Annotated in this window: 35 protein-coding genes (1 of these 35 only partly in view); 15 read left to right on the top strand and 20 right to left on the bottom strand. The window is 65.1% G+C overall.

What is annotated here, in order from left to right:
- The first annotated feature begins 477 nt into the window (after positions 1 to 477).
- The 6 genes from JQ627_RS18565 (at position 478) to JQ627_RS18540 (ending at position 8,558) form a co-directional block, all read left to right on the top strand.
- Positions 478 to 2,007, top strand: a complete 1,530-nt coding sequence (locus JQ627_RS18565) for an efflux transporter outer membrane subunit (protein WP_312015779.1) — start codon at positions 478 to 480, stop codon at positions 2,005 to 2,007.
- Entirely contained in the window at positions 2,004 to 3,242 is a 1,239-nt protein-coding gene (locus JQ627_RS18560) for an efflux RND transporter periplasmic adaptor subunit (RefSeq protein WP_212485588.1), read from the top strand. Before JQ627_RS18565 ends, JQ627_RS18560 begins: the two co-directional genes overlap by 4 nt.
- A gap of 1 nt (position 3,243) precedes the next feature.
- Positions 3,244 to 5,217: a MacB family efflux pump subunit gene (locus JQ627_RS18555; protein WP_249143162.1), complete on the top strand. Its 1,974-nt coding sequence runs from the start codon at positions 3,244 to 3,246 to the stop codon at positions 5,215 to 5,217.
- Positions 5,218 to 5,307: 90 nt separating this feature from the next.
- Positions 5,308 to 6,021, top strand: coding sequence for a response regulator (locus tag JQ627_RS18550; RefSeq protein ID WP_212485587.1), 714 nt, complete (start codon positions 5,308 to 5,310; stop codon positions 6,019 to 6,021).
- Positions 6,018 to 7,334, top strand: coding sequence for an ATP-binding protein (locus tag JQ627_RS18545; protein ID WP_212485586.1), 1,317 nt, complete (start codon positions 6,018 to 6,020; stop codon positions 7,332 to 7,334). Before JQ627_RS18550 ends, JQ627_RS18545 begins: the two co-directional genes overlap by 4 nt.
- A gap of 63 nt (positions 7,335 to 7,397) precedes the next feature.
- The gene (locus JQ627_RS18540; RefSeq protein ID WP_212485585.1) at positions 7,398 to 8,558 is read left to right on the top strand and encodes an MFS transporter; all 1,161 of its coding nucleotides are present in this window, start codon (positions 7,398 to 7,400) and stop codon (positions 8,556 to 8,558) included.
- Positions 8,559 to 8,564: 6 nt separating this feature from the next.
- On the opposite strand, the gene JQ627_RS18535 is transcribed toward JQ627_RS18540, so the two are convergent.
- Positions 8,565 to 9,554 (bottom strand): tripartite tricarboxylate transporter substrate binding protein, encoded by a 990-nt coding sequence (locus JQ627_RS18535; protein ID WP_212485584.1) that lies wholly within the window; start codon positions 9,552 to 9,554, stop codon positions 8,565 to 8,567.
- Between the two features lie 298 nt (positions 9,555 to 9,852).
- Here JQ627_RS18535 and JQ627_RS18530 point away from each other — a divergent pair, with 298 nt between their 5' ends.
- A complete protein-coding gene (locus JQ627_RS18530; RefSeq protein WP_212485583.1) occupies positions 9,853 to 12,693 on the top strand; it encodes a winged helix-turn-helix domain-containing protein in 2,841 nt (946 codons plus the stop codon).
- A gap of 45 nt (positions 12,694 to 12,738) precedes the next feature.
- Here JQ627_RS18530 and JQ627_RS18525 read toward each other — a convergent pair whose 3' ends face one another.
- The 3 genes from JQ627_RS18525 to JQ627_RS18515 form a co-directional block, all read right to left on the bottom strand.
- Positions 12,739 to 13,677 carry an aldo/keto reductase gene (locus JQ627_RS18525; RefSeq protein ID WP_212485582.1) on the bottom strand — a complete coding sequence of 313 codons (939 nt, stop codon included), beginning with the start codon at positions 13,675 to 13,677 and terminating at the stop codon, positions 12,739 to 12,741.
- An 88-nt stretch (positions 13,678 to 13,765) separates the two neighbouring features.
- On the bottom strand, positions 13,766 to 15,259 hold the full coding sequence (locus JQ627_RS18520) for an MDR family MFS transporter (RefSeq protein WP_212485581.1): 1,494 nt from the start codon (positions 15,257 to 15,259) through the stop codon (positions 13,766 to 13,768).
- On the bottom strand, positions 15,256 to 16,392 hold the full coding sequence (locus JQ627_RS18515; RefSeq protein WP_212485580.1) for an HlyD family secretion protein: 1,137 nt from the start codon (positions 16,390 to 16,392) through the stop codon (positions 15,256 to 15,258). Before JQ627_RS18515 ends, JQ627_RS18520 begins: the two co-directional genes overlap by 4 nt.
- A gap of 139 nt (positions 16,393 to 16,531) precedes the next feature.
- Between JQ627_RS18515 and JQ627_RS18510 the strand changes: the two genes are divergently transcribed.
- A complete protein-coding gene (locus tag JQ627_RS18510; protein WP_212485579.1) occupies positions 16,532 to 17,173 on the top strand; it encodes a TetR/AcrR family transcriptional regulator in 642 nt (213 codons plus the stop codon).
- Positions 17,174 to 17,265: 92 nt separating this feature from the next.
- On the opposite strand, the gene msrA is transcribed toward JQ627_RS18510, so the two are convergent.
- From msrA to JQ627_RS18475, 7 genes are all read right to left on the bottom strand, one after another.
- Entirely contained in the window at positions 17,266 to 17,781 is a 516-nt protein-coding gene (gene msrA, locus JQ627_RS18505; RefSeq protein ID WP_212485578.1) for a peptide-methionine (S)-S-oxide reductase MsrA, read from the bottom strand.
- 29 nt (positions 17,782 to 17,810) lie between these two features.
- Positions 17,811 to 18,266 carry a cupin domain-containing protein gene (locus JQ627_RS18500; RefSeq protein WP_212485577.1) on the bottom strand — a complete coding sequence of 152 codons (456 nt, stop codon included), beginning with the start codon at positions 18,264 to 18,266 and terminating at the stop codon, positions 17,811 to 17,813.
- A 21-nt stretch (positions 18,267 to 18,287) separates the two neighbouring features.
- The gene (locus JQ627_RS18495; RefSeq protein ID WP_212485576.1) at positions 18,288 to 18,710 is read right to left on the bottom strand and encodes an OsmC family protein; all 423 of its coding nucleotides are present in this window, start codon (positions 18,708 to 18,710) and stop codon (positions 18,288 to 18,290) included.
- A 203-nt stretch (positions 18,711 to 18,913) separates the two neighbouring features.
- A complete protein-coding gene (locus JQ627_RS18490; protein WP_212485575.1) occupies positions 18,914 to 19,762 on the bottom strand; it encodes an enoyl-CoA hydratase/isomerase family protein in 849 nt (282 codons plus the stop codon).
- A gap of 33 nt (positions 19,763 to 19,795) precedes the next feature.
- Entirely contained in the window at positions 19,796 to 21,109 is a 1,314-nt protein-coding gene (locus tag JQ627_RS18485; protein ID WP_212485574.1) for an epoxide hydrolase family protein, read from the bottom strand.
- Positions 21,110 to 21,367: 258 nt separating this feature from the next.
- A complete protein-coding gene (locus tag JQ627_RS18480) occupies positions 21,368 to 22,069 on the bottom strand; it encodes a VOC family protein (protein ID WP_212485573.1) in 702 nt (233 codons plus the stop codon).
- 33 nt (positions 22,070 to 22,102) lie between these two features.
- Complete coding sequence (locus tag JQ627_RS18475) at positions 22,103 to 22,771, bottom strand: sensor histidine kinase (RefSeq protein WP_212485572.1); 669 nt, start codon at positions 22,769 to 22,771, stop codon at positions 22,103 to 22,105.
- A 329-nt stretch (positions 22,772 to 23,100) separates the two neighbouring features.
- On the opposite strand from JQ627_RS18475, the gene JQ627_RS18470 reads away from it, so the two are divergent.
- From JQ627_RS18470 to JQ627_RS18450, 5 genes are all read left to right on the top strand, one after another.
- A complete protein-coding gene (locus tag JQ627_RS18470; protein WP_212485571.1) occupies positions 23,101 to 25,944 on the top strand; it encodes a winged helix-turn-helix domain-containing protein in 2,844 nt (947 codons plus the stop codon).
- A gap of 118 nt (positions 25,945 to 26,062) precedes the next feature.
- Positions 26,063 to 26,770 carry a hypothetical protein gene (locus JQ627_RS18465; RefSeq protein ID WP_212485570.1) on the top strand — a complete coding sequence of 236 codons (708 nt, stop codon included), beginning with the start codon at positions 26,063 to 26,065 and terminating at the stop codon, positions 26,768 to 26,770.
- A gap of 193 nt (positions 26,771 to 26,963) precedes the next feature.
- Positions 26,964 to 27,665 carry a type 1 glutamine amidotransferase domain-containing protein gene (locus tag JQ627_RS18460; protein WP_212485569.1) on the top strand — a complete coding sequence of 234 codons (702 nt, stop codon included), beginning with the start codon at positions 26,964 to 26,966 and terminating at the stop codon, positions 27,663 to 27,665.
- An 81-nt stretch (positions 27,666 to 27,746) separates the two neighbouring features.
- Entirely contained in the window at positions 27,747 to 28,700 is a 954-nt protein-coding gene (locus JQ627_RS18455) for an alpha/beta fold hydrolase (protein WP_212485568.1), read from the top strand.
- Between the two features lie 116 nt (positions 28,701 to 28,816).
- The gene (locus JQ627_RS18450; protein ID WP_212485567.1) at positions 28,817 to 29,536 is read left to right on the top strand and encodes a hypothetical protein; all 720 of its coding nucleotides are present in this window, start codon (positions 28,817 to 28,819) and stop codon (positions 29,534 to 29,536) included.
- 6 nt (positions 29,537 to 29,542) lie between these two features.
- Here the strand turns inward: JQ627_RS18450 and JQ627_RS18445 are convergent, their stop codons facing one another.
- On the bottom strand, positions 29,543 to 32,422 hold the full coding sequence (locus tag JQ627_RS18445) for a winged helix-turn-helix domain-containing protein (protein WP_212485566.1): 2,880 nt from the start codon (positions 32,420 to 32,422) through the stop codon (positions 29,543 to 29,545).
- A gap of 349 nt (positions 32,423 to 32,771) precedes the next feature.
- On the opposite strand from JQ627_RS18445, the gene JQ627_RS18440 reads away from it, so the two are divergent.
- A complete protein-coding gene (locus JQ627_RS18440) occupies positions 32,772 to 33,749 on the top strand; it encodes a helix-turn-helix domain-containing protein (protein ID WP_212485565.1) in 978 nt (325 codons plus the stop codon).
- A gap of 165 nt (positions 33,750 to 33,914) precedes the next feature.
- Here the strand turns inward: JQ627_RS18440 and JQ627_RS18435 are convergent, their stop codons facing one another.
- From JQ627_RS18435 to JQ627_RS18410, 6 genes are all read right to left on the bottom strand, one after another.
- Positions 33,915 to 36,236, bottom strand: a complete 2,322-nt coding sequence (locus tag JQ627_RS18435; RefSeq protein WP_212485564.1) for a molybdopterin guanine dinucleotide-containing S/N-oxide reductase — start codon at positions 36,234 to 36,236, stop codon at positions 33,915 to 33,917.
- 415 nt (positions 36,237 to 36,651) lie between these two features.
- Complete coding sequence (locus JQ627_RS18430; protein ID WP_212485563.1) at positions 36,652 to 36,858, bottom strand: hypothetical protein; 207 nt, start codon at positions 36,856 to 36,858, stop codon at positions 36,652 to 36,654.
- A 261-nt stretch (positions 36,859 to 37,119) separates the two neighbouring features.
- Entirely contained in the window at positions 37,120 to 37,866 is a 747-nt protein-coding gene (locus JQ627_RS18425) for a Crp/Fnr family transcriptional regulator (protein WP_212485562.1), read from the bottom strand.
- Positions 37,866 to 41,033 (bottom strand): CheR family methyltransferase, encoded by a 3,168-nt coding sequence (locus JQ627_RS18420; protein WP_212485561.1) that lies wholly within the window; start codon positions 41,031 to 41,033, stop codon positions 37,866 to 37,868. Before JQ627_RS18420 ends, JQ627_RS18425 begins: the two co-directional genes overlap by 1 nt.
- A 339-nt stretch (positions 41,034 to 41,372) precedes the next feature.
- Entirely contained in the window at positions 41,373 to 41,639 is a 267-nt protein-coding gene (locus JQ627_RS18415; protein ID WP_212485560.1) for a hypothetical protein, read from the bottom strand.
- A gap of 10 nt (positions 41,640 to 41,649) precedes the next feature.
- On the bottom strand, positions 41,650 to 42,657 hold the full coding sequence (locus JQ627_RS18410; RefSeq protein WP_212485559.1) for a chemotaxis protein CheB: 1,008 nt from the start codon (positions 42,655 to 42,657) through the stop codon (positions 41,650 to 41,652).
- Between the two features lie 77 nt (positions 42,658 to 42,734).
- Between JQ627_RS18410 and JQ627_RS18405 the strand changes: the two genes are divergently transcribed.
- On the top strand, positions 42,735 to 43,139 hold the full coding sequence (locus JQ627_RS18405; RefSeq protein WP_212485558.1) for a response regulator: 405 nt from the start codon (positions 42,735 to 42,737) through the stop codon (positions 43,137 to 43,139).
- A 115-nt stretch (positions 43,140 to 43,254) separates the two neighbouring features.
- On the opposite strand, the gene JQ627_RS18400 is transcribed toward JQ627_RS18405, so the two are convergent.
- Together JQ627_RS18400 and JQ627_RS18395 are read right to left on the bottom strand one after the other, a co-directional pair.
- Complete coding sequence (locus tag JQ627_RS18400; protein ID WP_212485557.1) at positions 43,255 to 43,512, bottom strand: hypothetical protein; 258 nt, start codon at positions 43,510 to 43,512, stop codon at positions 43,255 to 43,257.
- Between the two features lie 57 nt (positions 43,513 to 43,569).
- A protein-coding gene (locus tag JQ627_RS18395; protein ID WP_212485556.1) for a porin crosses the window boundary here: on the bottom strand, positions 43,570 to 43,782 show its 3' end. It continues 1,356 nt past the right edge of the window; only the last 213 of its 1,569 coding nucleotides appear in the window; its start codon lies off the right edge, out of view; the stop codon is at positions 43,570 to 43,572.

Genomic DNA, 43,782 nt, shown 5'->3' with positions numbered 1-43,782 from the left:
AGGCGAGACGAAGCCTAGCAGCGCCGTTCATCCGGCGCGACGTTTTGGGCTCACGGAGAGCAATCCGCCCTGCCCTATCTTTCGCGCCCGACGCTGCCGCGTCCACCGCAAGCCCGGCTCGCGACAGTGACGACACAAGATCGCCCCTCAAGGATGAGCCGGGATGGGCGACACATACGACAAATCCGAATTTCGGTAAAGTGGAATATTTTCATCCGCGCGGCTTGACACCGACCCGGGCCGGGGATGCCTGGTGTTTTGCTCGATGGGCAGCCCACCGGCGCCGAGATGCCAGGCAACATCTGTTTACATCCAGCAACATTCCGCCTGCCGAAAGGCCACGATCGCCCGGCTAATCACCCCTGCCTCGCCCTTGACGCGGACGGCCTCCGGGCCACAGGCGCCGCCGCTCCTACGGGCCGAGGCCTATGGATTTCAGCCGATTTGATGCCGTTACACTCGTTCGTCGCAAGTACCGTGTCATCCGCAAAGGAGAACCATCATCCGACGCCCGGCCTGTCGCGCAGCGCCGCCTCGCGCGCAAGATCAGTTTGCGTTGCGTTGATGCTGGCCGGCGCATTGGCCGGCTGCGCGGTCGGCCCGGATTATGTTGGCCCGCCCAAGCCCGACTTGCCCTCGCACTGGAGCACCAAGACCGCTTCGCATCGAGACGGCGGCAGGCTCGATCGCTGGTGGCTGCGCCTGCGCGATCCCCTGCTCAACCAGCTCGTCGAGCTGGCCGTCGAAGCCAACCCTGACGTCGCGAAGGCGAAAGCAGTCGTGCGCGAGGCGCGCGCGACATTGCAGCAGACAACCGCAAGCCTGTTTCCTTCCGTGAGCGGAACCGCCTCGGTCACGAACAACAAGACCAGTGTCGGCTCCTCTTCCGTCCTCGTCGACAGCGCGCCCTATGCGCTTCACCAGGGGAGCTTCGATTCGAGCTGGGAGCTCGATCTGTTCGGCGGCACGCAGCGGAGCGTCGAGGCGGCGCTGCGCGGGGAACAGTCCGCCGAGGAAGATCTGCGCGACAGTCTCGTCACGCTGATCGGTGACGTCGCCGGTTATTACGTCGAGGCGCGCGGATACCAGGCGCGAATCGCGCTGGCGCAGCGGACATCGGTCTCGCAGCGCGACACCGAAAAGCTCACCCGGAGCAAATACGAAGCGGGCAGTGGCAACGCCGTCGACCTCGCCAAGGCTACCGCCCAGGCCGCCAGCACGGAAGCCAACGTGCCGACGTATCAGGCAGCACTCGCTGCCGACGTGCATCGGCTCGGTATCCTGCTCGGCCGCCCGCCGGATGGCGTCGCCGCGCTGCTGGCGCGGTCTGCGCCCGTGCCTGCACCGCGCATGCCACTACCGACGGGACTGCCGGCCGATCTCCTGTTGAGCCGTCCCGACGTCGCCAGCGCAGAGCGCAAGCTGGCGCAGGCTACCGCCAAGATCGGCCAGGCCGAGGCCGACCGCTATCCGGCAGTGTCGCTGACCGGCTCGGTCGGCACCTCCGCGCTGCGCGCCGGCGATCTCGCAAAATATTCCAGCGTGAGCTGGTCGGTCGGCCCCTCCGTAACCGTGCCCGTTTTCGATGCCGGCAAGCGCCAGGCGGCGGTCAGGATCGCCGAAGCGCAGCGCGATCAGGCGTTCGCGACGTTCCATGCGACCCTGCTCACCGCGCTCGAAGACGTCGAGAACGCGCTGGTCGCGCTGTCGAGCGAGCGGGTACGTGCCACCAAGCTGGCTGAGGCGGCCCGGAACTATCGCGAGGCCGCGCGATTGTCGCGGTCGCTGTTCGAGACCGGCAGCGCCAGCTTCATCGACGTGCTGGACGCCGAACGTTCGCTCTATTCGGCTGATGACTCGCTGATCCAGAGCAAGGTGTCCGCGGCCAAGGACTACATTTCCCTCGCGAAAGCGCTCGGCGGCGGCTGGGCCGATCCGATCGACACCTCGACCCCGATCATCGTGGATAGCAATACGGGACCGCACATGCGGGAGGCGTTGAAGTGACCGAGATCATCACCGTCAAGCGCGTGAAGATCGCCGCTACGATCCTTGCGGTCGTTGCGACCGGCGTGGTGGCTGCCACGCGCCTCCCGGGAACGTCGAGCAAGGCGCAGTCCTACATCACGGCGCCCGTGACCGTCAGCGATCTCCGCGAGGAGGTACTCGCCAGCGGCACGCTCAAGCCGGCACGACTGACCGCCGTCGGCGCACAGGTGTCGGGCCGGATCACCGCGCTCAACGTGCGCGTCGGCGACAGCGTCAAGGCCGGCGACGTCATCGCCCAGATCGACCCCGTCACCAGGCAGAACGATCTGCGCAGCTCGGAAGCTTCGCTGAAGAACTATCGCGCGCAGAAGGACGAAAAGGAGGCTGCGCTAGTGCTGGCCGAAGCCAATCTGGCACGCCAGCAGGCGACTTTGGCGCAGCGGGCGACCTCGCGCAGCGATTTCGACAGCGCGGATTCGACCGTGCGCCAGACTCGCGCTCAGATCGCAGCGCTCGAAGCGCTGATCGTCGGCGCCGAGGCCAGCGTCGAGACGGCGCGGGTCAACCTCGAATATACCCGCATCACCGCGCCGATCGACGGCACGGTGCTCGCTACCGTGGCGCAGGAGGGACAGACGGTCAACGCGGTGCAGTCCGCGCCGACCATCGTCGTGCTCGGCCAGCTCGAGACGATGACCGTGCGCGCGGAAATCTCCGAGGCAGACATCGTCAAGGTCAAGCCGGGGCAATCGCTCTACTTCACCATTCTGGGCGACCAGGATCACCGCTACGAGGCACGACTGGAGCAGATCGAGCCCGCGCCCGAGTCGATCAAGAACGACGCCAGCTTCTCTTCGACCACGACGTCGTCGAGCTCGAGCTCGTCAAGCTCATCGAGCTCGACCAGCACGGCGATCTACTACATCGGCGTCTTCAACGTCCCGAACAGGGATTATGCACTGCGCACCTACATGACCGCAGAGGTGCACATCGTCACCGGCGAGGCCAAGCGCGTGAAGGTCATTCCGGCGCTGGCGGTGATGCGGAAGTCCGACGGACGCAGCATGGTCCGCACGCTTGCCGCATCTGGCGACGCGCGCGAGCGTGAGGTCAAGACCGGCCTCAACGATCGCACCACGGTCGAGATCAAATCGGGCCTCGACGAGGGCGAACGGGTCGTGACCGGAGAGGCGAACGAACAGGCCGCGTCGCGCGGCATGCCGGGCGGTCCGCCGGGAGGGGGAGGTCCCTGACATGATCCCTCACTTGGCCGACCCGATCATCGATCTCCAGAACATTCGCCGCGAGTTCGCGGCCGGCGACACCACCGTGGTGGCGCTCGACGATCTGTCGCTGAGCATCCAGCCCGGCGAGATGGTCGCCATCATCGGCTCGTCCGGGTCGGGCAAATCGACGCTGCTCAATATCCTCGGCTGCCTCGATCGCCCGACGTCGGGCGCCTATCGCGTCGCCCGCAAGAACGTCTCCGAGCTCGACGCGGACGAGCTGGCGGCGCTGCGCCGCGAGCATTTCGGCTTCATCTTCCAGCGTTACAATCTGCTCGGGGACCTCTCTGCTGTCGAAAACGTAGAGATCCCCGCGGTCTATGCCGGGATGAAGGCGCGAGAGCGCCGCACGCGTGCGACCGGGCTGCTCGAGCGACTGGGCGTGGCTACCCGAGGCGGCCATCGCCCGAACCAGCTCTCGGGCGGCCAGCAGCAGCGCGTCTCGATCGCGCGGGCGCTGATCAACGGCGCCGAAGTCATCCTGGCGGACGAGCCCACCGGTGCGCTCGACCGGCGCAGCGGCGAGGAGGTTCTGAAGATCCTGAAGGAGCTTCATCGCGAGGGGCGAACGATCATCATCGTCACTCACGATGCCGATGTCGCCGCCCGGGCCGAGCGCATCATCGAATTGCGGGACGGCAAGATCGTCTCCGATCGCCGCACGGAAGGGGCGGCCGCACCGGAGCCGACTGAAGCGATCGCCCGAACTGCATGCGACAGCGGTGCCGGCTGGACCGGCGCCTTGGGGCGTCTGCGAGAGGCATCGCGGATGGCGCTGGTCGCGATGGCCGCGCACCGGCTGCGCGCATTTTTGACCATGCTCGGCATCATCATCGGCATCGCCGCGGTGTCGTCGGTGGTCGCGCTCGGGAACGCCTCCCAGCGCAAGGTGCTGTCCGACATATCGAGCCTCGGCACCAACACGATCGAGGTCTTTCCCGGAAAGGACTTTGGCGACGCGCGCGCCGGCAAGATCAGGACGCTGGTGCTCGACGATGCCCGCGCGCTCGACCGGCAGAGTTTCATTGCCGGCGTCACCCCGACGGTCTCGACCAGCACCACGGTTCGCTACCGCGGCAACGAATCCAACGTGCTGGTGAACGGCGTCGGCGAGAGCTATTTCCAGGTCAAGGGCGCCAAGCTCGCGAAGGGCCGCCTGTTCGACAGCGACGCCGTCCGCAACATCGAGCGGCAGGCCGTCATCGACGACAACACCCGCAAGACCTTCTTCGCCGACGACCAGACCTCGGGCATCGGCCGCGTGATCTGGCTCGGCAAGGTGCCGTGCCGCATCGTCGGCGTGATCGCCCAGCAGCAGGGCGGATTCGGCTCGAACCAGAACCTCTCGGTCTACCTGCCCTACACTACCGTGCAGGCCCAGTTCACCGGCAACCGCGCGCTTCGCAGCGTGCTGCTCCGGATCAGCGACGAGATCTCCACCAATCTGGCGCAGGATGCGGTCACCACACTGCTGACGCAGCGGCACAACACCAGGGATTTCGTTATCCTCAACACCGACGATATCCGCCGCACCATCACGAGCACCACGCAGACGCTGGCGTTCCTCGTGGCGGCGATCGCGGTGATCTCGCTGGTCGTCGGCGGCATCGGCGTCATGAACATCATGCTGGTGTCGGTCTCGGAACGGATCAGCGAGATCGGCGTGCGCATGGCGGTGGGCGCCCGGCGCAGCGACATCCTCCAGCAGTTCCTGGTGGAGGCGACGCTGATCTCGTCCATCGGCGGTATTGCCGGCATCTTGATCGCGGTCCTGCTCGGCGTCGCCATCAACATCGCGGCGCCGGGATTCCAGGTCACCTATTCGATGTTCTCGATCGGCGCGGCGTTCCTGACCTCGACCGGGATCGGGGTCGCCTTCGGCTTTTTCCCCGCCCGCCGTGCCGCCTTCCTCGACCCCGTAGTGGCGCTGAGCCGTGACTGACCGTAGGATTGCACCATGACCGTAGTTCTTCGGACGAGACAATCGTCCGCAAATGGATCAACGATCGGTACCCCCGATGCGATCTCAATCATGACCAAAAGCATGCCGAACATCCTGGTCGTCGAGGACGACCAGCAGACCCGCGACCTCATCGCACGTTACCTGGGCGATCAATCGTTCGCGGTCAGCACCGTCACGAACGGCAAGGAGATGGACCGGCATCTGTCGCAGAACCGGGCCGATCTGATCGTGCTCGACCTGATGCTGCCCGGAGAGGACGGCTTGAGCCTCTGCCGCCGGCTGCGGATGGAGACGACGACGCCCATCATCATCCTCACCGCGAAGGGCGAGGATCTCGACCGGATCCTCGGCCTCGAAATGGGGGCCGACGACTATCTGCCAAAACCGTTCAACCCGCGCGAGCTGCTCGCCAGGATCAACGCGGTGCTGCGCCGGCAATCAAGCGGCCTCACCGCCAGCTCCACCGCGACGCGCCTGAAGTTCCAGGGCTGGACCATCGATCTTCGCCTGCGGGAGTTGCGCAACCCCGAAGGCGCGCAGGTGCCGCTGACCAGCGCCGAGTTCGACCTGCTGCAAGCGTTTTGCGAGCGGGCCGGCCGCATTCTCACCCGCGACAGCCTTTTGAGCATGACGCGCGGCCGCCCCGGCGGAAGCTTCGGCCGCAGCATCGACGTGCTGGTCAGCCGGCTGCGCCGCAAGCTCGACCGGACGGACGGCACGTCGGTGATCAAGACCATCCGCACCGGCGGCTACATCTTCACGCCGGTGGTGAAGGAAGCATGAGCCGCGCCGCCGACATCGTGGCGCTGTTCAGCTTCAGGCGGATCAGCGGACAGATCGCAGCCCTGGTCCTGGTTTCGCTGATCCTGATCCATGTACTGATCGCCGGATATTTTCTGCTCAGCCAGCCGAAGCTCCTGGCGGACAGGCCGGTCGAGCAGTTCGAGCTGATCGCGCAGATCATCACCAATACGCCGCAAGCGGAGCGCGCCACCGTGCTCAACAGCATCAGTCGGACCTTTCCGGCGCTGAGGCTGCAATTGCGGGAAGCTGTCTCTACCTCCGCCTTGCCGAAGCGGACGCATTTGAACGTCCCATCGCCGTTCAAGGTAGATCTCATTCGCGGCACCGAGGCGAAAGAGGATCGCGTCTGGTTCTATCTCGACAACGACGACGTGCTCGAAGCCACGATCGGATCACCCAAGATGCCGGCTTTCGTCAGCGGCCTCTGGACCTCTACGCTGCTGTTCCTGGTAGCGAGCGTCACGCTGCTCGGCATCTGGGCCGGTCGCGCGCTCTCCTCGCCCTTGTCGGCCTTCGCGCGCGCGGCGGAGGACTTCAGCCTGAGCCGGACATCCGCTCCGCTACCCGAAACCGGCCCCGAGGAGATCAAGTCAACAGCGAGAGCGCTCAACCGGATGCGCGAGCGCATCGCCGCACTGATGAACGACAGAACCCGCATGCTGGCCGCCATCAGCCACGATCTGCGCACCCCGATCACACGCCTGCGGCTGCGCTCGGAATATATCGAGGATCCGGCGCAACGCACGCAAACCGTTCGCGATCTCGACCAGATGCAGTCGATGCTCGAATCGGTGCTGTCGCTGTTGCGCAACGAAAGTCCGGTCAAGCCGACGCTGGTGGACGTCGCCGCGCTGCTGCAAATGGTTTGCGAGCAGTTTTCCGATTGCGGACACGCGGTGGGCTATTCCGGCCCCGACAGGGCGACATTCGTGCTGCGGCCTGACGAGATCATCCGCGCGGTCACCAATCTCGTCCAGAACGCCACGCGCTTCGGAACCCGGATCGAGGTCACGCTGGTCACCGCGGGCGATCGTCTCCTCATCGACGTGTCAGACGACGGACCCGGCATTCCCGACGACAGGAAGGCGGCGATGCTGGAACCCTTCGTGCGCGGCGAGGAAGCGCGCACCATGGACGAGACCGCGGGATTTGGCCTCGGCCTCTCGATCGCGCAGGCGATCGTGACCGCGCATGATGGAACGTTGCAGCTGCTCGACAACGCGCCAGGGGGCCTGCGCGTCCGCCTGCAGCTCGCCAAGACCGGCGACAGTTCGGGCGCTTACCGGACATAAAGTTGCGGCAATCATCGGGCTTGTCGATCACGCCCTCCTGCCCTGCTTCTTCCCGGAGTTCCCATGCATTCTGCCGACCGGCCGGCAACGCGCCTTGCGACGCGGCTCGCCTTCCTCGTCGCGGGCTTCGGTATCGCGTGCTGGGCGCCGCTGGTGCCGTTCGCAAAGACGCGGCTCGGCGTCGATGACGGCGTTCTTGGATTGCTCCTGCTCAGCCTCGGCATCGGCTCGGTCGTCGCGATGCTTCTGACCGGAATCATGAGCGCGCGCTACGGCAGCAAGCCGATCATCATTGCGGGCGGGCTCGGTCTGGCGCTGGTGCTGCCGCTGCTTGCGATCGCGAGCACGCCTGCAACATTGGCGCTGGCCCTGTTCGCCTTCGGCGCCGCGCTAGGCTCCATCGACGTCGCCATGAACATCCATGCGGTCGAGGTGGAGCGCGACGCGGGCCGCCCGCTGATGTCCGGCTTCCACGCGCTGTTCAGTATCGGCGGCTTCGCGGGAGCCGCCTTGATGACTGCGCTGCTCTCGCTGCAACTCGGCGCGCTCGCCTGCACGCTGATCTGCTCCGTGCTGATGCTGGTCGCGATGCTGGCGGCCTGGCCGCGCCTGCTTCGTTCGGTGCAGGTGCAGGACGGACCGCTCTTCGTGCTGCCGCACGGCTCCGTGCTGCTGCTGGCGCTGCTCGGTGCCATCACCTTCCTCGTCGAGGGCGCGATGCTCGATTGGGGCGCGCTGCTCGTCATCGGCGCCGGCCTCGTCTCCGAAGCGCAGGGCGGGATCGGCTATATCGTGTTCTCGGTCGCGATGACGATGGGGCGGCTTGGCGGCGACGCCGTCGTTGCGCGCATCGGGGATCGCACGACATTGATCTGGGGAAGCCTCATTGCGATCGCGGGCTTCGCCGTCCTGCTGACGGCGCCCGTTGCCGCCGTCGCCATCGGCGGCTTCCTGCTGATCGGCCTCGGTGCATCGAACCTCGTGCCGGTGCTGTTCCGCCGGGCGGCAAGGCAGACTGTGATGCCGACGGGGCTCGCCGTCGCGGCGATCACGACCGCGGGCTATGCGGGCATCCTCATCGGTCCCGCCGGTGTCGGCTTCGTCGCACGGCTTGGCGGATTGCCGACGGCGTTCTGGCTGTTGGCCGCGCTGATGTGTCTCGTCGCGCTGTCGGCGCGCATCGTCACGGCGGAGGGCCGCCAGACATCGCGCGTCGAGGCCTGAGCCGCCTCACAAATTGCTCAGCCCGATCGACTTGATCACGGGCGCAAGGCTGGCCGTTGTCGCATCGACAATACGCTGGAAGTTGTCGGGACCTGAGTCGATGTCCGGCTCGATGCCTTGCGCACGGTAGTTCGCCTGCATCGCCGGATCGGCCATGGCGAGACGCGTCGCCTGCGCGATCCGGTCGATGATCGCGTCGTCGGTGTGCCTGGGCGCGAAGATGCCGAACCAGCCCTCATAACGAAGATCCGGCATGCCGGATTCGACGGCGGTCGGAATCTCCGGCGCGCCGCTCAGCCGCTTTTCGCTGGTGACCGCCAGCAGCCTGACCTTCCCGGCCTCGCCCAGTTGCTTCAGCTGGTCGGACATGACGCCGATGACGAGCGATATCTGGCCACCGGCGAGGTCGTTGGTCGCCTGCGAAATGCCCCGATACGGCACGTGGACGATGTCCAGCGCGCCTGCCTGCTGCTTGAAGGCTTCGCCGACCAGATGATTGCCGGTGCCGATGCCGGGGGTACCGTAGGACAGCCTTCCCGGATTGGCCTTTGTGTAAACAATCAATTCTCGCAAGCTCGTGGCAGGCACCGACGGATGGACCGCGAAAACCAGCGCTGTGCTGATCAGGCGGTAGATCGCGCGGAAATCGTCGGCGGAGTAGCCGGGATTTTTCGAAGTCAGGGGAATGATGACCTGCGTACTGCCATTGCCGAGCAGCAGCGAGTAGCCGTCGGGCTCCTCGCGCGCGACCGTCGCAGTCCCGATCGCGCCGCCGGCGCCGCCGATATATTCGACGAAGGTCGGCCCGAGCAGCGACGTCATCTTGTCCACCCAGGGACGTCCGATCTGATCGCCGGCCCCGCCGGCTCCATACGGAAGCACCAGGCGAATGGGGCGAGACGGATAATCGGTGGTCTGTCCGCGGCGCGGAACGGCCGCCAGCGCCGCCGCGCCCGATAACGCATGGACGAACCGTCGCCGCGAGAAGGAAGCCATGTTCGAATTCCGGAAGTCGGTAGTCACTGTCGAGGCGGGACCGGCTCCCGGACCATCCACTCGCAGCAATCCGCGACCGCCGTCAATGCTCCATCTGGCTGAGAGCCGAGGCGCCACACCCTCGTCACGCCAGCCTAAGGCCTTATTTTTTCAGCATTATTTCAAGGGACCCGCCGACCCAAGCGATCCGTGCAGGGCTGCCAGCCATGCCCACTGCTTTCGGCCAGTTTACTGTACGCTTCGTTCTGATAGACCAGAAAGAAATACCTTTTGACTCCCGTTGCGGGGGCAATGGCGCGTGCCAGATCCTAGCGAAGACTCGGCCATTTCCTTTGGGCCATTTCGACTGTTTCCGAAGTCCCGGCTCTTGGAGAAGCAGGGCTCGCCGCTTCACGTCGGCGGCCGCGCGCTCGATATTCTGATCTTCCTCGCCGAGCGCCCCGGCGAAGTCATCGACAAGAGAGAGCTGGTCAAGCGCATCTGGGCCGACGTCAATGTCGACGAGGGCAGCCTGCGCTTCCACGTCGCAGCACTGCGCAAGGCGCTGGGCGATACCGGCAAGTCAGCCCGTTATGTCGTCAATGTGCCCGGCCGCGGCTACTGCTTCGTCGCCTCGTTCGCTCAGGCGGCCCCACCGGCCGCTCAGCCCGCAGTGAACATCACACCTCCCCGCTCCCTCCCCGCGCTGCTCTCGAAGATGGTCGGACGGGAGGAGATCGTCGAGAAGATATCGAACGGGCTTTCGTTGCATCGCTTCGTGACCGTGGTCGGCCCGGGCGGCATCGGCAAGACCGCCGTCGCCGTCGCCGTCGGACATCGCAGATCGGCGGATTTCGGCGGGCGCGTCTTCTTCGTCGACTTCGGTCCGCTCCGGGATGCCAGCCACTTCGCGACCACCATCGCGTCCGCGCTCGGACTGACCATCAGCGCGGAGGATCCGACCCCGGCTCTGCTGACATTCCTGAAGACCGGTCCGGCCCTGCTGATCTTCGACAGCTGCGAGCACGTGCTGGATGAGCTGGCCCCGCTCGTCGAGCGCATCGTGCGCGAAGCGCCGCAGCTTCGCGTGCTCGCAACCAGCCGCGAGTCGTTCCGGAGTGAAGGCGAACGGATTTTCCGCCTATTCCCGCTGGATTGCCCGCCGGAGCGCGAAGGCCTTGATGTCGCCGAGGTGCTCGCCTATCCCGCGGCCCAGCTCTTCGTCGAACGCATCGCGCAGAGCTCGGGTCCGTTCCAGCTCAGTGCGGAAGAGGCACCGCTCGTCGCGAGCATTTGCCGGCGCCTCGACGGCATTGCGCTCGCGATCGAGCTCGCGGCGGGCCGTGTCAATGCCTACGGCATCGCCGGCACCGCATCGCTGCTCGACAGCCGCTTCTCGCTGCAATGGCGTGGGCGGCGCACGGCCGTGCCGCGGCACCAGACGCTCGCCGCGGCGCTCGACTGGAGCTACGATCTGCTGCCTCCCGCCGAGAGCGCCACGCTGCGGCGCCTGTCGGTCTTTGCCGGGCCCTTCGCACCGGAGGCGGCTGCCGCGGTCGCATCCGGTGACGGCCTCAGCGCATCGGAGACGTTAGAGGCGATCGACAGCCTGGTCACCAAATCGCTGATCTCGCCGTCCGGCTCCCGGACGCTGCGCTATCGCCTGCTCGACACCACACGCACCTATGCGCATGGAAAGCTGAACGAGCTCGGTGAAACCGGTCAGTTCGCGCGGCGCCATGCCGAGCATTTCCGCGACTTCTTCGAACGCGCGGAGGCCGAAACATCGACGCCGCTGCCGGAATGGCTGAGCATCTATGGCGCGGAACTGGACAATGTGCGCGCCGCATTGAACTGGGCCTTCGGGCCCGACGGCGATGCTGCACTCGGGATCGCGCTGACAGCGGCTGCAGTCACGCTGTGGGTCCGCCTGTCCCTGTTCGCCGAATGCCGCGAGCGCGCCAAAACGGCGCTCACCGCGCTCGGCGACAGCGGCGGCGATGATCGCATTCGCATGCAACTCCTGTCGGCGCTCGGCTGGTCGCTGATGTATGGCGAGGGCCGCGCCCGCGAGGCGCGTCCGATCCTCGAGACGACCCTGGAGCTGGCTGACAGGCTTGACGACAAGGACTTCCGCCTGCGCGCGCTCTGGGGCTTGTGCATCGACCAGTTCAACAACGGACAGTTCGGCAAGGCCCGCGCATTGGCCGACCGCTTTGCCAACGCCGCGGCGAATTCGCCCGACAGGACCGATGTCATGCTCGGCGACCGGCTGACGGCCGTGGCGCTGCATTATCTCGGCGACCAGAACGATGCACGGCTGCGCATCGACCGTGTGAACGCCTCGCTGCATGTGCTGGCGGAGAAGCCAAAAATCTTCCCGCTCGACCTGAGGATATCCACGCAGTATTTCCGCGCCCGCATCCTGTGGCTTCAGGGCTTTGCCGATCAGGCCCAGGCGCTCGCGGCCCGAAACATCGAGGAAGGCCGCGCCAACGGCCATGCGCTGACTTTCTGCAGCGTGCTCGGACAGGCCACCTGCCCGATCGCCTTCTGGTCCGGCGATTTCGAGGCCGCGGAGCGCCACGGCACCGAGCTGCTCGAACACACCGAGCGCCACGCCATCCGTTTGTGGGGCCTGTGGGCGCGGGCCTTCAACGCCGCGGTCATTGTAAGGCGCGGCGACGTCGCGACCGGCTTGCCGCTATTGCGCGAAGAGCTCAATCGCGCCGGCGATGCGCGCTTCCTGCCGCGCTTTCTTCCTCTCCTTGGCGAGCTTGCGGCATGTTCGGGCGAGGCCGACCAGGTCGACCGCGGCCTCGACGTGATCGAGGACGTCCTGACCCGCTGCAACGACAGGCAGGAGCTGTGGTATCTGCCGGAACTGATCCGCATCAAGGGTGAGTTGATGCTGAGGAGCCCGCGGCACGCAGGGGACGCCGAGGCCCGCTTCCGCGAGGCCATGGACATTGCCAACCAGCAGGGCGCGCGGTTCTGGGAGTTACGCGGTGCGATCAGCCTCGCGCGGCTCATGATCGGAGCCGGCCAGAATGCAGAGGCCCTGGCAATTCTCGAACGTGCATGCGGGCCGTTCAGCGAGGGCGCCGGCATCGCCGATATCCGCAACGCACGCGATTTGATCGCGCAACTCCGGACTTGACGAGGCCGGCCGAAGGCCTTCGACCTTCGCACCGCGCCGCGCGCTTCATCCTGCCCGCGGAATGAATCCGGGCACGCCGGTTTCGACCACCGTGTTGAACCGGACATTCGTCGTGATGTGATTCCGCATCTCCCGCATGGCGTCTTCAGGCAGCGTCGAAATATCGAAATTCTCCTCGATACGCCGAGGATTGGTCGAGGTCGTCAGGAAAGCCGTGCCGCGCTGGACGGCCCAGGCCAGGGCCACTTGAGCCGGCGTCTTGTGCAGGCGCTCCGCAATGGCAGTGATCACGGGGTCAGCGAGGAGGTTCGGCTTCATGGCGTGTCCCAGCGCGGCAAACGCCTGCAGGACAATTCCATGCTCCCGACAGAAGTCGAGCAGCTCCCATTCGGGCAGGTACGGATGCGATTCGACCTGTACCATGGCAGGCCTGATCCGCGCGACCTCGACGATCTCGCGCAGCTTCTCCAAGGTGATGTCCGACAGCCCGATCGACCTGCAGTGCCCCTCGTCGACGAGGCGCTCCAGCGCGCCCCATGTCTCCGCCAGCGTCACGCCTGAATCGTAGATCACATGGCCGCTCGCATCCCTCGGGTCCTGGTCATCGCCGGGTTGAAAGGCGAAGGGGGTATGGATGATGTAGCAGTCGATCTCGTCGAGTTGCAGCCGCCGGCGACTGGCGTCGAAGGCAGGCCTGACCCGCTCCGGCCGATGATTGGTGTTCCATAGCTTCGTCGTAACGAACAGGTCCTGGCGCTGAAGCGTGCCCGCCCTGAACGCGTCCTGCAGCGCGTCGCCAACGGCCGCTTCGTTGCGATAGCGCTCGGCACAATCGAGATGTCGAAATCCGGCCTCCAATGCCGCCCTGGTGGCCTGCCTGGTCACGAGCGGGTCCGGAATGAGCGTACCAAATCCGACTGCGGGAATCGTCACGGCCTCATGGGTGGGAATTCTCGTGTAACGAAGTGAATCGGAGGTCGTCATGATGATACTCCTTGTTGACTGCTAGCCGCGCGATGCGGACGAAGCGATCGGGGTTGCGGACACAACGTCATTTCACGGCTCTCCGGCGTTAGCCGACGGGACGCGGCTTACGAAGAAAGAACACCAGCGGGATCACGACGAGCATGGCGAACATCAGGATCTCGAACTGATCGATGACCGCGACCGTGGCCGCCTGGCGCGTGACCATGCCGTTGAGGGCGGCAAGGCCCGGCTTCCCGATCGGGCCCGCGACATTCGCCGCGACACGATAAGGCGTGAGATGCTTGGCGAGCGCGATATGCACGGCCTGGGTGTTGGCATAGAAGAAGAGCTGGACCACCGCGATGCCGATGGTGCTGCCGTAAAGGCGCGACAGGTTGATCAACGCACTGCCTTCAGGGCGAAGCTTCGGATCGAGCGTTCCGAACGCGGCCCTCACGAGCGCCGGCAACAACATGCCGAGACCAGCGCCCTGGAGGAAACCTGCTTCGACGACCGGCCGCCAATCCATCGCCGGCGAATAGCCGAGCATCAGCCAGTTGGCATAGACCACCAGCGCCATGCCCCCCATGAGGAACGGCCGGTAGTCGACCTGTCCCGGAACCAGGCTCGTCAGCACCAGCGCGCCCACCAGCGCCACGCCGCGTGGAATGCTCATGTAGCCGGTGGTGTCGACAGGGTAGTTGAGCAACTCCTCCAGCATCGGGGACGTCAAAGCCAATGTCGGCAGCAGGACGAAGCCGAGTGCGAAGGAGATCACCGTCGAGAGGACGAGATTGCGATCCCTGAACAGCGCCGTACGGAGAAATTGTTCCTTCTTCGTCAGAACGTGCACAATGAAGAGATAGAAGCCCAGGACCGAGGCGATCGCTTCGACCCAGATTTCCGGCGAGGCGAACCATTCGAGGCGCTCGCCGCGATCCAGCAGCATCTGCAGGCCGATCATGCCGGCGGAGAAGGTCGTCAAGCCGAAGACATCGAAGGGCTGGCTCCGCTCTGCCCGCTTCTCGCCCAGCAACAGGGCCATTGTCAGGGCAATGAAGACCGTCATGGGCAGGCTGACATAGAAGATCGACGGCCAGCCGTAATATTCGCTGAGCCAGCCACCAAGAGCGGGGCCGGTGCTGATGCCGAGCAGCGAGCAGACCGTCAATGCCAGGCCCATGCGCGCTTGCCGCGCCGCCGGCGTCGCCTCCAGCAGAACCGCCAATGAGAGCGGCGCAAGTGGCCCGCTCGCCGCGCCCTGGAGAATCCGCGCCAGCACGAACTGGATCGACGTCGTCGCCAGCGTATCGAGGACAAGACCAAGCGTGAAGACGGCAAGGGCTGCCTGATAGACCGCCTTGCGGCCATAGCGTCCCGCGAGCCATTGGGTGATCGACATGGTCACGGCGCTTGCAGCGATATACGAGGAGAACACCCAGCCGACCTCGTCATTGGCCATCGAGAGCGTGGCCTGGATGTGCGGCAGCGCGGCGTTCGGTATCGAAATGTTGACGGCCTGCATGTAGGTCGCCATCAGGGCGGCCGCCGAGATTGCATGATGACCGCCGGTCGCGGTCGATGGGAGGGGCGTACTCATTTGACCTCCGTCGCAAGCGCAGGCTGGAGCAGCCAGTTGCGACGATGGCCGGTGTCGACCCGCGCCGTCACGCTGATGCCGGAGAACAGTGGCCGGGTCGAATCGGGATCGTCGAGCTCAAGGCGCACGGGCAGCCGCTGGACGACCTTGACCCAGTTCCCGGTCGCATTCTCCGGTGGCAGGATCGAGAAGTCCGACCCGGTACCGGGACTCATGCTGACGATATGCGCCTTGAATTTTCGATCCGGATAGGCGTCGACGTCGATCGTCGCCTCCTGGCCCGGCCGCATATGGGTCAGGCCCGTCTCACGAAAATTCGCCTCGATCCAGACGTCCCGGCTCGACATCAGTGAGAACGTGGGCGCGCCTGCGTTGACGAAACCACCGATCTGCAGATCGTCGACCTTGGTCACGATACCGTCGTCGGGTGCCCTCACCGTGGTGTAGGAGAGATCGAGCCGCGCGCGATCGAGCTGCGCCGTGGCCGCGCGGACTGTCGGATGGCGGTCGACATCGATGTCGGGGTCGCCGTTGAGCGCGACGACCGTATTGGCGATCTGCTGCTCGATCGATGCCATCCGATGGCGCGCGACCTTGAGATCGGTCTCGGCCCGCTCGTAGACCGCACGCGGCGTGAAGTCGGAGGCGACCAGCATTCTCTTGCGATCGAACTCGCGCTCGTCGAAAGAGGCCGAGTCCTTCGCCGATTGCAGCTCCGCCTGCTGCTGGCGGTAGGTCGCCTTGAGGGAGTCGATCTGGAGCCGCGCGCTGCCGAGCCGGGCCTCGGCCTGATCGACGGCGATCTGGTAGGGCTCCGGGTCAAGTCGAAACAGGACCTGGCCCTGCCGGACACGCTCGTTGTCGCGCACGGTGATCGCGACCGCCTGGCCGGACACCCGCGCGTTGATGGTGACCTTCGCGGCGCGCACGAACGCATCGTCGGTCGAGACGTATTGTTCCTGCGCCAGATACATGAAGGCGCCGAACACGGCAGCCGCGGCCGGCACCACGAGCATCAGGGGTCGGCGCAGCCGCCTGCCGAGATCCGCTCCGAACAACGGCGCAACAGCCTCGCTCCCGCGGAAGCTGCGATCGCCCAGCCAGCCGGCGATTGGCGCAAAGTTCAAACCCATCGTCCTCGTCCTCATCTAATTTAATAACGTTCGTTACAAATATTGTACCCGGATGCGGCGATCAAGCCGCGCGGCCATTGATTTTTATAACGATCCATACAAATATACGTGTGGAACATGGCAACCAGGTTCGGACGACATGGCACGGAAAAAGAGCGAGACGGGACCGGCCCGCCGGGGACGGCCACCCGCCTACGACACTGAGACGGCCCTCAAGCGGGCCACGGAAACGTTCTGGAGGACGGGCTATTCGGGCACGTCCCTGGACAAGGTCGCGGCCGCGACCGGCATGAGTCCACCGAGCCTCTACGCGGTGTTCGGCAACAAGCACGCACTCTATCTCGAGGCCTTGGCGCGCTATTGGGAGATCAGCCTTGCGGCAACGCGCGAGGCTCTCGCAGGGGACCATCCCTTGGACGAAGCGCTGATGCTGGCCTATGACGCGGCGCTGTCGATCTACTTTTCCGGCAAGGGATCAGCGCGCGGCTGCTTCGTGGTCGGAACCGCGGTGACCGAAGTCGCCGAGGATGCGGCAATCCGGAGCAGCGTTGCGACGGGACTGCGGGCGATCGATGCCGATTTCGAGGCCCGCTTCCGCCTGGCGCAAGACAAGGGCGAGCTGGATCGCGAGGCCGATCCGGCTGCACTTGCGATCCTTGCCGCCGCCACGATGCAGACGATCGCCATCCGCGCCCGCGCCGGCGCACGCCGCGCCGACCTGAGGGAGATTGCCCGCAAGGCGGTGACTGTGATCTGCGGACGCCAGCCGGAGGCGCGTTGAGCCGCGAGGAATTCTCGTGATCGTACGATGAGGGGAGTTCGCACATTTGCACTCCTCGTCAAAGCCCTCGGCGGCCATACGCGACAATCCGCCTAGCCTCCCACGGCCGTCGCGCGACGCGGCAGCTTCCAGTCGGGCCGGATGAAGTGACAGGTGTAGCCGTCGGGATAGCGTTCGAGATAATCCTGATGCTCGGGCTCGGCTTCCCAGAACTCAGCTGCGGGCGCGACCTCGGTCACCACCTTGCCGGGCCAGAGACGTGACGCCTCGACATCGGCGATGGTGTCTTCGGCGATCCGCTTCTGCTCGTCGCTCGTATAGAAGATCGCCGAACGATAGCTCGTGCCGAGATCATTGCCCTGGCGGTTGAGCGTGGTCGGGTCATGGATCTGGAAAAAGAATTCCAGCATGGTCCGGAAGCTGGTCTTAGCGGGATTGAAGATGATCTCGATCGCCTCGGCGTGGCCTTCGTGATTGCGATAGGTCGCGTTCTTCACGTGCCCACCGGTGTAACCGACGCGGGTGGAGATCACGCCCGGCTGCTTGCGGATGAGATCCTGCATGCCCCAGAAGCAGCCTCCGGCCAATACTGCGCGCTCTGTCGTCATCTGATACTCCATTGGTTTCGTCGAGATACTCAGCGCTTGTCCGCAGCCGGATGCAAGCGCGGATCATCGTGGTCGTCGTGATATTCGAGGCCCAGCGGCCCGATGGCAGAGACCTGTGTGACGTATTCGCCGGCCTTCGCCCAGTGAAAATGCCAGGTCTCGCCGGGCAGCACGATGACGCTGCCCGGCGGATAGGCCTTGACCTTGTCACCATCAAAACTCTCGCCGAGCCCAATATAGAACACACCCGACATGACCGTGTAGATGCGATCTTCCGGATGCTTGTGCGGCATCAGCTTCGTGCCGCCGGGCACCTTCACCCGGACCACGTAAGGTCCGGGTTCGCTGGGATGGCCGACCATCACGGCGAGCCGCGCGCCCGGCGGAAAAGCAGGAAACGGCTGCCATGCGATGTCCTCGGGCAATATCGCCCGGAATCTGTCTTCATCCGGCTGATGTTGGCGAGGCAGATCCTGGCGAGACATGGCAGCGTTCCCTTTGTTCGGTCAGCCCAGTTTGGCGTCCAGCGTGATGGTGGCGTTGAGCACCTTCGAGATCGGGCAGTTCTTCTCGGCCTCGCCGGCAATCTTCGCAAAGCCGGCATCGTCGAGGTTCGGCACTTTTGCACGCAAGGTCAGCGCGGATTTGCTGATCTTGAAGCCCTTGCCTTCGGGCTCGAGCGTCACAGCCGCCTCGGTCGAGAGCTCGTCCGGCGTGAAGCCCGCGAGTTGAAGACCGAAAGCCAACGCCATGGTGAAGCAGCCGGCGTGGGCCGCCGCAATCAATTCCTCGGGATTGGTGCCCTTCTCGTTCTCGAAACGGGTCTTGAACGAGTAGGGCGTCCCGGCAAGCACGCCGGATTCGCTCGACAGATGCCCAGTGCCGTCGCGGCCGGTGCCCTTCCAGACTGCTGTTGCCTTGCGGATCATCTCAATTCTCCTTGTTTGATTTCAGCACCGGCGCTCGTACCGGTGGAAGGCGACATCGGCGTGACCGCCCGCCGCCATTCCAACCGGACAAGCGCCGCAGCGGTTCCGCCAAGTCCCGTTCCGATGAAATCGGAACGGGACTAGATTCTTGCTTTGACGCGTTTTCTTCACGCGAACCGGCATCCACTTCGCTCGAAAACGCTTTAGGCCCCAATCTGTCCGACGTGGAAACCCAGCCGGCTCTCGACGTCGCCGGCGCGATGGAAGCCACGCGCCATCAACGCCTTGATGCGGGTCTGGCTGGCGGGACGGCCGAGCGAGGCCAGGAACGCGTCCCATTCGGGCTTGATCTCGACATCCGGCGGCAGGCTGGCGACATCGACGAGACGCTTGGTCTCGCCAATGGCCTCCTTGTCGAACAACGCAATGCGCATGGCGAGCGCCTCGACGAAGCCGTCGAGCTCGGCGTCCGGCAGCGACCGGTTCACATAGCCGTAACGCTCGGCGAGATCGCCGTGGATGTCATCGGCGCCAAGCAGCACTTCGAGCGCGCGGCCGCGGCCCATCAGACGCGGCAACCGCGCCATCGGCCCGCCACCGGGCACAAGGCCCGCGCCGACCTCCCATTGCGACAGGATCGCCTTCTCACGGCTGGCAAAGCGCATATCGCTGGCAAGCGCGAGCTCACTGCCGACCCCGGTCGCACGACCCCGGATCGAGGCGATGGAGACGACCGGCGCGCGGCTGAGGCGCACCAGCATGTCGGGCAGCGCCTGAAGCCCAGTCGGCCCCGGCGGAATATTGAGGGAATCCTCCAGCGGCGCGAGGAAGTCGTAATGCGTGATGAAGAAGCCTTCGACGGCGCTGTCGAACACCACGACCTTCACGTCCGGATCGGTCTCGATCTTCGTGATGATGTCGTCGAGTTGCGGGAGCTGCTTCGGGCCGAAGATGTTGACCGGCGGCATGTCGAAGGTGACACGCCAGTATGACGGCAGACGACGCTCCAGGTGGATGTCTTCGGTGGTGAAGGCGCGTTCGGATCGGTTCATGATAGGCTCCTGATGTGTATGTGAATGATGGTTTCAGATCGACTGGCGCAGCGGGCGGAATGCAGTGCGTATTTCCGCCGAGAACAGCGCGGGCTGCTCCCAGGCCGCAAAGTGCCCGCCCTTGTCGAGGCGGCTGTAGTGCATCAGCTTCGGATAGGCCTTCTCGGCCCAGCTGCGCGGCGCGGCATAGATCTCGTCAGGGAACACGCTGACGGCGACCGGGATCTTGATGTGCTTGGGCTCGAAGAACACCAGCTTGTTCTCCCAGTACAGCCGGGCCGACGACACGGCGGTATTGGTGAGCCAGTAGAGCGTGATGTTGTCGATAACGTCGTCCCGCGACAGGCCTTCGGTCTTGCCGTCGAACACGCGCGCGATCATAGCGGCGCTGCGCGCATCGTGATCGAGCATCCAGGACGCAAGGCCCGCGGGCGAGTCGACGAGGCCATAGAGCGTCTGCGGCCGGTTCGACATCTCGATCGCATAGCCGAGGCCATGCTTGTAGAAATCGTCGAGCTGGTCGTAGGCGATGCGCTCGTCGGCCGAGAGGTTCGACGGCCGCGTGCCACCCGGCTGAAGCGCCTTGGCAATGTCATCGGGAACGGTCGCCGGCATGTTGGTGTGGATGCCGAGCAGCTCCGGCGGCGCGATCACCGCCATCTGCTCCGTGACGGCATTGCCCCAATCGCCGCCTTGCGCCACGTAGCGGTTGTAACCGAGGCGCTTCATCAGCACGATCCAGGCACGCGCGATGCGCCGGGGATCCCAGCCGAGCTCCGTCGGCTTGCCGGAGAAGCCATGGCCCGGAAGCGAGGGGATCACCAGGTCGAATGCATCCGCGGCCTTCGCGCCATGCGCGGTGGGGTCGGTGAGCGGGCCGACGATCTTCATCTGCTCGACGATCGAGCCCGGCCAGCCATGCGTGACGATCATTGGCAGCGCGTTCTCGTGGCGGGAGCGGATGTGAATGAAGTGGATACCGACGCCGTCGATCTCGGTGACGAATTGCGGCAAGGCGTTCAGCCGCGCTTCCATCTTGCGCCAGTCGTAGTCGTTCTGCCAGTAGCGCACGAGCTGCTGCAGCGTCGCGAGCTGCACGCCCTGCGACTGATCGGCGACGATCTCGCGATCCGGCCAGCGCGTCGCAGCCAGGCGACGGCGAAGGTCAAGCAGATCCTCTTCGGTCACGTTGACGCGGAACGGGCGGATCGCGCCGCTCGCTGCGGCCTTCGCAGGATGCAGCGGCAACAGGCTCGATACGCTGGCGGCAACCGCGGTCATCGCAGCCTGGCTCAGCAATTGACGGCGGTCGGGATTGAGAATGTCGGCTCGTGCTTGCGTTGTCATGGCAGATCTTCCTTGCTCTGGTCGGTGACACCAACCGAATTCGAAATCGACGCGTCGCTCCGTCGTGAAGAGAGATTGGCGCAGGTCCTGGCAATTAGCTCGTTATCGGTTGTTAGGCCGCGTTAGCCGTTGCGAGTCCGCGGATGCAGGAGAGCGAGCGACGATGACGATGCGCGCGATGCAGAAGCGACACGGCGCGCGACGAGTTCAATCGGCGCGCGCCCTGTCCGTGAATTCAGGAGATGGTTTTAGTACAACTCAGGAGGGCAGCGGTTGACCGGCCTGCTCGCGGACGATGTAGTCGGCGTACCAGTCCGCCCAGTTCTCGTCGTGCCCGCCGGTGCGCTTCTCGTGCTCACCATGCGCGACAGCGGCACGTCGCAGGGTTGCAGCCAGATCGGACGTTGAGGCGAACGTCGTGCCATCACCCTCAATGCGTCCAGGCAGTCGCGTCGTGACCTCCTGGAACAGCCAGCCGTTGCCGTCGGGATCGCTGAACGAGGCAAACGAACTGTAGCTGCCACGCTTCGGGTCAGCACCGCTGACCCGGACGCTGCCGAACAGATACGGCTCGTCCGGACCGGCGTGAACGTCGCCAGCACCATGGAATGGTTCGCTCACCGCGATGCCGCGGTCGAGCAGCTCCTGTCGGGCCGCCGCCAGATCGGAGACGATCAGGTACAGCCCGCGCGCCGAACCCGGCGCTGCCGGTGTGACGTTCTTGCCGAAGATCACAGAACAAGCCGAACCCGGCGGCGTGAACTGGATCACGCGCCATTCGTCACTTGAAGCAAAATCGGCGTCCAATCGCCAGCCGAGGCGCGTGTAGAACGCCTTGGCGCGGTCGACATCCGACACGGGGATCACGACGATCTCGAGCTTCAGATCAACGCCACGCGATGTCGAAGATGTGTTCGGAGACCCGGCCGCGGCGTCGCGGTCGATTTCGGTGGTGGCCATGTCGCACTCCCTGAGTTGAAATTAAAGCGAACCTCAAGCAGCAGCGGGCATCACGATCGTCACCCGCGTGCCGCCCTGGCCCGCCTCGCCCTGCAACCGCGCGTCGATACTGCGCGCGAGCCCTTCAAGGATACGGCTGCCCGTGCCCTGTAGCGGGCCAGTCGCGCCGATCCCGTTGTCGGTCACCGTGCAGAGCCAGGCGCCGTCGCGGTTGGCCACTTCGATGCGGATCAGCGCACCGTTCTTGTTCGGGAAGGCATGTTTTGCCGCATTCGTGACCAGCTCGGTCAGCATCAGCGCGAGCCGAAGACACTGCGACCTCGGCAACGTACCGCTCTCGATCGCAGCTTCGCAGCGGATGCCAGCCGGCTCCAGCACGGCCTCGGAGAGCGCTTCGCACAGGTTTTCGAAGAAGACCTCGACGGAGACGGTGGACACATTGTCGCTATCAGACAAAAGTTGATAGAGCCTGCCGAACGCGACGATACGGCGCTCGAAGCGGTCCACCGCGCCCGACATATCCCTGGTGCCCGCCCGCGTAAAATCGCGGCGGACTGACGCACCCAGGAGCGTCAGCGTGTTCTTCATCCGATGGTGGGATTCCCGCAGCACGAGTTCCCAATCACGCGACTGATCATCAAGGCTGGCGATGTGCTGAGATCGAACGAAATGGTCGTTCGTCCCTAAGCCGATAGCGGACATGATAGCCTCCCCGTTGGACGTAGGACCTAACTCGAAGGCTATAATGGATGCATCGCGCGCGTTATGCTCGTTAGACGTTGCAAGATTTTGTTATGATCGGCCGCACCACAATCCGCGTCGCCGGACGGCCTCTCAACGGTCAAGCACGCTGACGGGTCGTCCCGATCGCCTCGCAAGCCGCTCGCGTTTAAGCAAAATTTGTGACGGATAATCCCTGTGCGACCGGCCGATTTGCCGCGCGATTTCGCCACTTTCGACCAGTTTACTCATGACCTCGTTCTGGTAGATCAGGATGCGGACAACAGCCCCTTTACTGGAATCATTGGCGCGTGCCGGACACTAACGACCAGGATTCGGCGATTTCCTTCGGGCCATTCCGGCTGTTCGCAAGGTCGCGCCTGATCGAGAGGGACGGCGCTCCGCTTCACCTCGGCGGCCGCGCACTCGACATCCTCATTTTTCTCATCGAGCGCGCCGGCGAGGTCATCGACAAGCGAGAGCTGATCAAGCGCGTCTGGGCCGATGTGACGGTCGATGAAGGCAGCCTGCGTTTCCACATCACGACGCTGCGCAAGGCCCTGGGCGATGCCGGCGAAGGCTCCCGCTATGTCGTCAACGTGCCCGGCCGTGGCTATTGCTTCGCGGCCCCGCTGGTCCGGCCTGAATCGCCGGAGAAGCGGACAGGCCCGGCCGTCACGTCGCCTCACGTACTCCCCTCGCCGCTCGCCAGGATGATCGGGCGAGACGATGCGGTCGAGCGGATTTCCGCCGAGCTTGCGCAGCATCGCTTCGTGACGATTGTCGGCCCCGGCGGGATCGGCAAGACGTCCGTCGCCCTGGCCGTCGCGCATGGCGAGCTGCAGGCCTTCGACGGACAGGTCAGCTTCGTTGATTTCGGCGCGCTGACGGATGCCAGGCTCGTTCCCGGCACCATCGCCGCCGCACTCGGGCTGACCGTCAATTCCGAGGACCCTATGCCGGGCCTGCTGACGGTGCTGCGCAACCGTCGGATGCTGCTGGTCTTCGACAGCTGCGAGCACATCATCGACGAGCTCGCGCCCCTGGCCGAGCACATCGTCCAGGAAGCGCCCGAGCTGCATATTCTCGCCACCAGCCGCGAATCCTTTCGCACTGAGGGCGAACGCGTCCACCGGTTGTTTCCGCTGGACTGCCCGCCCCAGCGCGATGGGCTCGGCATCGCCGACATCCTTGCCTATCCCGCAAGCCAGCTCTTCGTAGAACGCATTGCCGAGAGCCTGGGCGAATTCGAACTGAGCGAGGAGGATGCGCCGCTCGTCGCCGATATCTGCCGGCGGCTGGACGGCATCGCGCTCGCGATCGAGCTCGCGGCCGGACGCGTGAACGCCTATGGCATTGCTGGAACCGCCTCGCTGCTCGACAGCCGCTTCTCGCTGCTGTGGCGGGGACGCCGCACCGCGATCCCGCGGCACCAGACCCTGAGTGCGGCACTCGCCTGGAGCTATGATCTGCTGCCGGCGGCCGAAAGCGCAACGCTGCGCAGCCTGTCCGTCTTCGTCGGGCCGTTCACGCTCGAGGCTGCGCTGGCCGTCGCATCCAGCCAGGGCATCGGCGAGCCTGAAGCGGTCGAGGCGATCTCGAACCTGCTCTCCAAATCGCTGATCGCAACCTCACCTGCGGAGCGGCGGCTGCGCTATCGTCTGCTCGACACCACCCGCGCCTTCGTCGGCGCCAAGCTCGTCGAGAACGGCGAAGCGCCCCGCGTCGCGCGCGCTCACGCCGAATATTTCCGCGACTTCCTGCGCGACATCGCGCTCAAATCCACGGGCATGCAGACCGCGGGCGGTTTCCTTCCCTATGCCGACCATTTGCCCAACGTCCGCGCCGCACTGACCTGGAGCTTTTCGGACAGCGGCGACCGGACGATCGGTTTGGATCTGGCGGCCTCGGCGGCCCAGTTCTTCCTCGAGCTGACATTGCTGACGGAGTGCTATCGCTGGACGCGGCAGGCGCTTGTCTCTCTCGAGACGAATGCGATCGACAGCCGCCGGGAGATGACGTTGCAGGCCGCGCTCGGTGTCTCCGTGATGTTCACGCAAGGCAATACCGAAGCGGTCCGGTCGGCGTTCACGCGAAGCCTCCAGCTCGCCCGGGAGCTCGAGGACCTGCACTGGCAGCTCTGGCTGCTGCGTGGATTGCACATCTACCTGACCAGGGTCGGGGATTTTCACGGCGCGCTCGGCACCGGCGAGCAGGGCGAGAGCGTCGCGCGCAAGCTGAACGACCCCGCCGCCACGCTGAACGTGGAATGGATGCTGGGCGTCGCGCATCATCTGATCGGCAACCAGGACAGGGCCGTGCAGTTCTGCGAGAGCGCGATGGTGCACAATCCCGGCTCGCAGCGGCTGAACATCGGGCATCTCGGCTATGACGACCGCATCGTCGCACTGGTCGCGCTGGCGCGCGGGCTTTGGCTCACCGGACGGCCGGATCGCGCGATCGAGGCGGCCAGATACACGGTTCGCGAGGCCGAACTGCTTGAACAACCACTCACCCTCGGCATCTCCCTGATCTGGACGATCTACGTCTTCCTCTGGGTCGGAGACTGGGCCAATGCCGAGATCCTGATCGAGCGGCTGATCGACCATTCGGCGCGGCACTTCCTTGGTCCCTATCACGCCGTCGGCATCGGCCAGAAGGGAGAGCTCATGCTTCGCCGCGGCGACATCGCCGGCGGGATCGAGCATCTTCGCCGCAGCCAGGCCACGCTGTACGCGACGCGGCACCGGATCATGACGACGGTGTTTGCGACCGCGCTGGCGGAGGGCCTCGTGGCGGAGAACCAGCCGGACGAGGCCCTGCGCACGATCAATGAGGCCATTGCGCAGATTCCGGATCATGGCGAATCCTCCGACATGCCGGAGATGCTCCGGGTCAAGGGCGACATCCTCGTCCGCTCGGGAAACACTGCGGAGGCCGAGCGCTGCTTCCGGAAATCGCTCGATCTGTCGCGCCGGCAGTGCGCGCTCGGCTGGGAGCTGCGGGGGGCGATCAGCCTCGGCCGGGTCTGGCGTCAGGCCGGACAAGCGGGCGAAGCACGGGCCCTGCTCGCCCCGCTCGTCGAGCGGTACCAGGAAGGCCTCCAGACCCGTGATCTCGTGGCCGCCAGGGAGCTCCTGAGCGCGCTGAATTGACAGTATCTTCAACGAGATACCGCCCAAGCATCCTCTCGCAACTCCTAACAACTTCTAACATGCCAAGCCGCATTCGCCCCGCCATGGTGGCGACACTTCACGGCGGATATGGCGGGACATGGCGCTTCTCGACGATGCAATTGATGCCAGCGGCGGTATGGCCCGCTGGAATAGCTTGAACCGATTCACGCTCCACCTTTCCGTCGGGGGCTCGTTGTTCTCCAGCGCCGGACATGCCAGCGAATTCAAGGACGTGACGGCGGAGGGCTCGACACGCGCCCAGTCGGTCCGCTTCACCGGCATCACCGGGGGTGAACACTCCGGTTGCTTTCAGCCCGACGCGATCACGATCGAGAGCCTCGAGGGTGAGGTGCTGCGCACCTGGGATAACCCGAGCCTTGCATTTCCCGAGACCGGCTCTCCTGCGCTCGCGGACGAACTGCACCTCGTCTTCTTCTGCGGTGTTGCGATCTGGAATTATCTGACCAACCCATTCCTGCTTGCCCATCCCGACGTCGTCACGGAGGAGCTTACGCCGTGGCGCGAAAACGCCGACACGTGGCGTCGGCTGCGCGCGCAGTTCCCGCCGAACCTGATCACGCTCGCGCCCGAGCAGATCTTCTATTTCGACGAGAACGCCCTGCAACGGCGGACCGATCACGATCTGTTCGGAAACAAGGTCGCGCATTATTCCTGGGCTCATGACAGCTTCGGCGGCATCGTCGTGCCGACATTGCGGCGTGCGCAGACACTGCGGCCTGATGGAAGCGTGATCGCCAAGCCCGTGCTGATGGACGTCGAGATCTTCGACGCCGTGTTCGAGTAGCGGTGGCGACGCGCGAGAGCTGAGAGTACTGCTCTCAACGCCTAACAATACATAACGAGCAAACACGCGGCCTTGGGTGCAACATTGGGCTCACGAGCAACGAACAAGTGTCGTGCTCGAACGAGACCGAGGCCGGCGCACCTCCACCACGAGGGAATGCGTCATTGCAGCGAACGCACTCAAGGAGATCGTCATGAAGGTTCTTATGGTTCTCACCTCCCACGACCAGCTCGGCAACACCGGACGCAAGACCGGCTTCTGGCTCGAGGAGCTTGCCGCCCCCTACTACGTGTTCAAGGATTCCGGCGCTGAGATCACGCTGGCTTCGCCCAAGGGCGGCCGTCCGCCGCTCGATCCCAAGAGCAACGAGCCCGAATTCCGCACCGACCTGACGCTGCGCTTCGAGGCGGACGCTGCCGCTGAAGCCCAGCTCGACAAGACGGTTCGCCTCGACGGCGTCAGGCAGGAAGATTTCGACACGGTGTTCTATCCCGGCGGTCACGGCCCGATGTGGGACCTCGCCGAAGACCCGAACTCGGTCAAGCTGATCGAGTCGTTCTTTGCCGCCGGCAAGCATGTTGCGATCGTGTGCCACTCTCCGGCGGCGCTGCGCCACGTCAAGACGCCGGACGGCAAGCCGCTGGTGCAGGGCAAGGAAGTCACCGGCTTCACCAACGGTGAGGAGGAGGCCGTTGGTCTCACCAAGGTGGTGCCGTTCCTGGTCGAGGACGAGATTCTGCGGCTCGGCGCCGTCTTCTCCAAGAAATCCAACTGGACGCCGCACGTCGTCAGCGACGGCCTCCTGATCACGGGCCAGAACCCGCACTCCTCGGGCCCGGCCGCGGACGCGCTGCTCGCCGCCCTCAAGGGCAAACCGCAGGCGAAGGCTTCGTAAATCCTGGATGCGGCCACATCTCGAGAGGCGTCTGCGATCGCGCCTCTCGACGCCGCGATATCCCTCAGACAGGGCACGATCATGAATTCGCTCACCCTCGCGCTTTCAGCTGCCCTCGCCTGCGCAACCGTGCAGGCTTCGGCGCAGGATCTGCGATCGAGCCGGCGCTCGATCAGCTATCACAGCATCGATATCCAGGGCCTCAAGATATTCTATCGCGAGGCCGGACCTGTCGACGCACCAACAGTGCTGCTGCTGCACGGCTTTCCCTCTTCGTCGCGGATGTGGGAACCCCTGCTGCCGCTGCTCGCCGACAAATATCACCTGATCGCGCCTGATTATCCCGGCTTCGGCAACAGCAGCGCGCCACCGCCGTCCGATTTCACCTACACTTTTGACAACATCGCCGGCGTGATGGGCGAGCTGACGAACAAGCTCGGCCTGACCAACTACGTGCTGTTCATGCAGGACTATGGCGGCCCGGTCGGCTTCCGCATGGCGCTAGCGCATCCGGAGCGCGTTCGCGCCATCATGATCCAGAATGCCGTTTCGCATGAGCAAGGCTTGAGCCCGCTCTGGGAAGCGCGCCGGAAATACTGGGCCGATCCGGCGCACGAGCTGGAAGCGCTCAAGGCCAATTTCACCTCTCTCGATGCGACACGCCAGCGACACCTTGGCTCCAGCCCGCACCCCGAGCGCTACGACCCCGACACATGGACCGACGAATACGCATTCCTGACGCGTCCGGGCCAGCCCGAGATCCAGACCACCCTGTTCCTGGATTACCGGACCAACGTCGCTTCCTATCCGAAGTGGCAGGACTGGCTGCGCAAGACGCGGCCGCCGACGCTGGTGGTCTGGGGCAAATACGATCCGTCCTTCGCTGTCGCCGGCGCTTCGGCCTACCGCGACGATGTGCCGGATGCGGAGATACACATCCTTGAAGCCGGTCACTTCGCGCTCGACGAGGCGACCGACGAGATCGCTACGCTCGTCCGCGACTTCCTTGCGCGTCTGGACGGGCACAAGGGCTGAACGGCGACAGCGTCGCGGGCCCGCCAACGGCACTTAACAACGCTTAACGAGCGGTCGTCTGTGTCGGGAGCTATCTCCGTTGGAGCAACAGCATCCATGCGAGAGGAAACGGCCCGATGATTCCGCTGCTGGCGAATGCGATCGAGGCCCATGGCGGGCTCGATCGATGGAATGCCCACCGGCGACTCGCCGCCACGATCGTGACCGGCGGCGATCTCTGGGCCCTGAAGGGCGTCGACCAGGACCAGGTGCCGCGCACGATGCGGATCGAGCTGCATCGCGAGCGGGCGTCCGTGGAGCCGTTCGGCAAGCCCGGCCAGCGCACCGCGTTCAGCCCCGAGCGGATCGCGATCGTAGCCGCCGACGGACGCATCGTCGCGGGGCGCAACAATCCGCGCGCCGCGTTCGCGCGGCATGACATGCGCACGCACTGGGACGCTCTGCATCGCGCCTATTTCAACGGTTACGCGCTGTGGACCTACATGACGACGCCCTTCCTGCTTGCCATGGACGGGTTCGAGGTTCGGGAGATCGAGCCCTGGCGCGAAGGCACTGAACTCTGGCGCGGATTGCGGGCGACGTTCCCGCCCGGGATCGCAAGCCATAGCGCCGAGCAGGACTTTTACTTCGGCTCCGATATGCTGATCCGACGGCACGACTACCGTGTCGAGATCGCCGGCAATTTTCCGGCGGCTCATTATGTGTCCGAGCCCGTCAGCGTTGACGGCTTCAGGCTGCCGACGCGCCGGCGCATCTATCTGCGCGGGGAGGAGCTGATGCCGCTGCGCGATGAGCTGATGGTGTCGATCGATCTCTCGGACTTCAGGTTTGACTGAGCCTTCTCAAGCAGATCGTTCGTTCAGCATCAGCCGCGCGGTCGTCAGGTCGGCCGTCTCGAATCCTTCGGTGAAGCGCGCATAGGTCGCGGCGAGATCGTCGAGCGGGTTTTTCCTGCCCTGCCGGCGCCGAAGCCCTGCGAGCGACATCTCGGTCCGCAATCGCCAGGACAACGCGCCCTGTTGCTCGGCCAGTGCGAGCGATGCGGCAAGGCTCGCTTCGGCGGCATCGAGATCGCCGGTGAGCGCTTCGAGATCGCCGCGCCTGCGGAGCAGCTCCGGCATGTCGAAGCCTCCGCCGCCCTGCTCAACGCGGGCGATAGTCTCGTGCAGGACTTGCAGTCCCTCCGTCAACCGTCCCAGCGCGGCAAGTCCGTGAGACAGGTCCGCAGCGAACGCGGAGGCGTAAAGCTCATAGCGGTCCGCGTGCAGGCGCGGCAGTGCCGTTCGCAGCAGGTCGATGCCACCGGGCACCTCGCCGCGGGCCATCATGGTCTGGGCGCGAAGGCCGGTTGCAACAGCCTCGTAAGGTGCGAGCCCATGCACGTTCGCATGCGTCGCGAGGCGTCCGGTCATCGTCTCGACGGAGGCCCAGTCGCCAACCCAACCGAACACCGAGGATGACCAGCACAGCGCGATGCAATGCATCACCACGTCGCGGGGCGCGGCGGCGCCGACCAGCGGGCGGACGCAATCGAGCGCACGGTCGGGAAAGCCGCGCAGCCACAACACGCGCGCGAGCGGGATCTGCGGCGTGCGCGAATAGGCGAAATGCCCGGGCTGCGTTCCGCGCAGCGCGGCATCGTCACGTACGCCCTCGTCGAGATGGGCCTGCGCCTCGGCCTGCTCTCCCGCGAGATGATAGGACACGCCGAGAAGCGCCTTGCTGCCTGCTATGCCCGCGGTATCGCCGATCTGGCGGGCGATGCGCTCGGCCTGGCGTGCGGTCGGCACGAGATGCCTGTAGTCACCGGTGCGGCGATAGAACATGTTCAGCCGCGACAGCAGCCTGAACGCATTGGCGTGATCGTCAAGCGATTCCGCGATCTCGAGCCCGCGCCGGAGTGCGGCCTCGGCCTGCTCGCTGTTGCGTTCCGTAAACATGAAGGCGTGGCCGAGCGTCGACTGCAGCTCGAGCTCCCATTTGCCGCCCTGGCTGGCATCGTCGAGCATCGCGAGCGCGCGGCCCGACCAGATGCGCGCCTCGTTCAGCAGATTGAGCTCGACGAACAGCCTTGCAGCGCTGCCGGCGAGCGGCACGCGCAAGGCGGCACCGTCGTGGTTGGCAAAACTCCATTCCAACGCCGCACGGGCATCTGCGAGCAGGCTCGCGCGCTCCTGCAGGCGGGAAGCCTGGTCGCTGCCCTGCTCGGCCATGCCGGCTTCGAGCGCGCGCTGAACATAGGCTGTGTGACGGCGCGCGATCGCGTCCGCTTCGCCTGCGTCGACCAGTTTCTGCATGGCATAGGCGCGCGTTGCATCCAGCAGGCGATAGCGCCGCGATGCGCCATCGGGCAGCGCCGACACCAGCGACTTGGCCACGAGCTGCTCCAGCGCATCGACGACACGATCACCCGGCGTTCCCTCCTCCGCCGCGACCGACATCGCGCCCTTGAGCGTGAAGGGACCAGCGAAGATCGCGAGCCGCTGAAACACGGTCCGCTCGTTGTCGCCGATCAGGCCAAAGCTCCAGTCGAGTGTCGCGCCGAGCGTCTGCTGCCGTGGCGGCGCCGTTCGCCGTCCGCGCCATTCGAGCTTGAGCCTGGAGTCGAGCAGCGCGGCCATCTCCCGCAGCCCGTAGACGCCGACGCGCACGGCGGCGAGCTCGATCGCGAGCGCAATGCCGTCGAGCTTGCCGCAAATCTCGGCCAGGACGTCGGCATCCTCGTCCGTGATATCGCCCCGATGGCCTGCGGCCGCGGCACGATCGATGAACAGCTGCGCGGCCGGATAATCCAGCACTTCGCCGGCACTGAGACGGGTGCCTTGCGGCGGCCCGGCCAGCGGCACGAGCTCGAAGATCTGCTCGCCTTCCACCAGCAGCGACTCGCGGCTGGTGGCGAGAATGGCGATGCCCGGCGCCTCGCGATAGATGTTTTCTGCCAGACGAGCGACCTCGTCGATGACGTGCTCGCAGCTGTCGAGGACGAGCAGCAGCCGCCGTCCGCGCAGGAAATTGATGATGCTGCCTGAGGGATCATCGTGATGCACGACGAGCCCCAGAGCGGCGGCGACCGTGCTCGCGACCAGCGTGGCGTCCTTCAGCGGGCCGAATTCGAGGAAATGAACCTGCCCCTCGAATGCCTGCCACATGTCATGCGCGAGCGCGGTTGCAACCGTGGTCTTGCCGATGCCACCCGGCCCTCGCAGCGTGACGAAGCGGTCGCTCAGCAGACGCGCCGACAGCTCGGGCAGCACATCGTCGCGACCGATCATCCGGTCCAGGCGATGTGGCAACGCCGCCGGCGATGCCGCCCGCTCGGGTACCCGCGGCACGGGCACCGGCGCGACGTTGCGCGCAACACGCTGCACGGGCGCGACGAAGCAATAGCCCCGGCTCGGAACGTTGGTGATGTAGCGGGCCCCGTCCTTGCCGTCGCCAAGCACCTTGCGCAGCTCCGCGACATGGACGCGCAGGCTGATCTCCTCGACCGCGAGGCCGGACCAGGCGTAGCTCAGAATCTCGTTCTTCGGCACCACTTCGCCGGCACGGCTGAGGAGCAGGCGCAGAATGTCCATCGCGCGGCTGCCGAGCTTGACCGGGGCGCCGTCCCTCTCGAGCAACCGCGACCTCAGCGAAAACGGTCCGAACGAAACGGCATCGAAATCGAGATTCGCTCGGGCGCCATTGCTGGGAGAGCTATGCCCTGCCGGGAACTCGGTCACTTCTGACTCATCTTGACGGCCATTTCATTCAAATGCGCGGCGACTATACCCGGCGTTGACGCGCGGTCCAGCAAGGGCACTGCGCCGGCCTGATACCGGCACATCCATCGCCGCGCTATGTTTGGCAATGTCCTCACACCGCATCAATCTGCGCAAATAATTGAAAAGATGAATAAAATCAAACGTCCTGCGGCGGACTGCCACACCTAATGCGCGCGCACAAAATCTAACACCTCCTAATCATCACTAACGAGCTTCTTGCCCGGCTCACGCCTATCCTCTGACCATGGAAAGCACTGAGAGTTGGCCGAGCGTTGCAAGCGGCGGCGAGGCCAGGAGAGGACGCGCGATGTTGAATGACACGCAGGCGACGCATGCCTTGATCGAATTTCCTGCCAGCGGGCGTGATCGCGAGGTTTCGCACGGGATGCGAGTAATCGCGCCGGAAAGCGGATGGCGCAAGATCGACTGCGGTCCGGACGCGGACATCACGATTTCGCGATGGGATGATTCTCGGGCCATCTCGTCGCACGAAGCGACGACACCGGCGGATCGCTATTTCGTCGCCATCGCCCTGAAGACCGCTCGGGTAAAGCTCAGCCGGGACCGTCAGATCATCTTCGACGGCACCATGCCCGCGGGCACGCTGTATGTCAGTGCACCATCGAAGCTCCTCGGTGTGCAATTCCAGTCGCCCTGCGCTTTCCTGCACTTCCACATCGCCACCGATCATTTTCCGGCGGCGTTGCCCGCGACCGAAGGCCTCAATGACCTCGTCCTGCTGCGCGACCCGCTCGCCGCCGAGCTCGCCAAGGCACTGACCGAGCAGGGCGACAGCGCGGACCAGCAGTTCGCGCACTGCATCGGCGAGACGCTTGCGATGCATCTGACCCGGCTCGAGCTGCCACGCGCAAAAGTCAATGCCTTGCCGAAATGGCGGCTGCGGCGCGTCGAGCAATATGTCTCCGATCACTTTGATCGCTGTATCAGCCTGTCCGAGCTCGCCAATGTCGCAGGCCTCTCCAGGATGCATTTCGCCGCACAGTTCCGCGCCGCGACCGGCTACCGTCCACGCGAATATCTGCTCAACTATCGGGTCGAGCATGCGAAGAGCCTGCTCACGACGACGGAGCGGCCCCTGGCGGAGATCGCGCTTGCCGTCGGCTTCAGCACCCAGGCGCATTTTTCGACCGTGTTCAAGCGCATCAGCGGCCAGTCACCGGCACGCTGGCGTATGGCCAGCAGGACTGCGCGGCCTGCTGCGGAGGCGCTTCCGCGGCGGCGCGCGGCCGCGGACATGGACTGGACGGTCGGCGCAGCGGCGTAAGTTCGCGCGATGAGACGCGCTGCGGCACGTCGTGACGCTGCGCTCGCCATGACGGAGCAAGGAGCGGCATCGCCATTCTTCAACGCACGTTTCAGGCCGCAGACACACCTTGGCATCCTCGCGGCGCATGTCGCGTAGATGGGGGTAACGGGCCGGCGATGCCGCCTACGCCGGATCGAACGCCCGGATCGGCGGCAGATTGCCCGTGAACTTCTCCACCTCGACCGTCGTGAGCTGGCCGGTGCAGCCCTGCGCGAAGGACGACGTGCCGATGTCGCGGGTGAGCACATTGGGATTGCCGTGAACGCAGAGCGGCGCCTCGTCCTCGGGGTCCATCGGGTCGTACCACGCACCGGTCGGAAGCTGGAGCACGCCGGGCGCGATGCCGTCGGTGACATGGACCGCGGCCAGGCAGGCGCCGCGGTCGTTGAACAGGCGGATGATGTCGCCATCCCTGATGCCGCGCGCATCCGCATCGCGCGGATTCATGCGCGCGACCTCGCGACCGCGATGCTTTGCGGCAAGCGAATGTCCACCGAAATCGAGCTGACTATGCAGTCGCGTCACTGGCTGGTTGGCGACGAGGAAGCACGGCGCACCACGCCTGGGCATGTCGGTCTTGTCGAGCCAGACCGGATGGCCGGGGCAATCCGCATCGCCGTGGCCTGCGATCTTGGTCGAATAGATCTCGATGCGGCCGCTCGGCGTCGGCAAGGCATGATTGGCCGGGTCGTCGCGGAAGCTGCGCAGCCGCCCGCCGTCGTCGGGCTGTTGCGGCACGACCAGGCTGCCGCGTTGCCAGAATTTGTCAAAGCTCGGGGCCTCGAGGCCGAGCGCTTCGAGCGAAGCGCGGGTCGGCTCGTAGAGATGCTCCAGCCACTGCCGCGACGTGCGGCCTTCGGTGAAAGGTTCACGCGCGCCGAGACGTTCGGCAAGATCGGCGAAAATCTCGTAATCGTCGCGCGCAAGTCCAAACGGCTCGGCGATCCGGTGCATGGCGACCATCAGCGGATCATTGGTGGAATAGCCGATGTCCTCGCGCTCCAGCGTCATGGTCGAGGGCAGCACGATGTCGGCGTGACGCGCGGTGGCGGTCCAGGCGAGCTCATGCACGACGAACGTGTCGGGCTGCGCAAAAGCCTTGCGCAAGCGGTTGATGTCCTGGTGGTGATGGAAGGGATTGCCGCCGGCCCAGTAGACGAGGCGGATGTCAGGATAGGTGCGCGTCTCGCCATTGTAGCGATAGGTCGTGCCGGGATTGAGCAGCATGTCCGCAATGCGCGCGACCGGAATGAAATCGCGCACGCCGTTGCGACCCTGCCCCAGCGTCGGTCCCGGCACGTCGTTGACGCGGCGGCCGTAATAGCCGATCGCGCCGAGCGAATAAGCATAGCCGCCGCCAGGCAGGCCGATCTGGCCGAGCGCTGCCGCCAGCACCATGCCCATCCACACCGGCTGCTCGCCGTGCTCGGCGCGCTGGAGAGAATGCGAAACGGTGATCAGCGCGCGCTTTCCGGCGGCGCGACGCGCAAGCCTGCGGATCGTGTCAGCGTCGACGCCGCAGATTGCCGCAGCCCATTCGGCGTGCTTCGCTTGCCCGTCGCTCTCGCCGGTGAGATAGCGCAGGAACACGGGCCAGCCCTCGGTGTAGCGATCGAGGAAGGCCTGGTCGTGCAGATTTTCCGCAACCAAGGTGTGAACGATGCCGAGCATCAGCGCGGTATCGGTGCCGGGCACGCAGGTCATCCATTCGGCCCCGGCCTCGATCGGTAGATCGTCGCGCAGCGGGCTGACCAGGATGAACTCGCAGCCACGCCGGCGCGCAGCTTCCATCGCACCGCGTTCGACATGCTTGCTGATGGAACCGCCGGCCACCATTGAGTTTTTCAGCGCCATGCCGCCGAACGCCAGCACGATGTCGGTGTCGGCAGCGATCTGCTCCCAGGTGACGTTACGCTTGGTGATGTCCTCATAGCCCGCGAGAATCTGCGGCAGCAGCACCGAGGACGCGCCCGAGGAATAGGTGTTCACGGAGCGCACATAGCCGCCCATCGCGATGTTGAGGAAGCGATGAACCTGGCTCTGCGCGTGATGGAAGCGGCCTGCGCTCGACCAGCCATAGGAGCCGCCGAACACGGCGCCGGGGCCGCGCGTGTCGCGGATGCGGCCGAGCTCGTCGCCGAGCAGATCGAGCGCCTTCTCCCAGCTCACGGAGATGAACTCGTCGCGGCCGCGACGATCGTCCGGGCCAGGCCCCCGCTCCAGCCAGCCGCGGCGGATCGCAGGTTGGGCGATGCGCGCCTGATGCCGCAGCGCGCCGGGGAAATTGCCGATGATGCCGTTCGGATCGGGGTCGCCCGCATAGGCCCTGACCTCGAGTCCGGCTTCGCTTTGACGCGCGGAAAACACCCCCCAATGCGAGGTGTGGGGCTTGAAGCCGTCAGACAGGTCGAGGCCGGGGTCGGGAAAACCAATCGTGTCGTCCATCGCCTGATCCTAGTTCCGGTGCGCGGTGGCAGTATACCGATCCATGTCGCGATGTCATCGAGATCAGGGCTGACGCAAACGCTGGGCTCCCGTGCGCGGTGTGGCCTGGTGAAGCCGACGTCGCCGAAGAGCGAGGGTGAGGCTTAGGCCCAGGTTCGATGCGCGCGGAATCCGGCCGCCAACACTCCCAGGGCAGCGCGCGAGAACCGATCCGTCAGAGATGCACGACTTCGGACGGCGAAGGCAAGAGGCGAACAAGCAACACGAAGGCTCTGGATCGGCTGAAGCCGTCGCATCTCTTGAGGTGAAGGAGCTTCCAGAAATCTGACGCCGAGAGCACCGCTGGGCTTCAGGCGCCAAGGCAACGGCGCGGAAGCGAGCTCGGCTGGATCATCGTGCTTGATGCTCCGCACGGTCATGCGCCTCGTCTCGGGTAGACGGGCATGCTGAGCCAGTCCGTCAAGTTCGAGGTCGCCTCGTTCTGCTTGGCGCGTCGCAGCAGCATCTCGCGCTCCTTGCCGGGCGGCAGGCTATACGCGCGCTCGCGGGCGTTTTCGGCGCATGTCGTCAACCGCTGCTGGAGCGATTGGGTCTGTTTCCTGCGGCTGCGCTTGGCGGTCATTGTACGTTCACAAGGCACTTCGGATCGAAATTGGCCCCGGCGGGGAGGTCGGCGCCGGGGCCAAGTTTTGCGCCGGCCGGGACGGCCCAGCCCGACAGCGTTGGCAGCTTCGGCCGCAACTGCGGGTTCCGGCATTTCAATAAGTTAACAGTGCGCTATTTTTGCTCGGCGACGCCCAGAGGGCCAGCGGCGCCGGAATGCGCACCGGCCGTCGCGGAGTCAGCGCAGTTCGGCGGCGCCGGAACCCCGGTGACCGTAGCGTCAGTCGCGGCGATAGAGTTGCAGATAGCTCGGTGAGAACAGCGCCGCGTTCTTGAGCGCATCGAGATCGCTGATGGTCAGCGTCCGGTCGCGCAGCACGATCAGCCCGGAGGCGCGCAGCTCCTGAACCGTGCGATTAAGATGGACCACCGAGAGCCCGGTGGCGTCCGCAAGATCCATTTGCGTCACTGGCATCACGCAGGAATTGCCGTCGACCATGCCGACGGGACGCAGCCGCTCGACAATCTCGCAGAACAGATGGGCCACGCGTTCAAAGGCCACCCGGCGGCCGAGATTGATCGCCCATTCGCGCTGGATGGCGCTGTTGACGAGGGTCTCGCACCAGAACGCTTCTGCCAGCGTGCGGTCGCTCGCCACCAATCCCTCGAACCGCGCGCGCTTGATTTCGGTGTAGATGACCGGCGTCATCGTCGCAATGGAGTGATCCATCACCGACAGCAGGAATGCGTGCGCATCGCAACTCTCGCCGGGAAAGAGAAAATTGACGATCTGGCGCCGGCCGTCCTCGAGAGTCTTGTAGCGGCAGAGCCAGCCCGACAGCACGAGGCGGACGCTGTCGACCGCATCGCCCTCCGAGATCAGGTCCTCGCCAGATCCCGCGCGCTGGACCCCCTCGAGCATTGCATATTCGAGCAATGTGCGGGCCTCAGTCGACAGCGGCCTAAGCACGTTCAGCCGGCGAATGACCGGCTCCACCTGGCTGCGATCTGGCGTCGACAAGGGCATCAGTTAGCCACCGCCGGTGTATGAAACGCGCGCTTGCTCAGGGGAATTGTGATCGTGCATTGCAGTCCCGCAGGATTGAACGCCATCGTGGTCTGCCCCTTGAACTCGAAGGCCAGCGTGCGCTCCAGAAGCTCAGTACCAAAACCTTTGCGCGGCGGCAGCGTCACCCGTGGCCCGCCGCGCTCCCGCCACTCAAACACCAGCTCCGCCGGCTCGGTGCCCTCCTCGATGCGCCAGGAAATTTCGATCCGCCCCGTCGGTTGACTCATCGCGCCGTATTTCAGCGCATTGGTCGCGAGCTCGTGGAGGGCGAGCGCAAAGGTTTCCGCGGCCTTGGGCTGGAAGCGCACTTTGGGACCGGAAACCCGCATCTGCTCGCCTTCACGGGCGTTGTAGGCCAGCAGTTCCTCGACCACGAGATATTCGAGGTCGACGCCGCCCTCGGGATCGCGGATGACAAGCGCCTGGGTGCGGGCGAATGCGTTCAGCCGACCGTCGAGATGGGAGGCGTATTCCTCGACGGTAGAGTTCGATTCGGCCGACCGGCGGGCGATCGAGCGCATGACACCGAGCGTGTTGCGGACGCGATGCTGGAGTTCGGCCAGCAGCAGGCGCTGCCGCTCCTCGGCGCGGGTGATCGCAGTGACGTCGATGAAGGTGATGACGACCCCGGCGATGAAATTGTCGATGCTGCGATAGGGCAGGATGCGGACAATGTAGCGCGTGCCGCTGTCCGGCGCGCTCAGCTCGCGCTCGACGCTGGCGAGCGTGCGCAGCACGCGGCGGACGTCGTCGTAGAGCTCCTCGATCGGGATGCTTGCCTTGATGTGGGCGATGGGGCGGCCCGCGTCGGTATCGACCAGATGGAGGACCTGCGTTATCGCGGGCGTGAAGTTCATCACGCGCAGATCGTTGTCGAGGAATACGGTGGCGATCTGCGTGCTCTCGAGAAAATTCTTGAGGTCGCTGGTGGCGCGCGTCAACTCCTGGATGCGGTGCGCCAGCTCGCCGTTGACGGTGGTCAGCTCCTCGTTGACCGACTGCAATTCCTCGCGCGAGGTCTCGAGCTCCTCATTGGCGGATTGCAGCTCCTCATTGAGCGACTGATATTCCTCGTTGGAGGATTTCAGCTCCTCGTTGGTGCTTTCGAGCTCCTCGATGGTCGCCTGGAGGCGCTCGCGCGTTGCGCGCAGCTCGCTTTCGAGACGATCGACGTGCTCGGTGCGTACCAGGGCATTGGGTTTGCTCTGGTCGGCCTCGATCGTGCGGACCGGACAGTCCTTGAAGAGAACCACGAAGTTGCGGTGGCCGCCGGCGCCCTCCTGGATCGGCTCGACGGTGATATCGACGAGGATTCGGTGGCCATTCACCCCGAGCTGCACCTGCTCGGCCTGGGCCGGCTCGTTGGTCTCCGCCGCGCGGCTGAGCACGCTGCGCAATTCCAGGCGGAGGTCGCGGTGCACGAGCTGGAGCAGGTCGAGCGTGGCGGCGCCTGCCGTCGGCTCGATGTACCGCCCGGTGCGCCCCGAGAAGTGCAGGATCTGGAAATTGTCATCGATGATGACATAGGCGGGGGCGTAACGCTCCGCGATTCGCTGCGCGCGCCGCTCCAGGCCGACGTCGGGGCCGAACGAGCGAACCGGTTGCAGCTCGACCGGCACCCTGCCCGCTCCCGTCGTGATCGGAAAATCCGGCGGCAGCCGCGTTCCCGTCTCGAGCTTCTTGAAGATGCGGGCGCGGCGATCAATCGGTGCGAACAGCTTTGGATGCCGGGTCACGTTCTCGGAATTGCCGAGGAAGAGGAAACGATCCGGTAAGAGTGCGAAGTGGAATAGCGGGATCACCCGGTTCTGCAACTCGGCATTGAGATAGATCAGCAGGTTGCGGCAGGAGACGATGTCGAGCTTGGAGAACGGGGCGTCCTTGATGACGTTGTGCTGCGAGAAGATGCACATCTCGCGCAACTCCTTCACCACGCAGTAGGTGTCGCCCTCGCGCACGAACCAGCGCGCCAGACGCTCGCCGTTCATGTCGGCCTCGATGGACGTGCGGTAGCGGCCGACGCGCGCGGTTGCCAGCGCCCGTCCGTCGATGTCGGTGGCGAAGATCTGCACCTGCGGCGCGGAATCCATCCGCGCCATGTGCTCGCGCAGGAGAATGCCGATCGAATAGGCCTCCTCGCCGGTGGCACAACCAAGCACCCAGACGCGCACCTGCTGGCCCGCGCTCTTGCCTTCGAAGATTCTCGGGACAATCTGGGTTTCCAGCACCTCGAATTCGCGCTTGTCGCGGAAGAACTCGGTAACGCCGATCAGCAGGTCGTTGAAGAGATGCAGCACCTCGTCCTTGTCGTTGCGCAGGAAATCGACATAAGCGGCGATCTCCTCGATCTGGATCACCTGCATGCGCCGCTGCACGCGACGCAGGAAGGTGTTCTGCTTGTACCCATGGAAATCGTTGCCGGTCTTGTTGCGCAGGATATCGGCGATGCGCGACAGCGAGGTGGCAGCCGCCGCCAGCACCTCGTCGAATCCCTGCTTCTCGTCCAGGCGGCGCAGATGACGGGCATAGACCTGGATGTGCTCGGGAATCTCCTCCGGCGTCAGCACATAATCGGCGATCGCCGCCGGCGTGTTGGCATCCTTGAGATGATCGGACTCGTCGGTGGCGACCTTTTCGGCGATGGCGAGGCCGCCATGATCCTTCAGCGTCGCGGTGCCGAGCGTACCGTCACCGCCGGTGCCGGCGAGGATGACGCCGATGGATTGCTCGGCACGCTCCTCCGCCAGCGACACCAGGAAGCTGTCGATTGTGGCGCGCTCGCCGGGCGCCTGCTCGGCTTTGCGGATGGCGAAGCGGCCGCCCTGGATCGTGGTAATCATCGCCGGCGGGCAGAGATAGATCGTGCCGCCCTCGATCACATGGCCATCGTCGATCTCGGCGACCTTGCTGCCGTTGGAATTTCGCACCGCGTCGCGCAGGCGCCGCTCGTCGGAGGCCTCGTGGTGCTGAAGCGCCAACACCACGGCCTGGTCGGGTCCCACGGTCAGCTTGGCAAAGAAGCGTTCGATGCTGTGCAGGGCAGCGGGTGAAGCGCCCACGCCGATCACCAGCGGGGGCCTGATCTGGCGCTCTCCTCCGACCGCTTGGTCGCCGACTTCGTCCATGGCGCTCTCGTGCGCTGGCCGGGACCAACGGACGCCTGGTCCCTGCAATAGCAGAAATCGATTTTACCCCAACAGATCAAAGGCGAAAATATCCCGGGGCGTCCTTCGGTTTCCAGCCCCTGCGCTGCCAGCCCCTGTCGGGAGGTCCATACTCGGCTGGTCACGCAGGAACCTGCGATGTGGATTTCCGATGAACTCGCGGCTCTGGTCAGCCGGGCCGAGGCCGCCAGCGCGACCGCCCGCCGGCTGCTCCACGAGAACGACCGTTGGCACCGCAGCGTCGACTATATGTTCGAACTCGGGGCAGAGTTCACGAGACCGGCCATCAGCCACCTTCCGCTACCCGGTCGCAACCTGCTGTTGAAGATAAGCGATGCGTTGCGCGATTAGGACGCGGTGGCACTCCCACTCGATCAGGGTGTGCTTGAGCAGGCCGACCAGCCGCTCCGCCTGGCGCGTGTCGTAACCAGCGGCCTGAAGTTCGCGAACGCGGTCTTCCTGGTCACGGATGCGCTGCCATCCCTCCTCGATATCCTGGTCGGCTTTTACCAGAAGACGCTGCTCGACATCGAGCTGCCGGCATTGTTCGGCGAGGGAGATGGCCATGGCAAAGCCCTCAAGCCTCCCGCTTGCGGGCCGGAGGATCGAGGGACTGTAGCACGACGCGCCGGATCATATCGGCATATTCGCGATATTCGGCTGCCCTGGTCTCGTACATCTCGACGACCGCAGGCCGGCCGCTTCGCCTTCCGTCGGTGGCCATGCGCTGCACCAGCTCCGCCCGCTCCTCGATAATGCGCAGCGCAACCCGCAAAGCCTCGTCGACGTGCCCCTCCTGCTCCTTGGCCAGCGCATCGGCAGTGAAGCCATGGCCGACCTGGCAACGGAAGCGCATCGGGCGCGGCTCCTTGACCTCGGACAGGACTCCGCCGCAGGCCGGGCAGGTCAGCGCAACGGGATTGGCAACCGAGAGCAGCTTGTCACTGCCGATCCGGTCCGCGGCCGCAATCTCGACCTCGAGCCGGATCTCGGGCGGGATCGGAAGGACGGCTCCGGCCTGCTCCCGGACGAGTTCGGACAGGACGTCACCCATGGTCGCGCCGGGAACACAGAGATCGACGGTGGTCGCCTCCATCGCGCGCCGCGGCATCTCGTCGGAAATGGCGTCCAGGGGATCCTGCACCACGGTCATCCCCCCGCAGCGCTTGATCGCATTGAGGCCTGCCGCGCCGTCGGACAACAGGCCGCTCAGAAGCACTCCGATCACGCGCGGGCCGTGATAGAGGGCGGCAGAGCGGAACAGGGCATCGATCGCCGGCCGGACCATGTTCTCGCGCGGACCGCGCCCGAGAAACACCTGATTTCTGGAGAGCAGCAGATGATGATCCGGCGCCGCCAGGTAGACCCGGCCGGGCTCGATCCTCATGCCGTCTTCGGCCTGCCGGACCGGAAGCGGTCCTGCGCTGCTGGCGACTGTCGAGAGGATGCCGAGGCCCTGCGCCGGGAGGTGCAGGACGATGAAGACGGCGGCGGGCAGATCCGGCGGCAGGCGGCCCAGGATATGCTTCAGCGGCGCGGTCGCGCCTGCCGAGCCACCTATGACGATGATGTCGCGGTTGCTCATGGAACCCACCTTTGTTTGCCTCGTTTGTACCAAGGCGGGTCCCCGCCTCACGTTCCTATGGACGGGCTGGAGGCACCATGGCGGTATCGCCTAGGTCGTCGCGTCTACTGGCGCCGCTCAGCGGGCGTCGCATCTTCGTTGTCGAGGACGAATATTTTCTCGCCGACGACATCAGCAGGACATTTCGCGCGCTCGGCGCAGACGTCGCGGGCCCGGTGGGAGATCTCGAGGACGCGCTCAGGATCCTGCACGACGGCAGCATTCTGGATGCCGCCGTGCTCGACGTGAACATCCGCAACGAAATGATCTTTCCGATTGCCCGCGAACTGAAGGCGCGGAACGTGCACTTCATGTTCACGACCGGATTCGACAGGATCACAATCAGTCCGGAATTCCAGGACGTGCCGCTCCTGGAAAAACCGATCGATCTTCCGGCCATGGCGCATCGGCTGGCCGCGCTCATCGCCGAACCGCAGAGTTGATAGCGGGGCGACGATCATAACAAATGCGCAAAAGCCAGCCAGACGGTCACCGCCAGGCACAGAAGCACAGCAGCATAAGGCAGCGCGACGCGCAAATCAGGAATTCTCCCGGCCGTCAGCTGATCATCATCCAGACGATTGCCGCCAACATCACGACGAAACCCGTGATTGCCGTTGCGACAAAGGCCTGCTCGACGCGATCCATCGCCATCACAGCCCCCTTTTTCTTCAGCCGGGCCAGTCTGACGGCTCGGGGAGCTTTGCGCATTAGGCTATGTGAATCGGCGTCATCCTTTGTCGGTCCGCGGGATGAGCCGGGCTCATCTTGAACGAATGCCGCCGGGCCGCCAGCTTTCGTCATGCCGAAATACAAGAAACCCCCGGCAGTTTCCTGCCGAGGGTCCTTGGAGGTCAGGTCGTTAGACCGTACTTACCAGTTGCGCTGAGCGCGGAGCAGCATGCTGACCGTGCTCTGGTCCTTCAGCTCGTACACGGCACCCGGCTTGGCCACAACAAACGCAGGGCCAGCGGCGAGCGTGCTGATCGAGCCCGCGAACTTCTGGTCGAGCATGGTGTAAGCCACGTCCGCCGAGAAGGTCAGGTTCTTCACCGGCGTCCAGCGGGTGATCAGACCGACCGTACC

It is taken from the genome of Bradyrhizobium liaoningense (assembly GCF_018130785.1).
Lineage (GTDB): Bacteria > Pseudomonadota > Alphaproteobacteria > Rhizobiales > Xanthobacteraceae > Bradyrhizobium > Bradyrhizobium liaoningense_A.
This window is presented reverse-complemented; position numbering and strand designations above follow the sequence as displayed.

Coding starts and splice junctions, on each gene's coding strand:
- JQ627_RS18525 (WP_212485582.1), bottom strand. CDS start 13,677: ATGACGACCTCCGATTCACTTCGTTACACGAGAATTCCCACCCATGAG.
- msrA (WP_212485578.1), bottom strand. CDS start 17,781: ATGACGACAGAGCGCGCAGTATTGGCCGGAGGCTGCTTCTGGGGCATG.
- JQ627_RS18475 (WP_212485572.1), bottom strand. CDS start 22,771: ATGTCCGCTATCGGCTTAGGGACGAACGACCATTTCGTTCGATCTCAG.
- JQ627_RS18485 (WP_212485574.1), bottom strand. CDS start 21,109: ATGACAACGCAAGCACGAGCCGACATTCTCAATCCCGACCGCCGTCAA.
- JQ627_RS18435 (WP_212485564.1), bottom strand. CDS start 36,236: ATGGACGACACGATTGGTTTTCCCGACCCCGGCCTCGACCTGTCTGAC.
- JQ627_RS18550 (WP_212485587.1), top strand. CDS start 5,308: ATGACCAAAAGCATGCCGAACATCCTGGTCGTCGAGGACGACCAGCAG.
- JQ627_RS18555 (WP_249143162.1), top strand. CDS start 3,244: ATGATCCCTCACTTGGCCGACCCGATCATCGATCTCCAGAACATTCGC.
- JQ627_RS18405 (WP_212485558.1), top strand. CDS start 42,735: ATGGCGGTATCGCCTAGGTCGTCGCGTCTACTGGCGCCGCTCAGCGGG.
- JQ627_RS18490 (WP_212485575.1), bottom strand. CDS start 19,762: ATGAACCGATCCGAACGCGCCTTCACCACCGAAGACATCCACCTGGAG.
- JQ627_RS18450 (WP_212485567.1), top strand. CDS start 28,817: ATGATTCCGCTGCTGGCGAATGCGATCGAGGCCCATGGCGGGCTCGAT.
- JQ627_RS18495 (WP_212485576.1), bottom strand. CDS start 18,710: ATGATCCGCAAGGCAACAGCAGTCTGGAAGGGCACCGGCCGCGACGGC.
- JQ627_RS18535 (WP_212485584.1), bottom strand. CDS start 9,554: ATGGCTTCCTTCTCGCGGCGACGGTTCGTCCATGCGTTATCGGGCGCG.
- JQ627_RS18430 (WP_212485563.1), bottom strand. CDS start 36,858: ATGACCGCCAAGCGCAGCCGCAGGAAACAGACCCAATCGCTCCAGCAG.
- JQ627_RS18480 (WP_212485573.1), bottom strand. CDS start 22,069: ATGGCCACCACCGAAATCGACCGCGACGCCGCGGCCGGGTCTCCGAAC.
- JQ627_RS18410 (WP_212485559.1), bottom strand. CDS start 42,657: ATGAGCAACCGCGACATCATCGTCATAGGTGGCTCGGCAGGCGCGACC.
- JQ627_RS18460 (WP_212485569.1), top strand. CDS start 26,964: ATGAAGGTTCTTATGGTTCTCACCTCCCACGACCAGCTCGGCAACACC.
- JQ627_RS18545 (WP_212485586.1), top strand. CDS start 6,018: ATGAGCCGCGCCGCCGACATCGTGGCGCTGTTCAGCTTCAGGCGGATC.
- JQ627_RS18510 (WP_212485579.1), top strand. CDS start 16,532: ATGGCACGGAAAAAGAGCGAGACGGGACCGGCCCGCCGGGGACGGCCA.
- JQ627_RS18520 (WP_212485581.1), bottom strand. CDS start 15,259: ATGAGTACGCCCCTCCCATCGACCGCGACCGGCGGTCATCATGCAATC.
- JQ627_RS18465 (WP_212485570.1), top strand. CDS start 26,063: ATGGCGCTTCTCGACGATGCAATTGATGCCAGCGGCGGTATGGCCCGC.
- JQ627_RS18415 (WP_212485560.1), bottom strand. CDS start 41,639: ATGGCCATCTCCCTCGCCGAACAATGCCGGCAGCTCGATGTCGAGCAG.
- JQ627_RS18420 (WP_212485561.1), bottom strand. CDS start 41,033: ATGGACGAAGTCGGCGACCAAGCGGTCGGAGGAGAGCGCCAGATCAGG.
- JQ627_RS18425 (WP_212485562.1), bottom strand. CDS start 37,866: ATGCCCTTGTCGACGCCAGATCGCAGCCAGGTGGAGCCGGTCATTCGC.
- JQ627_RS18540 (WP_212485585.1), top strand. CDS start 7,398: ATGCATTCTGCCGACCGGCCGGCAACGCGCCTTGCGACGCGGCTCGCC.
- JQ627_RS18455 (WP_212485568.1), top strand. CDS start 27,747: ATGAATTCGCTCACCCTCGCGCTTTCAGCTGCCCTCGCCTGCGCAACC.
- JQ627_RS18500 (WP_212485577.1), bottom strand. CDS start 18,266: ATGTCTCGCCAGGATCTGCCTCGCCAACATCAGCCGGATGAAGACAGA.
- JQ627_RS18515 (WP_212485580.1), bottom strand. CDS start 16,392: ATGGGTTTGAACTTTGCGCCAATCGCCGGCTGGCTGGGCGATCGCAGC.
- JQ627_RS18440 (WP_212485565.1), top strand. CDS start 32,772: ATGTTGAATGACACGCAGGCGACGCATGCCTTGATCGAATTTCCTGCC.